The organism is Nostoc sp. NMS2 (genome assembly GCF_017115105.1).
GTDB lineage: Bacteria > Cyanobacteriota > Cyanobacteriia > Cyanobacteriales > Nostocaceae > Nostoc.
In genome coordinates this window covers 1-57,671 of record NZ_JABXKH010000064.1, presented here as the reverse complement: position 1 = coordinate 57,671, position 57,671 = coordinate 1, and the positions used below count along the sequence as shown (strand labels likewise).

The 57,671-nt window shown below is 41.1% G+C and carries 52 protein-coding genes, 1 tRNA gene and 1 pseudogene (1 of these 54 running past the window's edge); 38 read left to right on the top strand and 16 right to left on the bottom strand.

All coding sequences use genetic code 11. The annotated features are described in order from the left end of the window. Positions 1-2,187 carry the 3' end of a methyltransferase domain-containing protein gene (locus tag HWQ36_RS12765; protein WP_292702841.1) on the top strand. It extends 2,502 nt beyond the left edge of the window, so 2,187 of the gene's 4,689 nt are visible here — the last part of the coding sequence; its start codon lies off the left edge, out of view; it ends in the stop codon at positions 2,185-2,187. Between the two features lie 113 nt (positions 2,188-2,300). Further along, complete coding sequence (locus tag HWQ36_RS12760) at positions 2,301-2,933, top strand: transposase (RefSeq protein ID WP_292702838.1); 633 nt, start codon at positions 2,301-2,303, stop codon at positions 2,931-2,933. A gap of 66 nt (positions 2,934-2,999) precedes the next feature. Here HWQ36_RS12760 and HWQ36_RS12755 read toward each other — a convergent pair whose 3' ends face one another. The 3 genes from HWQ36_RS12755 to HWQ36_RS12745 all read right to left on the bottom strand — a co-directional run bounded on the left by HWQ36_RS12755 (position 3,000) and on the right by HWQ36_RS12745 (position 6,679). Beyond that, positions 3,000-5,219, bottom strand: coding sequence for a tetratricopeptide repeat protein (locus tag HWQ36_RS12755; protein ID WP_292702835.1), 2,220 nt, complete (start codon positions 5,217-5,219; stop codon positions 3,000-3,002). A 139-nt stretch (positions 5,220-5,358) separates the two neighbouring features. Continuing rightward, positions 5,359-5,907: a type IV pilin-like G/H family protein gene (locus HWQ36_RS12750; RefSeq protein ID WP_292702833.1), complete on the bottom strand. Its 549-nt coding sequence runs from the start codon at positions 5,905-5,907 to the stop codon at positions 5,359-5,361. A gap of 205 nt (positions 5,908-6,112) precedes the next feature. After that, complete coding sequence (locus HWQ36_RS12745; RefSeq protein ID WP_292702831.1) at positions 6,113-6,679, bottom strand: Uma2 family endonuclease; 567 nt, start codon at positions 6,677-6,679, stop codon at positions 6,113-6,115. Between the two features lie 110 nt (positions 6,680-6,789). Between HWQ36_RS12745 and HWQ36_RS12740 the strand changes: the two are divergent. From HWQ36_RS12740 to HWQ36_RS12700, 9 genes and pseudogenes are all read left to right on the top strand, one after another. Next, positions 6,790-7,563, top strand: a pseudogene (locus HWQ36_RS12740) (Rpn family recombination-promoting nuclease/putative transposase). Between the two features lie 133 nt (positions 7,564-7,696). After that, positions 7,697-9,067 carry a thioredoxin-disulfide reductase gene (gene trxB / locus HWQ36_RS12735; protein ID WP_292702828.1) on the top strand — a complete coding sequence of 457 codons (1,371 nt, stop codon included), beginning with the start codon at positions 7,697-7,699 and terminating at the stop codon, positions 9,065-9,067. A 240-nt stretch (positions 9,068-9,307) separates the two neighbouring features. Next, the gene (locus HWQ36_RS12730; RefSeq protein ID WP_292703099.1) at positions 9,308-10,204 is read left to right on the top strand and encodes an ABC transporter permease; all 897 of its coding nucleotides are present in this window, start codon (positions 9,308-9,310) and stop codon (positions 10,202-10,204) included. Positions 10,205-10,331: 127 nt separating this feature from the next. Beyond that, on the top strand, positions 10,332-10,541 hold the full coding sequence (locus tag HWQ36_RS12725) for a hypothetical protein (protein WP_292703096.1): 210 nt from the start codon (positions 10,332-10,334) through the stop codon (positions 10,539-10,541). Positions 10,542-10,655: 114 nt separating this feature from the next. Further along, a complete protein-coding gene (locus HWQ36_RS12720; RefSeq protein WP_292702824.1) occupies positions 10,656-11,558 on the top strand; it encodes an ROK family protein in 903 nt (300 codons plus the stop codon). A gap of 513 nt (positions 11,559-12,071) precedes the next feature. Beyond that, on the top strand, positions 12,072-12,575 hold the full coding sequence (locus HWQ36_RS12715) for a hypothetical protein (RefSeq protein WP_292702821.1): 504 nt from the start codon (positions 12,072-12,074) through the stop codon (positions 12,573-12,575). 1,117 nt (positions 12,576-13,692) lie between these two features. Beyond that, positions 13,693-14,835: a hypothetical protein gene (locus HWQ36_RS12710; RefSeq protein WP_292702818.1), complete on the top strand. Its 1,143-nt coding sequence runs from the start codon at positions 13,693-13,695 to the stop codon at positions 14,833-14,835. A 107-nt stretch (positions 14,836-14,942) separates the two neighbouring features. Continuing rightward, positions 14,943-16,205, top strand: a complete 1,263-nt coding sequence (locus HWQ36_RS12705; protein ID WP_292702816.1) for a glycoside hydrolase family 10 protein — start codon at positions 14,943-14,945, stop codon at positions 16,203-16,205. 417 nt (positions 16,206-16,622) lie between these two features. After that, positions 16,623-18,278, top strand: a complete 1,656-nt coding sequence (locus HWQ36_RS12700; protein WP_292702813.1) for a metallophosphoesterase family protein — start codon at positions 16,623-16,625, stop codon at positions 18,276-18,278. An 80-nt stretch (positions 18,279-18,358) separates the two neighbouring features. On the opposite strand, the gene HWQ36_RS12695 is transcribed toward HWQ36_RS12700, so the two are convergent. Continuing rightward, positions 18,359-19,291 carry a serine hydrolase gene (locus tag HWQ36_RS12695; protein WP_292702810.1) on the bottom strand — a complete coding sequence of 311 codons (933 nt, stop codon included), beginning with the start codon at positions 19,289-19,291 and terminating at the stop codon, positions 18,359-18,361. Positions 19,292-19,300: 9 nt separating this feature from the next. Between HWQ36_RS12695 and HWQ36_RS12690 the strand changes: the two genes are divergently transcribed. From HWQ36_RS12690 to HWQ36_RS12680, 3 genes are all read left to right on the top strand, one after another. Further along, positions 19,301-20,023 (top strand): C40 family peptidase, encoded by a 723-nt coding sequence (locus tag HWQ36_RS12690; protein ID WP_292702807.1) that lies wholly within the window; start codon positions 19,301-19,303, stop codon positions 20,021-20,023. Beyond that, positions 20,020-21,033 carry a glycosyltransferase family 2 protein gene (locus HWQ36_RS12685; protein WP_292702804.1) on the top strand — a complete coding sequence of 338 codons (1,014 nt, stop codon included), beginning with the start codon at positions 20,020-20,022 and terminating at the stop codon, positions 21,031-21,033. Before HWQ36_RS12690 ends, HWQ36_RS12685 begins: the two co-directional genes overlap by 4 nt. A gap of 221 nt (positions 21,034-21,254) precedes the next feature. After that, the gene (locus HWQ36_RS12680) at positions 21,255-22,508 is read left to right on the top strand and encodes an MFS transporter (protein ID WP_292702801.1); all 1,254 of its coding nucleotides are present in this window, start codon (positions 21,255-21,257) and stop codon (positions 22,506-22,508) included. 38 nt (positions 22,509-22,546) lie between these two features. Here HWQ36_RS12680 and HWQ36_RS12675 read toward each other — a convergent pair. Then, a tRNA-Arg gene (locus tag HWQ36_RS12675) sits at positions 22,547-22,620 on the bottom strand. A 33-nt stretch (positions 22,621-22,653) separates the two neighbouring features. Between HWQ36_RS12675 and moaC the strand changes: the two genes are divergently transcribed. Continuing rightward, positions 22,654-23,184, top strand: coding sequence for a cyclic pyranopterin monophosphate synthase MoaC (gene moaC / locus HWQ36_RS12670; protein ID WP_292702798.1), 531 nt, complete (start codon positions 22,654-22,656; stop codon positions 23,182-23,184). Here the strand turns inward: moaC and HWQ36_RS12665 are convergent. Then, positions 23,165-23,362 (bottom strand): DUF2795 domain-containing protein, encoded by a 198-nt coding sequence (locus HWQ36_RS12665; RefSeq protein WP_292702796.1) that lies wholly within the window; start codon positions 23,360-23,362, stop codon positions 23,165-23,167. The genes moaC and HWQ36_RS12665 overlap by 20 nt on opposite strands. Positions 23,363-23,668: 306 nt before the next feature. Between HWQ36_RS12665 and HWQ36_RS12660 the strand changes: the two genes are divergently transcribed. From HWQ36_RS12660 to HWQ36_RS12650, 3 genes are all read left to right on the top strand, one after another. After that, complete coding sequence (locus tag HWQ36_RS12660) at positions 23,669-23,926, top strand: hypothetical protein (protein ID WP_292702793.1); 258 nt, start codon at positions 23,669-23,671, stop codon at positions 23,924-23,926. 119 nt (positions 23,927-24,045) lie between these two features. Continuing rightward, a complete protein-coding gene (locus HWQ36_RS12655) occupies positions 24,046-24,354 on the top strand; it encodes a DUF3181 family protein (protein ID WP_292702790.1) in 309 nt (102 codons plus the stop codon). A 277-nt stretch (positions 24,355-24,631) separates the two neighbouring features. Beyond that, positions 24,632-24,847, top strand: a complete 216-nt coding sequence (locus tag HWQ36_RS12650) for an acetyltransferase (protein WP_292702787.1) — start codon at positions 24,632-24,634, stop codon at positions 24,845-24,847. Between the two features lie 48 nt (positions 24,848-24,895). Here HWQ36_RS12650 and HWQ36_RS12645 read toward each other — a convergent pair whose 3' ends face one another. Next, positions 24,896-25,366, bottom strand: coding sequence for an ABA4-like family protein (locus HWQ36_RS12645; RefSeq protein WP_292702785.1), 471 nt, complete (start codon positions 25,364-25,366; stop codon positions 24,896-24,898). A gap of 831 nt (positions 25,367-26,197) precedes the next feature. Between HWQ36_RS12645 and HWQ36_RS12640 the strand changes: the two genes are divergently transcribed. The 5 genes from HWQ36_RS12640 (at position 26,198) to HWQ36_RS12620 (ending at position 30,163) form a co-directional block, all read left to right on the top strand. Further along, positions 26,198-26,971, top strand: coding sequence for a nucleoside phosphorylase (locus HWQ36_RS12640; RefSeq protein WP_292702782.1), 774 nt, complete (start codon positions 26,198-26,200; stop codon positions 26,969-26,971). A 484-nt stretch (positions 26,972-27,455) separates the two neighbouring features. Then, the gene (locus HWQ36_RS12635) at positions 27,456-28,004 is read left to right on the top strand and encodes a retropepsin-like aspartic protease (protein WP_292702779.1); all 549 of its coding nucleotides are present in this window, start codon (positions 27,456-27,458) and stop codon (positions 28,002-28,004) included. Positions 28,005-28,029: 25 nt separating this feature from the next. Further along, positions 28,030-28,422: a carboxymuconolactone decarboxylase family protein gene (locus HWQ36_RS12630; protein ID WP_292702777.1), complete on the top strand. Its 393-nt coding sequence runs from the start codon at positions 28,030-28,032 to the stop codon at positions 28,420-28,422. A 282-nt stretch (positions 28,423-28,704) separates the two neighbouring features. Further along, positions 28,705-29,517 carry an alpha/beta hydrolase gene (locus tag HWQ36_RS12625; RefSeq protein ID WP_292702774.1) on the top strand — a complete coding sequence of 271 codons (813 nt, stop codon included), beginning with the start codon at positions 28,705-28,707 and terminating at the stop codon, positions 29,515-29,517. Positions 29,518-29,806: 289 nt separating this feature from the next. After that, entirely contained in the window at positions 29,807-30,163 is a 357-nt protein-coding gene (locus HWQ36_RS12620) for a hypothetical protein (protein WP_292702772.1), read from the top strand. Between the two features lie 19 nt (positions 30,164-30,182). Here HWQ36_RS12620 and HWQ36_RS12615 read toward each other — a convergent pair whose 3' ends face one another. Both HWQ36_RS12615 and HWQ36_RS12610 read right to left on the bottom strand, forming a co-directional pair. Further along, positions 30,183-30,530: a hypothetical protein gene (locus tag HWQ36_RS12615; protein ID WP_292702770.1), complete on the bottom strand. Its 348-nt coding sequence runs from the start codon at positions 30,528-30,530 to the stop codon at positions 30,183-30,185. Between the two features lie 47 nt (positions 30,531-30,577). Beyond that, the gene (locus HWQ36_RS12610; protein ID WP_292702768.1) at positions 30,578-32,062 is read right to left on the bottom strand and encodes a CIA30 family protein; all 1,485 of its coding nucleotides are present in this window, start codon (positions 32,060-32,062) and stop codon (positions 30,578-30,580) included. 245 nt (positions 32,063-32,307) lie between these two features. Here HWQ36_RS12610 and HWQ36_RS12605 point away from each other — a divergent pair, with 245 nt between their 5' ends. Both HWQ36_RS12605 and HWQ36_RS12600 read left to right on the top strand, forming a co-directional pair. Continuing rightward, on the top strand, positions 32,308-32,811 hold the full coding sequence (locus HWQ36_RS12605) for a pyridoxamine 5'-phosphate oxidase family protein (RefSeq protein ID WP_292702766.1): 504 nt from the start codon (positions 32,308-32,310) through the stop codon (positions 32,809-32,811). A 64-nt stretch (positions 32,812-32,875) separates the two neighbouring features. Continuing rightward, positions 32,876-33,760, top strand: a complete 885-nt coding sequence (locus tag HWQ36_RS12600) for an alpha/beta hydrolase (RefSeq protein ID WP_292702763.1) — start codon at positions 32,876-32,878, stop codon at positions 33,758-33,760. 136 nt (positions 33,761-33,896) lie between these two features. Here the strand turns inward: HWQ36_RS12600 and HWQ36_RS12595 are convergent, their stop codons facing one another. Then, positions 33,897-36,722, bottom strand: a complete 2,826-nt coding sequence (locus HWQ36_RS12595) for a zinc-dependent metalloprotease (RefSeq protein ID WP_292702761.1) — start codon at positions 36,720-36,722, stop codon at positions 33,897-33,899. A gap of 1,049 nt (positions 36,723-37,771) precedes the next feature. On the opposite strand from HWQ36_RS12595, the gene HWQ36_RS12590 reads away from it, so the two are divergent. After that, entirely contained in the window at positions 37,772-38,167 is a 396-nt protein-coding gene (locus HWQ36_RS12590) for a hypothetical protein (RefSeq protein WP_292702758.1), read from the top strand. Between the two features lie 728 nt (positions 38,168-38,895). Further along, on the top strand, positions 38,896-40,344 hold the full coding sequence (locus HWQ36_RS12585; protein ID WP_292702755.1) for an AAA-like domain-containing protein: 1,449 nt from the start codon (positions 38,896-38,898) through the stop codon (positions 40,342-40,344). A 281-nt stretch (positions 40,345-40,625) separates the two neighbouring features. Here the strand turns inward: HWQ36_RS12585 and HWQ36_RS12580 are convergent, their stop codons facing one another. After that, on the bottom strand, positions 40,626-40,889 hold the full coding sequence (locus tag HWQ36_RS12580) for a hypothetical protein (protein ID WP_292702752.1): 264 nt from the start codon (positions 40,887-40,889) through the stop codon (positions 40,626-40,628). Positions 40,890-41,270: 381 nt separating this feature from the next. After that, positions 41,271-41,945, bottom strand: coding sequence for a LuxR C-terminal-related transcriptional regulator (locus tag HWQ36_RS12575; RefSeq protein WP_292703092.1), 675 nt, complete (start codon positions 41,943-41,945; stop codon positions 41,271-41,273). Positions 41,946-42,052: 107 nt separating this feature from the next. Here HWQ36_RS12575 and HWQ36_RS12570 point away from each other — a divergent pair, with 107 nt between their 5' ends. From HWQ36_RS12570 to HWQ36_RS12560, 3 genes are all read left to right on the top strand, one after another. Further along, the gene (locus tag HWQ36_RS12570; RefSeq protein WP_292702749.1) at positions 42,053-42,709 is read left to right on the top strand and encodes a DUF3386 domain-containing protein; all 657 of its coding nucleotides are present in this window, start codon (positions 42,053-42,055) and stop codon (positions 42,707-42,709) included. A gap of 321 nt (positions 42,710-43,030) precedes the next feature. Next, positions 43,031-43,348 carry a hypothetical protein gene (locus HWQ36_RS12565; protein ID WP_292702746.1) on the top strand — a complete coding sequence of 106 codons (318 nt, stop codon included), beginning with the start codon at positions 43,031-43,033 and terminating at the stop codon, positions 43,346-43,348. Next, positions 43,345-43,476 (top strand): hypothetical protein, encoded by a 132-nt coding sequence (locus HWQ36_RS12560; RefSeq protein ID WP_292702744.1) that lies wholly within the window; start codon positions 43,345-43,347, stop codon positions 43,474-43,476. Before HWQ36_RS12565 ends, HWQ36_RS12560 begins: the two co-directional genes overlap by 4 nt. A gap of 56 nt (positions 43,477-43,532) precedes the next feature. Here the strand turns inward: HWQ36_RS12560 and HWQ36_RS12555 are convergent, their stop codons facing one another. From HWQ36_RS12555 to tmk, 3 genes are all read right to left on the bottom strand, one after another. Beyond that, positions 43,533-43,823 carry a hypothetical protein gene (locus HWQ36_RS12555; protein ID WP_292702741.1) on the bottom strand — a complete coding sequence of 97 codons (291 nt, stop codon included), beginning with the start codon at positions 43,821-43,823 and terminating at the stop codon, positions 43,533-43,535. Between the two features lie 5 nt (positions 43,824-43,828). After that, entirely contained in the window at positions 43,829-44,335 is a 507-nt protein-coding gene (locus HWQ36_RS12550) for a hypothetical protein (protein ID WP_292702738.1), read from the bottom strand. A 392-nt stretch (positions 44,336-44,727) separates the two neighbouring features. Next, positions 44,728-45,363, bottom strand: a complete 636-nt coding sequence (gene tmk, locus HWQ36_RS12545; protein WP_292702735.1) for a dTMP kinase — start codon at positions 45,361-45,363, stop codon at positions 44,728-44,730. A 351-nt stretch (positions 45,364-45,714) separates the two neighbouring features. Between tmk and HWQ36_RS12540 the strand changes: the two genes are divergently transcribed. The 5 genes from HWQ36_RS12540 to HWQ36_RS12520 all read left to right on the top strand — a co-directional run bounded on the left by HWQ36_RS12540 (position 45,715) and on the right by HWQ36_RS12520 (position 53,580). Next, on the top strand, positions 45,715-47,283 hold the full coding sequence (locus HWQ36_RS12540) for a GMC oxidoreductase (RefSeq protein WP_292702732.1): 1,569 nt from the start codon (positions 45,715-45,717) through the stop codon (positions 47,281-47,283). Positions 47,284-47,758: 475 nt separating this feature from the next. Further along, positions 47,759-50,569, top strand: a complete 2,811-nt coding sequence (locus tag HWQ36_RS12535; protein WP_292702730.1) for an amino acid permease — start codon at positions 47,759-47,761, stop codon at positions 50,567-50,569. A 129-nt stretch (positions 50,570-50,698) separates the two neighbouring features. Continuing rightward, on the top strand, positions 50,699-50,980 hold the full coding sequence (locus HWQ36_RS12530) for a hypothetical protein (protein WP_292702728.1): 282 nt from the start codon (positions 50,699-50,701) through the stop codon (positions 50,978-50,980). After that, complete coding sequence (locus HWQ36_RS12525; protein WP_292702725.1) at positions 50,965-51,369, top strand: type II toxin-antitoxin system PemK/MazF family toxin; 405 nt, start codon at positions 50,965-50,967, stop codon at positions 51,367-51,369. Before HWQ36_RS12530 ends, HWQ36_RS12525 begins: the two co-directional genes overlap by 16 nt. Before the next feature lie 120 nt (positions 51,370-51,489). Continuing rightward, the gene (locus HWQ36_RS12520) at positions 51,490-53,580 is read left to right on the top strand and encodes a hydantoinase/oxoprolinase family protein (protein WP_292702723.1); all 2,091 of its coding nucleotides are present in this window, start codon (positions 51,490-51,492) and stop codon (positions 53,578-53,580) included. 5 nt (positions 53,581-53,585) lie between these two features. Here HWQ36_RS12520 and HWQ36_RS12515 read toward each other — a convergent pair whose 3' ends face one another. After that, the gene (locus HWQ36_RS12515) at positions 53,586-54,068 is read right to left on the bottom strand and encodes a GNAT family N-acetyltransferase (RefSeq protein WP_292702720.1); all 483 of its coding nucleotides are present in this window, start codon (positions 54,066-54,068) and stop codon (positions 53,586-53,588) included. 55 nt (positions 54,069-54,123) lie between these two features. On the opposite strand from HWQ36_RS12515, the gene HWQ36_RS12510 reads away from it, so the two are divergent. From HWQ36_RS12510 to HWQ36_RS12500, 3 genes are all read left to right on the top strand, one after another. Further along, positions 54,124-55,689 carry a hydantoinase B/oxoprolinase family protein gene (locus HWQ36_RS12510; protein WP_292702718.1) on the top strand — a complete coding sequence of 522 codons (1,566 nt, stop codon included), beginning with the start codon at positions 54,124-54,126 and terminating at the stop codon, positions 55,687-55,689. Between the two features lie 183 nt (positions 55,690-55,872). Continuing rightward, positions 55,873-56,730 (top strand): DUF72 domain-containing protein, encoded by an 858-nt coding sequence (locus HWQ36_RS12505; RefSeq protein ID WP_292702716.1) that lies wholly within the window; start codon positions 55,873-55,875, stop codon positions 56,728-56,730. A gap of 78 nt (positions 56,731-56,808) precedes the next feature. Beyond that, complete coding sequence (locus HWQ36_RS12500; RefSeq protein ID WP_292702714.1) at positions 56,809-57,249, top strand: hypothetical protein; 441 nt, start codon at positions 56,809-56,811, stop codon at positions 57,247-57,249. The last annotated feature ends 422 nt before the right edge of the window (positions 57,250-57,671 follow it).

Below are 57,671 nucleotides of genomic sequence, written 5' to 3'. Positions count from 1 at the left end.
TATCAACAAGATCCGAGCCGTACAGCAATAGCAAATATCCGTCAGACTCGTTATCAAATTGCCCAGCAATGGCTGAAAATATCGGATTCGGAAATTGAAAGTGTGTACTTAGGCGATTTGGGTAAAGCACATCAAATATTGCTCAATAGCGGTATAAAAAATGAAGTATTTACTCCTAGTGAACAAGTTTTTGTAGATGAAGTCACTACACATATTTCTAGAGGCCTCAATAAGCCAAAAGCGGTTCAGTATATATTGGTAGCTATGCTGTATCGTTGTGCTGACCAGTTACCCTTACAGCATGACATATCTAATATTCCAACATGGTTTATTAATGACTATTTAAAATTCCTGTTTCAACCTCAACTTTACTTTCAAGAAGTAGGAGAAGCAGAGAACTACTATCACTATATGCAGGGGTGGGTTGATTACTTACACACATCCATATTTCAGAATCAAGATTCTCTGTTATGGCATGAAGTAGTTAAATCTTTTGTCCAAATGGGTAATTTTATACCTCTATACTTTAATGAAGCTAATCTTAAAGATATCTATGTTAAACGTGGAGAAATACTAGATTTTTTCTTGAAAATTAATGGTCATCAAGTCAACTATGAATTTGACGATAGACCTGTAACCAGAAAAAAAATTCGGATGGGTATTCTGGCAGCATATTTTTTGCCTTCAGCAGAAACATTTGCTACACTTCCTCTCTATGAATATATCAGCCGCTACTTTGAAGTAATTTTGTACTCTCTAAATCAAACTGGTCATCCTTTAGAGGAATATTGCCAAAGTTGTGCCAACTCCTTTAAGCTGTTGCCACAAGATTTAGCAGAACAAGCAAATACTATTCGTGCTGATGACCTAGATATATTATTCATTGCTACTAATGTGACTGCGGTAACGAATCAAATCTGCCTCTTATCAATGCATAGATTAGCGAGAATACAAGTTACTAGTGGCGGATCTGTTGTTACAACAGGAATGCGGTATATTGATTATTATATCTCAGGTACGCACACCGATCCATCAGCAACCTCAGAACAACAATATCGAGAAAAATTGGTGAAGCTAGAAGGAACTGCTCATTGCTTTAGTTATGGTAATGAGCAAGAAAATGTAACTATCAAAGTTGATCGAGAAAGTTTATATATTTCTGAAGAATCAGTTATTTTTATCTCTGGCGCTAACTTCTTCAAAATCATCCCTGAACTAATTAATACATGGGCAAAAATAATTTCTGGAGTTCCCAACTCTGTTTTAGTACTTCTGCCATTTGGCCCGAATTGGTCAAACAATTATCCTAAAAAAGCTTTTGTAAATCACTTAATGAAAGTGTTCTCAAAGCATGGGATACCAGCAGACCAATTAATAGTTTTAGATCCTCAGCCAGTGCCAAACCGGGAAGAAGTTAAAGAATACTTCAAAATTGCTGATGTCTATCTAGATTCCTATCCATTTGCGGGAACAACTTCTTTAGTAGAACCACTACAAGTTAATCTGCCAGTAATTGCTAGACAGGGAAACACTTTTCGCTCTGCAATGGGATCTGCAATGGTGCAAGCACTAGATGTTTCTGATTTAGTTGCGGATAGTGAAGAATCTTATATACAGTTAGCGATCGCACTTGGAATTAATCCTCAATTACGCCAACAAAAGAGCGCCCAAATCAAGGAAAAAATGCAAGGTAATCCTAGTTTTCTAGATAGTCGCTCTTACTCAGCTAAGATAGGTAGTCTCTTCCAAGAATTATTTAGTAAATATCTTGCAGATACTCTGAGTCAAAATTTCCGCTTAGGAGATATTAATCTAGTTATTTTCCCTGACTGGTTACAGCCAGAAGACCTACTATATCAAGATTTAGCAAGTGTTATTTGTACTCTTACTACTCACCCAGATAAAAGTCGTTTAACTCTTCTGATAGATAGTCAAAATATCCCTGAAGAAGAAGCGGATATGCTTTTATCCTCTTTGACCATGAATTTGCTCATGGAAGATGATGTAGATATAACTGAGGGGCCAGAAATTTCTCTGCTAGGGAAGATAAGTGATACACAATGGAAAACTATTTTGCCTAGAATTAATACTCGAATTGCTTTAGCAATAGACAATCAACAGGCGATCGCACACGCGAAAGCAGAAAATCTTCCATCCTGCGATGTAGATAGCTTGATTGCAAAATAAGTTTGTAGTAAGCACTTCAGTGCTTAAATTTATCATTTCAAAGGAGGAAGACTAAAGTCCTCACTACGAACTTTTGAATTGTTTGTAGTAAGCACTTTAGTGCTTAAAAATATATGTATGAATATCGCAAGCTCACAACAGAGCAAAAAGCTGAACTAGTTAAATATCGCTTAAGGCAGGGTTATCCACCCCACTCTCCACCACATCCTGTGCAAGATAAGCAATTTTATTTATTAACAGCAGCTTGTTACGAGCATCAGTGTCATATACACACTGAATCCCGTCGTCAGCAATTGCTAGATATGGTTTTTGATAGGTTTGGTGTGAGTGGAAATGAAGAGACGAGCGCTGAAGCGCTCACTACAAACTTAAGAATATGTGCTTGGGTTATTTTGCCTAATCACTATCACCTATTGGTTTATGTTGAAAATTTTGATGTATTAGGTGACTTGTTTCGCAGAATACATGGTGTAGTTTCTCGCCGGTGGAATATAGAAGACAATGTAACTAAGAGAAAAATTTGGTATCGTTGGAGCGATCGCGCTATTCGCTCGGAAAGACATTACTATACAACTGTTAACTATATTCATTACAACCCAGTTAAACATGGTTTAGTCAAATCTCCTTATGACTGGGTTGAAAGTAGTGTTCACTGGTATTTACAAGCTTGTGGACGGCAATGGCTGCGTGATTCTTGGACTCAGTATCCAGTACAAGATTATGGCAAAGACTGGGATAATTTTTAATGTTCGTAGTAAGGGCTTTAGCCCTTATTAACATCTATTTTGAGGACTAAAGTCCTCACTACGAGCTTATTTTGCCTCAATATACTTTTGCCACATCTGCTCGTAAGCCTTTTCCATTTCACGGGTAAACTGTTTGCCATTCCACAACGGTGCTGTTTGCCGCGATGCTTTCAGCTTCAGAGCGACTTGCTGGCGTAAAGCCTCATCTTTCCCCAAGCGCACACCCCACTCTACATACTCTTCATCATTCCAGGCAATGCCTTCTGTGATACCCGCATTCATCATCATGGTGTAGCTGTTACGAGCCGCAAACTGTTCGCCGACTCGCGTTACTAAAGGGATACCCATCCACAATGTTTCTAAGGTTGTTGTCGCTCCGTTGTAGGGAAATGTATCTAATACAATATCAGCAATGCCTAAATTAGCACGATGAACTGACTCTAAATAAACTATTGGTAAAAATCGTAACCGAGAACAATCTACACCTTCTTCTTCGGCAATTTGGTAAAAGAAGCGTTTAATTGTTTCCTCCTCAGCAAACCCCTTAATCAAAAAGTAGCTGTTAGGTACTTGTTTGATAATTTGCATTTGCCACTTTGTCGTTTCTGGATGGCGTTTATATCCTCTTTGGGCGCTGAGATATACAACGGCATCCATAGGAATATCTAATTCATCGCGGCGGAGAGTTGGTACACCAACTTCAAAACCATCTACTGCTATGTAAGTTTGAGGTAATCGCCAGATTTTCTCTGTATAGTAATCTTGTGCATCATCTGGCAGTACGTAAGGATCTGCGATAAAGTAATCAATTGCAGGTATGCCTGATGCATCCCACCCCAACCAAGTAACTTGAATTGGGGCTGGTTTGAGTGCCATCACTTCACTAGTAATATCTAGGGTGATGCTATCAAGGTCAACTAAAATATCAATTTCATCTTGATATATCTGTTCAGCAATTTCTAGACCATTCATACCTAATTTACGAGCCTTACCCGCATTGTTTACATACCAATCTTGTAGTAAATCATCTACTAATTGATAGTTCACAAAATAGGTATAAATATCAAATTTATCTCGAGCATGATGTTGAAATAACCAGCGAGCTAGCCAACCAACAGAATGATTCCTGAAAACGTAAGAGATATAACCAATTTTTAATTTCTTATTAGGGTAAGATAAATCTCGATTCTTAATAATTTTGTGAGAATATTTTTTTCCTTTTGATTGGGCAAAAGCTTGAATATAATTATTAAAAATCTCAGCTACCTTGTTATGAATAGCTCTGAAATCAGCAGGAGCATCTTTAATGTGAGGTATCGCAAAAGATGGCGTAAGCAACCGTAATATTCTTCCTTCTTCTAAAGGAATTCGTTGAGCTTTAATAAACTCTTGAAATACAGTTTCTAATTCTTGACAAGTTGCACATATCTCTTGCCAATATCCCCCTGCTGACATTAGACCTCTTAGCAGCAAATGGAGGGCAAAAATTTTATCAGCCAAGCCTTCTGATAAAGAATAACACAACCTAGCTGTCTCTATTCCTTGAGAATAATTACGAGCATCTTGATAAAAAGTTGCTAAGTGCCGCAAAATTTCTACATTATCTGGCTGCAATCGTAAATGCAATTCTAGTAGAGATGCTGCTACTACAGGCTGCCGCAAAGTATGACCAATTTGGATAGCAGCAGGGAGCACTATAGAGAAGCATTGGTCAGTATCAGAGAAATAAGGAAGACTAGCTTCTATTAAATTTAGATTTATTGGATGTAAAGGAACAGTATTTAAAAATTCTTTTAAAATTTGGATTAATAATTCGAGATCGATTTCTAGATTTTCTTTTGCGTTTAAGCTTTCAATTAATCCCCACTCATTCAAATTATCAATTTCTTCAAATTTTTCCAATTTGATAGAAAGTATAATAATTTGAAGCAAATTATTTATATAACTAGGATTAATTTCCCGCATGTGTTGGCGAATTAACCAAGCTAGAGAATATTCCGCAAGTGTTTCACGCCTTTCAGCTTCTATTTGTAAAACTTTAAATAGTTCATTAGTCCAGATTTTTAACTGTTCTTCATCTGCCTCTGTCATTGGCAATATCCAAGTCATTTGAGCTTCTGCTTCTTGCCCTTGTAATAGCAATAGTAGTCCTAAATGCCAATAATAAGAAATAGCATTTGGTTCTATTGCTATTGCTTGTTCGTATAAATGTGCTGCTTGCGAATATTTTTCTTGAATCAAGTATTGTTCAGCTTGGTTTTGCCAATTATATATATCAGTAATCATTGTAATTCTCTGAGAAAATTTTATGAGTAATCTAATTGTGAACGACTCACATAATGGAAATAAAGTGGATAGAAGCATCTACCCACTTTTGAAAATATCTGGTTTAGAGACAATTTATATACTGTTAGTCCTTTGTTGGTTACTTAGCCAAAGAGATAAAGTTGGCTGGACATGTAGGTGCTCCAGCGGTGTAGGGAACTGTACCGGTTGCATTTGTACCACCGTTAACCATAGCGTCTGAAGATTCACATAAAACAGCTACGGTAGTAGCTTCATTGGTAGTTTGTTGGGTTGTCACCTCTACACCACCAAGATAGCTTTTGAGAGGCGCAGAGGTATTTCTTACTATTGCTTGGTTGGTTGCTACACTAGTGCCGGTCAGAGTAACCTGGTAATTGTAATTTACGGTTTGTGTTGCAATACCAAGACCTAAAGCACCAATTGAACTTGTAAATGAAGCATTTTCTAAGTAAAATGCTTGTTGGGCGCGGTTCATGGAACCTACATAAGTTTTTGCTTCTGACTGCTTGGCTTTGTTAGCTTGGTTCAAGAAAGAAGGCAGTGCGATCGCAGACAAAATACCGATGATGATAATTACTACTAGTAATTCAATGAGTGTAAAACCCTCTTCTCCTTTCTTTTTGTCAAGGATGTGTTGAAGAAATTTGGCTTTTAGTTCGGTTTTCATAAGTGTTTTCCTGGGGGTAGGAAGTGCTTGGGTGTTCTAGATGTAACTTACCCAACTGCGATCGCTTTCCTATCACCTTCAGAAAAAAAGTTTGGAGAGATACAGTTACACAATCCAGAATCCTTGCATTCCAAATGGCACAAACATCACTAAGCCCCTGGTGTTAACCAAGGGCTAGATTCTCAACTTCGATTGTGGAAGTGTCTTATTCAAATTCAGGTGGCCACAATTCTGATATTGCCAGTTCCCAACCTGGTAACAAGTCAGGTAGTGTGAGTGTGTCGCCAGTCTGCAATACCACTGGAGCTTGGTTTATTCGATAAACCGTTACTGTCAATTTGTTGGGGTCAATCAACATACCGACTGTAGACCCAAGTTGCAAGAATAGCTCAATCTTCTCTTCAAGCGGTTTGATTCTATCGCTTTTAGATTTAATCTCAACCATTAGGTCTGGAACTAACTCTACAAAGTCGCGCTTGGTCTTCTTCAGGCGATCAGCCCGAACAAAAGACACGTCAGGGGCACGCAAGTTTCTTTTTTCCAAGTCGTTCTCTTCTATATTCGGTAGGATAAACCCTGCGCCAGAGCCAGTCACTCGCCCTAGCTTGCGCGACATTACCCAAATATTCAAAAAGGTACTCAACCGAGCGCCAATTTCCTCTGACTCGTAATCTGATGGCCCCATAACTATGATTTTTCCCTCTACCAACTCCATCTGCCATTCTGGATGCTCGGTTTGTAGCTGCTCTAAATCGGTAATTGCAAAGGACATAATATACTAAATAACGCTTTTATATCTATCATACGTACCCTAATCTACGAAAGCTACAATATATTGTATTCAAATAAAAACGGCTCTCTAGTTTGCCATTAGTAGCATCAATGAAAACAGATGTAGTTTTTTATGAACTTATCAAGGAACTACCACAAATATTTTTTGAACTTATTGATAGACCTAATACTAATCCCAATATCTACACATTTATTGCACCTGAAATAAAACAACAATCATTTCGTCTAGACGGCTGATTTGCCACTATCAAGGGATTTGAAAACGAACCTTTATACTTTGTGTAATTACAAACCTACAAAGATGAAGAATTTTACGAACGACTTTTTGGGGAAATTTTTGTTTACTTCCGTCAATATAAACCTGTAAACTCAGACTGGTACGCAATCGTTATCTACGATCGCCGCATTCATGAAACCCCACCTCACCCCCGCTATCAGGTTTTAGTAGAACAACATCTACGCTGCATTTATCTGAATGAACTTTCGACTAGTACTGAAGATTCCTTGGGGGTAGGAATTGGCAAACTATTTACAGAATCGCCTACAAAAGCTACTTCCTTAGCTCAACAGCTAATCACTCAGGCAAGAGAAAACTTACTTGATGAAAATCTTCAAAAGAAAGTGCTAGCATTTATCCAAGCTATTGTATTTTATAAGTTTCCCAATCTTGCTTTAGAGGAAATTGAAGCTATGCTTGATTTAGATGAATTTATAAATACTCGATTGTACAAGAGCATCTTGGAAAAATCAAGATTGAAATTAGTCCCAAAACTTACTGACAAAGGTATGAGCATTCAAGAAATAGCGGAATTGCTAGAAATAGATGTTGAAATTATCAGAAAATATCTGCAAGAACAGTCTTAATAGTTAAGAAGATGTTTGGCAAGTGTTGAGCGCATAATAGTGTAGGCATTTTACGATCGCTTCCCATCTTCCCTAGCCGATCATAATTTCTTATGCTATATTAAACGTAGTCGTTATGAGTTCGCATATTTTCATGACTAACCCAACTGTAGAAAACTTGGTAATTATCGGTTCTGGGCCAGCAGGGTATACAGCTGCTATTTATGCCGGACGCGCTAACCTGAAACCTGTTGTATTTGAAGGTTTCCAAACCGGGGGTTTACCTGGTGGGCAATTAATGACAACAACGGAAGTTGAGAACTTTCCAGGGTTTCCCCAAGGGATTACTGGGCCGGAACTGATGGATCAGATGAAGGCGCAGGCGGAGCGCTGGGGGGCTGAACTATATACTGAAGATGTTATATCAGTTGACTTGAGTCAGCGTCCATTTACAGTGCGATCGCAAGAAAGGGAAATAAAAACCAACAGCATCGTCATTGCTACGGGTGCGACAGCAAAGCGTTTGGGTTTACCCAGCGAACATGAATTTTGGAGTCGAGGTATCTCAGCTTGTGCAATTTGCGATGGTGCAACACCAATTTTTCACGGCGCAGAATTGGCTGTAATTGGTGCTGGCGACTCGGCGGCGGAAGAGTCTATTTACCTCACCAAATATGGTTCTAAGGTGAATATGTTGGTACGCACCGATAAAATGCGGGCTTCTAAAGCCATGCAAGATAGGGTTTTGAGCAACCCAAAAATCCAGGTGCATTGGAACACAGAAGCCGTGGATATCTTCGGTAATGGTCACATGGAAGGGGTAAAAGTCCGCAATACTAAAACTGGTGAAGAAAGCCAACTGCACGCTAAGGGTTTATTCTACGCCGTTGGTCACAGTCCCAATACCTCTTTATTTAAAGGGCAACTAGAACTCGATGATGTAGGCTACGTTGTCACTAAGCACGGTACTGTAGAAACCAGTGTAGAAGGCGTTTTTGCCGCCGGCGACGTGCAAGATCATGAGTTTCGGCAAGCAATTACGGCTGCGGGTACTGGCTGTATGGCGGCGATGTTAGCAGAACGTTGGTTGTCATCCAGTGGCTTGATTCAAGAATTCCATCAACAGCCAGAAACAGCAGACAATGAGTTAGAACATCAGCCAGCCAAAAAGACTGAAGCCGAGGAAGAAGCTGGATTTAACTTGGATGGGACGCGCCATCAGGGAGGTTACGCCTTACGGAAATTGTTCCATGAAAGCGATCGCTTACTCCTTGTTAAATATGTCTCTCCTGGTTGTGGTCCTTGTCATACCCTGAAGCCAATTTTAAATAAAGTGGTGGATGAATTTGACAGCAAAATTCACTTTGTGGAAATTGACATCGACAAAGACCGAGATATTGCTGAAAATGCTAATGTTACAGGAACACCAACGGTTCAATTGTTCAAAAACAAGGAACTGGTGAAAGAAGTTAAAGGTGTGAAGCAAAAGAGCGAATACCGCCAGTTGATTGAAAGTAATCTTTAGGGAATGGGGCATGGGGCATGGGGAATAGGGCATGGGGATGAGGGAGAAATAACCAATGCCCAATACCCGCCACTGTTAGTTTTAATTAGTCAGGCAATAAGGCATAATCTCACCTATTCCTACAGTCTAGCTCTGTATATATCGTTAAGCAGCCGGACTTTTATTAAGGATGTTTACGCAATCCCCTATCTGATATGTAAAATGGTCAGCGTATCAAGCTTTGATCCAGGCGATCGCTTTATGGCCATTACAAAACGGCGGCTACCGACATTTTTACAGTTTGGCAAAAGTCCCAATCTTTCCCAAAAACTGATGCTCATTGGGTTAGCCATCACCCTATTTTTCATCTTCCTGGCATTCTTCGCTCCCCTATTCCAGGCTTGGGGATGGCTGCAAAACCCGAAAGATTTTCTCTCTAATCCAATTCACGAGCCACCCTCAGCTAAACATTGGTTTGGCACTAGTCGCCTGGGTTATGATGTGTTTTCCCGGACATTGTTCGGCGCTCAAGCTGCTTTACAAGTGGTGATTTTGGCAACGGCGCTGAGTATGATTATCGGTGTGCCTCTGGGGATGCTGAGTGGTTATCTCGGCGGTAAATTGGATAAAGTGTTGCTGTTTATGATGGATAGCATCTACACTTTACCGGGGCTACTGCTGTCTGTGACGCTGGCCTTTGTGGTGGGGCGTGGGATATTAAATGCAGCGATCGCTATTAGCATTGCCTACATCCCCCAATATTACCGCGTTGTTCGCAACCACACCGTAAGCGTGAAAACTGAAGTGTTCATCGAAGCTGCTCAAGCAATGGGTGCTTCCACTTGGGTTGTGCTTTCTCGTTATCTATTTTTCAACGTCATTCAAAGCGTACCCGTCTTATTCACACTCAACGCGGCTGATGCAATTTTGGTGTTAGGCGGTTTGGGCTTTTTGGGACTAGGACTTCCCGAAGAAGTCGCAGAATGGGGACATGATTTAAAACAAGCCCTAGAAGCTCTACCCACTGGCATTTGGTGGACTACGCTTTTTCCTGGTTTAACCATGACATTCATGGTGGTAGGGTTATCACTACTTGGTGAGGGGTTAAATGAATTTGTCAATCCTCGATTACGAAGAGAAAATAGAATCCAAAAGTAGTCATTGGTCATTAGTCATTAGTTTTGGACAAATGACAAATACTTCGGCTTACCTCGGCTTCGCTCGGCACAAGTCGCTCAGTAAAAGTGACAAATGACCAATGACAAATAACAATAGAGAGATTTGTATGAAAGATAATCTAACGTTAATTGCTGCCGCTACTGGCGGGTTTATCCTTTCCGTTGCTCTTGCTGGTATCTTAAGAGGTACGCCAGTTACAGCTTGGCAGGAGCAATCAAGTTTCCGCACCACGACTTTTGCTAATTTACAGAAATCGGAGTTGAAAGCTTCGCGTCTTGTTCCAGGTGGAGATGCTACGCAAACAGATCGAGGATGAAAAAAATGAACTGGAGAATAGGGAATAGCTGTTCACCAATGCCCAATACTTCGACTTACCTCGACTTCGCTCGGCACAAGTCGCTCAGTACAAGTGCCCAATGACAAATGACAAATGACAAATGACAAAATTCAAGTAATTGGCATTGATGTAGGAGGAACAGCAATTAAGCTGGGGCGGTTTACAGCTGACGGTACTTGTCTGCAATCTTTGACTATGGCCGCTCCCCAGCCGACAACGCCGGAGGCCGTACTAGCGGTGCTGGTAGATGCGATCGCGCAAATTGATCGAGATAATAAAGCTGTTGCTATTGGTGTTGGGACTCCTGGGCCATCCGATGCCGCAGGACGCATCGCCAAAATCGCCATTAACTTACCTGGATGGCTCGATGTGCCTTTAGCAGACTGGTTAGAGGCTAAAACTGGCAAACCGACTGCGATCGCTAACGATGCTAACTGCGCTCTTTTGGGAGAAGCTTGGCTGGGAGCCGGTCGCCACTTTCAAAATCTGATTCTCCTAACTTTAGGAACTGGGGTTGGTGGCGCGATTATCCTTGATGGCAAACTATTTGTTGGACATCAGGGAGCCGCAGGGGAATTGGGTTTAATTTCATTAAATCCTGATGGGCCAATTTGTAATAGTGGCAATCAAGGTTCTTTAGAACAGTATGCTTCTGCTACTGCCATTCGCCGCCGCACTCTCAAGGAACCCATCGAATTGGGTGTTCTTGCTCAACAAGGAGAAGCCGCAGCATTGAGTTTTTGGCAAGAGTATGGTGTGAATTTGGGAATTGGCTTGACGAGTTTGATTTATGTACTCACACCGCAAGCGATCGTCATTGGTGGCGGTATAAGTGGCAGCTTTGAGTTTTTCTTACCAGCAGTGAAGGCAGAAATTGAGAAGCGAGTGCAGCCTTTATCACGAGATGGTTTACAGATTTTGCCAGCAGAGTTAGGCAATTTTGCTGGGATCGTGGGTGCAGCAAGGTTGGCATTGCAACAGTATTCGGGATTTTAGAGCGCGTAATCTCAGTTATAAACATCGCTTGGCGATCGCTTTGTTTACTTGGAGAATTGGTGAATAGCGATCGCAAAATTATTTGCTTTGATCTAGCCCTACTTAACGGGCACAAAAGGATGAATTTAGTTTTCTCCCACTTCCCAATATTTGTTGTTAAACTAATACTGAGTATTTTTTTAACCACAATATAAAAAATAATTACTTAATCAATGGTAGAGCCAAAATCTATAAAAATACAGTGTAATTAAATTGTTAATTTTCTACCTGCTTCCTTTTACTTGCATTATCTTTTATTTACATGATTTTAATACTACCTTTACATTATCCTTTAATTGTAAGTGTGGGATAATACAGAATATCCTCCTTCGTTAGGCAATGCGTAGTATTATGCTTGGTTTTACACAAAAACCTCATCTAAATTACCCGCATAACACTTTTGAATAAAAATTAATAGGGTACAATAACTGAATATTGCTCAGGTATTTTTAAAATTCAAAGCAGGATTTTTTGATGATCAGCTTAAGTAATTCAGAAAACGGCACAGTTAGCAGCACAGCATGCACTAAGAGGCTGGCAAGGGCAATGATGGTTTCTGGTGGGGAGTTCTCACTGATATTAGCTTGTTGTAACAGTGTTGAAAGGCAGCAGCAAGTGCTGAATCTGTTAACAGAATTTTCATCAACAGATATCCACGAAATCTTGCTCTCACCTGCGGCTGATACATTGTACACAGCTATTACAAGTGCAATTGGTGCTACTCAACCCGAAGCTTTGATGATACGGGGTTTAGAATCTGTAGAGGAAATTAACCAACTAATAATCAGTACCAACATCATGCGAAATGAGTTTCGGAAACAGTTTCGTTTCCCCTTGGTGTTGTGGGTTAATGATGAAATTCTCCGCAAGCTAGTCTGGCTAGCACCAGATTTCAAAGACTGGGCAGCCAGTACCATTAGATTTGATGTACCTAACAATCAGTTAGTTGAATCTGAACAACGAGCCATCAGCGCCTAATATTAGCTGAGATTACTCAAAATATTGTAGACGCTAGGTTGAGTCGAGCAAAATCTAAGTTACGGTTCTGTTCAATTTTTTCTAAAATTACTTTTATTTAACCTTCGCTTAACCTGACTTTTCATGGGATATGGAAAACCTTGCTTCCATTTTTCTGTGATGCAAGGATATGTTGTACACATAAGTCCTAAAAACTAGCCCTTTCAATGTGGGTGAAAATTTTAATCTATAAATTCTTCTTTAACCTCTTCTCTCTGTGTTCTTTGTGCCTCTGCGGTTAAATAAATTACTTTTAAACCGCAGAGTCACAGAGGGCGCTGAGAAAAACAATCTTATTTTACTAGTCACCTTGAAAGGGCTAGTCCTAAAAACCTAGCTTCATAAGCTTTTCCTCGTTATCATCCTCTGCATCGGAACGAAATCAGCTATTTTCCCAGACAGGAGCGTGGAAGAGAATCCACAACAAACTTTTTATCTAATGAAACCTGAGCTTCTGAGTTCTTCTTAGAGGATGTTTGAAAAGTTCTTAGTGATTTATCAAATCCTTTTAGATCCCCCTAAATCCACGCCACTTGCTTCATTTTGGGAGACCCCTGTTCCCGCAGTGGCTCCCCTTAAAAAGGGGGACTTTGATCCGGTTCCCCCCTTTTTAAGGGGGGTTAGGGCAGGGTGGTCTCATACAACGAGAGAAAAAACTAAAACTGGGTTTCAAAGCCTCTCTCCGTTTCGGGGAGAGGTTTGGAGAGGGGTAAAAAGCCATGCTACAAAACGAGAAATCAGGATTTATGTATTTTTCTTTCTTCGTATGAAACCACCCTGCTTTTTAAGGGGGGTTAGGGGGGATCAATAAGTGCAAAGATACAGCCAACTACTTTTCAAACAACCTCTTAGATTGCCGTAGGATATAGGGCGTTTTGATTGAGTGCAATTTTCATTCAGAATTTGTATAAGGAACAAACAATCAGTACATCAGCGTCTGTCTTTATATCTGTTTCAGAACACGTATACTAAATTAATTCCAACTGGTCAAGTTCTGGAATTATATATTTTATTGCCTATAAATGGTCGGATACTATTTCCGAGTTCTATAACTCTTGACTATGATCCCTATATTAGTATGAAAACCATGCTGAAAAAATACCTTAACACCAATCAAGCACGAATTTTCACTGCTTTGATTTTGACTGGAATTTTGTCTGTAACTAGCAGTTTAACGTTTATCAAAGATGCGACGGGTGCTTCTGCTAACTTATCGTTAGAAACAAACAATGAAGTCCTTAAAGACAATACTAAACCAAACCGCTTGCCACGTCCAGTGGCTAAGGCGGTACTGCGAGATTTAGCCCGCAGACAGGGAATTTTTACTAGCCAACTGCAAATTATTGATTATAATCAACAGACTTGGCGCAACGGTTGCTTGGAACTGCCTCAATCTGATGAAATCTGCACCCAAGCCTTAGTTCCTGGTTGGCGGATTGTAGTGTCTAATGGCAAACAAAACTGGGTTTATCATACCAATAGCAACGGGCGATCGCTACGTTTAGCTTCGGCAAATACTCTCTCTAACAATCTGCCAGATGAATTGCCTGCGTCTGTAAAAAATGCTGTTTTGCAAGCTGCTTCCAGACGTTTGCAACAGCTAATTTCTCAGCTAACCATCATTCAGGCTCAACGGCAAACTTGGAAAGATAGCTGTTTAGAATTAGCTAATGCTGATGAATTCTGTACCCAAGCTTTGGTATCAGGCTGGCGAGTAGTTGTCGGTGCGGTTGACCAAACCTTGGTTTATCATACTAATCAAACAGGTTCAGCAGTCAGGCTCAATCAAAAGGCTAACGAAGGTACACTGGCCCCTGTGCAAATTCCAGCCAGCGAGTTACCACCACCGTTAGATCGAGATATAGTATTTCGGCAAATCTCCAGTGGTGGTTTTGCTGGCAGAACCTACCAGACTGTCTTACTCAAAGATGGGCGATTGATTCGTGTGCGGATTGGAGATGCCAATGATTCTGGACGTAGTGTTCGCAGCGTTTCTTTACAACAGGTGCAACAATTTCAGAGATTTTTAGAACGCTCTAAATTTAGCAAATTCCAAAATTTGAGTTACCCAGCCCCCAGTGGTGCTGCTGATTATATCACCCACACTCTTACCAGCCAAAAGGGTACGGTTCAGTACAACGATATTTCTGAAAATAACCTGCCAAAGAATTTACAAGCAGCAGTCAAAGCCTGGAATCAACTCGTAGCCAGCGCCCAATAAATGATCAACCTCAGCAATGGGATTAAATAGCGATTGTTTTAGCGCTTACAATCGAAACGATCGCTATTCATGCTGATTGTTCATAATTTGATGATGGCTGTAACCAAATGATGAAAAGGTTTGTAATGTGGTGTGTCGATCGTTCTTGGTGGAATATTCGCCAAAGCAGAAAGTCGGGGTTATTTGCCGTTATCGTTACCTTGAGCGTGGTAGCTACGGTGATGCTATCGTTCCCCTTGAACGCTCAAATTAATCTGCCGCCAAAGCCAGTATCTGAGTTAAGGGGGGTGTGGTTAACAAATATTGATAGTGATGTGTTATTTGAGCGCGATCGCCTCAAGGGATCTTTGCAACGCCTTGATGAACTCAATTTTAATACCATATATCCGGCGGTTTGGAATTGGGGATATACATTGTATCCCAGCAAAGTTGCCCAAAAAGTAATTGGGCGATCGCTCGATCCCACACCCGGATTGCAAGGGCGAGATATCCTCAAAGAAATTGTCGATGTGGGACATCAAAAAGGGCTAACAGTGATTCCCTGGTTTGAATTTGGCTTCATGGCACCAGCCGATTCTCTATTAGCTAAAAATCGTCCCCAATGGCTCACTAGTCGCAGCGACGGGACTCGGATTGTCAAAGATGGGAATGATAATCGTGTTTGGCTAAATCCCTTTCGTCCAGAAGTACAACAATTTATTCAAGATTTAATCGTTGAAATTGTCAGAAACTACAATGTTGACGGCATTCAATTTGATGACCATTTTGGCTTACCATCAGAATTAGGTTATGATGCTTACACAGTGGCACTTTACAAAAAAGAACACCGTGGTAAAGCTCCTTCCAAAAACTCGAAAGATCCAGAATGGGTGCGTTGGAGAGCTAACAAAATCACCGACTTTATGAAACGGGTATTCAAAACCATCAAAGCTACTAAAAAAGATTGCCTAGTTTCCATTGCACCCAATCCTCAACGTTTTTCCTACGAGTTCTTTTTAGCGGACTGGCAAAAGTGGGAACGGCTGGGAATCGTTGAAGACTTAGTTTTGCAGATATATCGTGATGATTTGAATGTTTTTATTAGCGAATTAGAATATCCAGAAGTAAAAGCGGCAAAAAGCCATATTCCAGTAAGTGTGGGCATTTTGGCTGGGTTGAAAAACCGGCCTGTGCCGATGCAACAGATTCAGACACAAGTGCAAAAAATCCGCGATCGCAATTTTGCTGGAGTCTCCTTCTTTTTCTATGAATCTCTCTGGAATATGGGCAAAGAAAAGCCACAAGAACGTCAAACTGGCTTCCAGAATATTTTCCCCACACCTGTAACTTACCCGAATTTGCTAGCAGGTTGGAAACCGTTTAGTCATTAGTCATTAGTCACTTGTACTGAGCGAAGCCGAAGTATTGGTCATTGGTCATTGGTCATTGGTACTAATGACTTCGATTTCTCCACGGCTTTTTATGAAAACAAGCGAAGCTTGGTTCAGTCGGTGAACAAGAAGCAGGGGGAATGCTCCTTCTCAAGAGCCGCGAAAGGAAGTGGAGCAAGGGTTACAATCCCCCACTTCAATAAGCGTAGTTCTCGTTCGGTCGGGGTACAATTCCTGTCTGAACATCCCCCTGCTCCCCCTCTCCCCGCTCCCCTGCCTCTTTTTGAATACCCTAAAAACTTTGGGATGTTACTCATGTTCAGACGCTTACACAGCCGTAAAATTTCCTTAGTGGCTATGCTTGCGCTTGTGATATGCCTTACTCTGGTAAGCGTGCGTTCATTTGGGCAAACAATTATGACATCAGCACCCCAACTGCTCACCGACCCATTTTTACAAGTGCCAACTGAAACCTCAGTGCAAGTAGTTTGGTTTACTGAGTTTGCTGGTGTTAATCACACAGTAATCTACGGTGAAAATCTTAAACAAACTACTAAGGCAAATACTACTAAACTCAGTCGCACTCGTGAAGACCAGCAATCAAGAGTTGCAAACCAAACTAAAGACGGCGAAGTTTATCAAAAACCCGTCCAGCGCGACATTTGGCGACATGAGGCTGAGGTAGTGGGGTTAACTCCTGGAGTGCGGGTAAATTATCGGGTTACGAGTGTGCGAGAAGACGGCGAGAGAGTTAACAGTGATGTTTTTACCCTCGCAGCTACTCCCAAACCAGATACACCACTAAAAATTTTACTTACCTCAGATCATCAATTAAAGCCGATGACAGCAGCAAATCTGCAAAAGGTGGTAGAAACAGTTGGACGAGTTGATGGGGTGTGGTTTGCTGGTGATTTGGTTAATATTAGCGATCGCGCCTCAGAATGGTTTGATGATAATAGTGGTGGTGCGTTGTTTCCCGGTTTACAAGGTCGTGCTACTTATGAAATGACGCACAACGACATTAAGACAACTTACACTGGTGGACAAATAATTCAACACGCACCCATGTTTACTTGCATTGGTAATCATGAGGTAATGGGGCGATTTGCTAGAGTGGAAAGTTTAGATGGTGAATTTGATGATACAATTCCCCGTGCAGTTGCTCAAAAAATCTATCGAGACAAATCTTTAATAGATAATTCTTTTAATACTAATACCTACGAAGAGATTTTCTCTTTACCCAAAAGTAAAGAGGGTGGAAAAAGGTATTATGCAGTCAGTTTTGGTGATATACGTTTGGTAGTACTGTACGCTACAAATATGTGGCGGACTCCCAGCATAGATGGAAAGCGTAAGGGTAGATATCTAGAAGCAGAAAAGGATTTAAATAATCCTGAAAATTGGGGTTATGGACAGCTAATTTATGAGCCAATTGCTAAAGGCAGCAAGCAGTATAATTGGCTAGAAGCAGAACTCAATAGCCCTGAATTTAAACAAGCAAAATACAAAGTTGTGATGTTCCATCATCCACCCCATACTCTGGGTGATAATATAGTTCCTGCTTATACAGAACCTGTTCAAATAATTGAACGAGATGGTAATAATATTAAAGCAGTGCGTTATGAATACCCTAAAGATGCAGATTATATTATCCGCGATGTTGTGCCTTTATTAGAAGCTGCTAATGTGCAATTGGTATTCTATGGGCATTCTCATTTGTGGAACCGCTTTGTTAGTTCTAGTGGGATGCACTTTTTGGAAACATCTAATGTGGGCAATACTTACGGTGCTGCTTGGGGTGACAGAAAGCGAGAAGTACCAACTGGATATCAAGAGGATTATGTTAAGGTTGGCGATCCCAATGGTTTAGAACCGATAGTGCCCACAATTGCCCCTTTGTTGGGTGAAAATGGAAAGCCAATGCCTTATATTTCGAGTAATAATATTACGGTTTTTAGTATTTTTGATACGGGGGCGGGGACGATAAGTAGTTATCGCTTTGATACCCGCAAGCCTGATTCAGAAGTATTGAAGTTTGATGAATTTAAGTTGAAACATAGCAATCCTATCTGATTTGTAAAAATCGCCTGACTCAGATCCCCGACTTCTTGAAGAAGTCGGGGATCTTGTTATTCGCGAATGATTTAAGATTGCTATAGATTAGCGATCGCATCGGCAACTAACTGAGAAACAAAGGGCAAAATAGCCTGACTCTTAGCCTGCACTTTACCTTCAGTAAATACCACTAAGAGGTAAGGGCGCTGTTCTGGTATTTCAATATACGCGGCATCATGGCGAACTTGACTTGTCCAACCTGCTTTTGACCAAATTTGAGCATTTTTAGCAAGTCCACCACCTAAGAAACCTGTTACTTGATTTTCCTCGGTGTCAGTGGGTAAATCGTTGAGAGTCCGTTTCAGTAAAGCCATCATTGCTTGCGATCGCGCACTTGAAACCGCCACGCCACCTACAATACTATGCAGTAACCTAGCGATCGCATTTGTTGTCACCATATTGCGATTATCTAGTAACTCTCCCGCAAACGCCCGTTCTCGTCCATAAGGGCCATCACCCCAGGTTTTTTGACAGACGTTAATCGTCTCCATTTCTTCCCAACCCAAAGATTGATAATAGCGGTTAACAATATTACGCTGATATTTCCAGGTTTCAAAGGGCCCGATTGGTAATTCTGGCCCGGATGTAGTACCACTTAAAATATCCACAACCAAGCTGGTAGCATCGTTACTAGAATCGACAATCATATCCCGCAAGGCGCGTTCCAACTCCTTGGAGGTTTGACTCATGCCTTTTTCTAGCCATTCATTTACCGCCACTAGGTAAAATAGCTTGACTACACTGGCGGGATAAATTCGTTCAACACCACGATAAGTAAAACCACGGACTGGATGATCCCAAAAAGCTTTGGGAGTCAGTGCCCCACCAGTATTTACCAGCACTGGTGGATCGTAAACAACCCAAGTTAGGGCAATTTGATTCCGGGCTAAAGTCGGAAATGCTGCCCAAGTTGCATCTAAAATGCCATTACCAATATTTTCAAGTTGTTCGTCTTTATTGAAAAAAATCATTCTCTAATAATGTCCTTTAATCTAAAATCCAAAATCCAAAATCCAAAATTAGGGGAGTATCAGTGTTTAGCTGACCTAAATTTATATGATTCTCCTGAATGTACACGTTTATCAACTCAATCTGCATCTGGGAGACATTTGTGGGTAACATCAAATCATCAAAATTTAGCGGTCGAAGTGTATTTGTGTGAAGATGACTATCCGGGATGGGTATCCCTTTCAGATTTTGATTCATTACAATCTGCTACTGTACCTTATCAGGCTGCAACATTTTCTGAATCTGAAATTAAAAAACTCTTAGCAAAGGTCATCGCCTTTACCCAAAAAGCAATGCAACAATCAAATTATTACCTTTGGGGTGGTACAGTTGGGCCAAATTATGATTGTTCTGGGTTGATGCAAGCGGCGTTTGCTTCGGTGGGGATTTGGCTACCTAGAGATGCCTATCAACAGGAAGGATTTACTCAACCAATTACTATTGCAGAATTAGTAGCCGGGGATCTGGTATTTTTTGGAACTAGCCAAAAAGCAACCCATGTCGGGCTTTATTTGGCAGATGGTTATTACATCCATAGTTCTGGGAAGGATCAAGGACGAGATGGGATTGGGATTGATATTCTATCGGAACAGGGAGATGCTGTTAGTCTGTCGTATTATCAGCAGTTGCGAGGTGCTGGTAGAGTTTTTAAGAGTTACGAACCACGAAGACACGAAGGGCGCGAAGAAATATGAGGAGTGGGTTGGTTGATCAAGGGGTGCTTGGGGAAAATGGGGCGATTTCAGCAATTGTCCCCGATGTTTCGGTGGTGGTGCCGATACATGATGAGGTGGAAAGTTTGCCGCTTTTACTAGAAGCGATCGCATCTACTTTATCCTCTAGTCAGGTAAATTATGAAATCATCTGTGTGGATGATGGTTCTACAGATGGTTCCGGGGATTTTCTTAAAAAAGAGGCGCAAATCCGTACTGATTTAAAGGCGGTGATTTTGCGTCGCAACTACGGACAAACTGCGGCGATGGCTGCTGGGTTTCATTATGCAGTCGGGAAAGCGATCGTTACTTTAGATGCCGATCTCCAGAATGATCCAGCTGATATCCCCATGTTATTAGCAAAGCTGGATGAGGGTTACGATTTGGTAAGTGGTTGGCGGCAAAAACGCCAAGATGGTGCTGTGAATCGGTTACTTCCTTCCAAAATTGCCAATTGGCTAATTCGCCGCACCACTAGCGTGAATATTCATGATTATGGCTGTTCGCTGAAAGCCTATCGTGCAGAACTGCTGGCAGATATGAACCTCTACGGCGAACTACACCGATTTTTACCCGCTTTGGCGTACATCGAAGGAGCTAGAATTACTGAAATACCCGTGCGTCATCACGCCCGTCGTTTTGGTCGTAGTAAATATGGGATTTGGCGGACATTCCGGGTGTTGATGGATTTGTTAACCATTCTATTTATGAAAAAGTTCCTCACCCGCCCGATGCACGTTTTTGGGCTGTTGGGATTGATTTCAATGGTTTCGGGGACTGCGATCGGAATTTACCTGACTTTTGTCAAATTAGCTTTAGGTGAGATGATTGGCAATCGCCCCTTGCTAAGTTTAGCTGTTCTCCTGCTAGTAACTGGGGTGCAGTTATTTTGCTTCGGTCTTTTAGCAGAATTGCTCATGCGTACATACCATGAATCCCAAGGGCGGCCTATCTATCGCGTGCGAGAAGTAGTAGCAAAAAATGTTAAGTAACGTAACAATAGTAGTCATTGGTCATTGGTCACTAGTAAATAGTTAAACCCCGTCCATTTTGAAACCTGGAGTTTTTCAGGAGAGTATATTATTCTCTCGTGGTTTAACAAAAAACTACAGCTTTCAAGGTAGATACGGTTGAAGAGTAAATATTAGTTGACTCTAAACAAATGACAAATGACAAATGACAAATGACAAAAACCAACTAAATCGCATCTACCTTGAAAGCATTTAATACTTTTGACACCGAACTGCGGCGCAACCTGCTGATTTTATTTACAGCAGGTTTATTATTCTGGTCGAGTTTGTCTTCGCTCTTACCAACCTTACCGCTTTACATTGATGATGTGGGCGCAAGCAAGCAAGAAATTGGGATTGTGATGGGCAGTTTTGCCATTGGGTTATTGCTATCTCGCCCGACGCTGGGACGTTTAGCTGATGAACGTGGTCGAAAAATTGTCTTGTTGATTGGTACGATAGTAGCTGCGATCGCACCCTTTGGTTATTTGGCAACCCAATCAATTGGGCTGTTGATCCTAGTGAGAATTTTTCACGGTATTAGCGTTGCTGCTTTTACAACTGGCTACAGTGCCTTAATCGCAGATTTAGCTCCCGCAGAAACTCGTGGCGAAATCATTGGTTACATGACCCTAGCAACTCCCCTTGGTTTAGCAATTGGCCCTGCCTTGGGTGGGTATTTAGAAGCTACAAGTGGTTACGGGATATTATTTCTCTTCTCTGCGGAATTAGGTTTTGTCGCTCTCTTGGGGATTGTACAAGTCATGAATCCGCCAGTGCAGACACAAGAAGAAACTAAGGCAGAGGATCGCAATTATTGGCAAATTTTGAGCAGTCCACAGGTGAGAGTTCCAACTATAGTTATGTTGCTGGTTGGTATGTCCATCGGTGCTGTCCATACCTTTGTCTCGTTGTTCCTCAAATCCAGTCAGGTAGACTTTAATGGCGGACTGTTTTTTACAGCTGCGGCAATTTCTAGTTTTAGTATCAGGGTATTTGCTGGTAAGGCAAGCGATCGCTTTGGTCGTGGTTTATTTATCACCTTTGGTATTTTTTGTTATGTTTTAGCGTTAATACTGCTGTGGCAAGCTTACAGCCCGATGGTTTTCTTATTGGCTGCGATCGCTGAAGGTGCTGGTGGTGGTACACTAATCTCGATGATGATCGTGATGATGGCAGACCGTTCACTGCCGCAAGAAAGGGGGCAAATTTTTGCTCTATGCATAGCTGGACTTGACTTAGGAATTGCGATCGCTGCTCCTCTTTTGGGTATCATCGCAGAACTTGTCGGCTACCGCGATATGTTTGGCTACGGTGCTGCGATCGCTTCTGTTGCACTTGTAATCTTTCTCACCCAGTCGAGCAAAAACCTATCCAACTCTCTGCGCTTTGCACTAGGTCTAGCTCCAGATGTTTATGCCTTGAAAAATTTAAAAGTTAGGAGTGAAGAAATTTAATTCCTCACTCCTAATTTTCAACTCTTAGCCTTATAAAACGGGCGAGGAGGGATTCGAACCCCCGACACCGTGGTCCGTAGCCACGTGCTCTAGTCCACTGAGCTACACGCCCCCACCGACAATCTATATTAACACTTCTAACTAAATGACGCAAGATAATTTTCTATCTAATTTTGCCAGCTTAACTCATCTAGATGAACACGGACAGGCACAGATGGTTGATGTGTCTGATAAAGCACCCACCATCCGCCAAGCAGTCGCTGCTGCCAATGTGCGAATGCTGCCAACAACCTTCGCTGCGATTCAAGCCGGAAATGTCCCAAAAGGTGATGTGTTGGCAACTGCAAGATTGGCGGGGATTATGGCAGCCAAGCAAACATCCGCTTTAATTCCTCTATGTCATCCGTTGCCTTTGCAAAAAATAGCGGTCGAAATCATACCCGACCCGCAACTACCTGGTTATCAAATTCAAGCCACAGTCAAAACTAAAGCTGAAACTGGTGTAGAGATGGAAGCCTTAACTGCTGTTTCTGTGGCTGCGCTGACTTTATACGATATGGCAAAAGCCTTAGAGAAGTCGATTCAAATTGAATCGATTCGTTTAATAAGTAAGAGTGGCGGGAAATCAGGAGATTATTCCCCGCCAGAGCAAGAACCTAGATTATCTCACCTATAGTTTTGTTGAGATCGGCTGGGCTGTCAAACTCCTCATCATCCGGCAGTTTCTCTAACAGAGAAATAATCTCCTTATCTGCCCCTTGCTTTTTAGCGTGCTTAATCAAGTCTTTCTTTACAGCAGGGTAGTCAACACCTTTCAAGTGTTTTTGCATTTCAACTGGGTTTGCCTTAGCCATTTTTATCCACCTCTAAAGGTTCTTTCCATCTTCACAAGTGGATATATTTGCTCCCTCTATCAAACAGATGAATCATTTTTAACTAAGATAAATTAAAACCTCATCCAATAGGTTGATGAATTTGTGTATTGGGGAATGGGGAATGGAAAAGAGGCAGAGGGGCGGGGGGCAGGGCGAAAACTCTTCTCCCTTGCTCCCTGCTCCCTAATCTCCCTCCTCCTTGACTAGTTGCAAGGGTCTAATAGCAACCACTGCCACAAAAACCTTAGAATAAATAGGGTGTATTTAAATCTGTAACAAATATTTATGCCTCCTCGTTGGCCTCGCAAACCCGATCGCAAAGACCCTGATTATCGCAAGATTGATGACCGGATGAATTTTGCCACCCATGTAGCGATCGCTGCTACGATTAATTCTGGCTTGTGGTTTTTTCACATTTTGAAAGGCACTACCTGGGAGTGGCTGCCTTTGGTGACTTTAAGTTGGACAGGAATAGTGTTAGCGCATCTGATTTATATTAGTGCGATCGCTAACTACACCGAAACTCCACCCAAATCCACCTGAAGACGGACTGCTAATGCTGGGGCGATTGTAACCTGTGGTAGTAGAATCAGCCTTTTAATTGAGTGATAATGTAAAAAAGCCTGAGATTTTGCGCTCTTTCTTAATTTAGGGTTATTTTTATGGCTAAGACTAACACCACGGAATTACTAGAAGCCCTAGCAGCTGAAATTGGCGAAAATGTCTACATAGACATTGCCAAATGGCATCTTTATCTATCCAATGCCAAACTCCATACCCTTGTTGCCGAACGACTCTATCCTTTAATTACTTCCAACAGTGTAAATGAAGACCAAGTTTTAAAAGTCTTGGGATCGATTACTGTAAAAATTGGCGGTGGTAGAAGTGAACTTCCTTTAATTGATTTACTGCCACTGCAATGCCAGGTTACTTTAGTTGATATTTTGGAAAAATATCAGCGTGAGTTCTAACCGCTAAAACCAAGATTATATAGGATGATTTTATTAATCAGCATTTCCTAATTCTAGTTTAGCTTCTGAATTAGGTGTATCTTTGCTGTGTCAATTTTATAAAAATTAACTCCATAGACACACACAGATAAATCTCGTGTAATCTCTGTATGGATTTCTAATAAAAATTTCCTTTAACAATTAAGGAATATTCAGCGTTCAAAATCGCTTTAGATTTGAGCGAGTTTATGTTTAGACTCGCCTTGAACTTTCATGCAAACTCATTGAGGCAATTTCTATGCTTTTACAAATCAAAGATAGTGGCGAATTAGTGAAAATTCTCGAAATTCAAGAATTGCTCGATCCAAATAGTAATGTTGTTCACGGACGAGAACAAGAAGGTGAAGAAGAACAACCACCTGATACTTTTAAAAAAGAAAATCTCGTTTTTCCTTCAGGTGAAGTTCTACCACGCTGTTGGTTAGATGCCGACTATAGGTATGACAAGGCTTAATGATTAATAGTAGGGTAGCACAGTTGCGCTACCCTAATATGTGCCAAATTATGACGCAGCTTTTTCTTCTACTGTCATCGTTTCATTCTGCTGAAATTTCGGGAAAAATGTCTTAAAAATCCAGTAAGTCAAGATGTGAGACAGTAATCCTATAGGGCCAGCAAACAAACACAGTGCAAGGGAATGAATTGTCCAAATACCTGTTTTTTGCCCTTGCCAATAAATCCAGCGGCCGACGAATAAATCCATCACTAAAAAATGAATCCAACCCGTTGCAGCAGCCGTTTCATCTGCAAAAAATCGCGCAATATCAGCTAATTGAGGATTCGATAAAGCTTGGGCATTTTCTGGCGTAATGCTGTTGATAAACAAATACAAATATGCCCCAGCTAACAGCACAAAGGGCAAATATGATGACATTATTTGCCGCGTAACTTTCCAATTTGGCAATAAAATCATCAACGCCCAAAAGGGCAACACAAAAAGATTGGCGACGTTAAATAGTTGAGAGATTATCATATTTTTGTAATGTGAAGAATTTTCAGCTATTATTTGTTTTCAATTAACTGGATATAAACCAATACGCTTGGGTTAAGGCTAAAACTCTGGTTCCAAAGTCAATTTTTTAACGAACCGCCAAGACGCAGAGAACGCAGAGAGAAGAAAGAGAGGCTTAACTGAACTGTATTGGGATATAAACCTCATCTAAGTTGAGAACCATAGTTTTCGCCCTCACTCTAAATCTCTCTCCCATATCTGGGAGGGGGACTTTGAAATTCTAGCTCCCCGAATCCCAGATTTGGGAGAGGGACTTTGAAATTCTAGCTCCCCGAATCCCATATCTGGGGGATAGGTTGGGGGATGAGGGCAAATCCTTATTCATTAGAGTTGAACTACAGGTTTCAAGATAGACGTGGTTTAGATCCCCGACTTCTTACGTACTAGCTTATTCGCTCGATTACGTGTTTGTTAGTCTTGATTAAGTAGCTCAACTTAATCACAACAAATGTCCAGATACAGTTTGGTTGTAATTTGGTCGCACATTTGTGTGACTAAAAAAGTGCAGTGTCACACCGCACTTTAAAGAAATTGCCACCAGAAATATCTTGTGATTCTAAAACTAGTTAGCTTGAGGGGTCTTACCCTTAATTCGCCAGCAGTATCCTTTAATAAGTCGGGGATATGCTCACCCTCACCTATCAGAATTAATGTGACAGACCAGTAGGGACAATTCATGAATTGCCCCTACGACAGATGTAGTTCAAATACATGAAAACTGCTGTAAGTAAGATAATCCAAAATCGTTCGACTGAGCGAAGTCGAAGTCTAAAATCTAAAATCCAAAATTGAATGGCAAACAAACACTTTTATCACATTGGCTTTGGACAAAATGATTTAGGTTCATCACCTCCTAATATTGCCCTATTATCTGGCGATCCAGAGCGATCGCATCTAATTGCCCAAACTTATTTCCAAGATGTCCGCTTATTGTCGGAAAATCGCGGACTCAATAGCTATGTGGGATATTTGCCTAACGGTCGCAGCATCTTATCAGCTACTAGTGGTATGGGTGCGCCTTCATTAAGTATTGTTGTCAACGAGTTGATACAAGTAGGAATCCGGCAAATTATTCGCATTGGAACTTGCGGGTCAATTCAACCTTATATACCAGTCGGTAGCGTTGTTATTAGCAGTGCAGCATTATGTCGTCAGGGTGCAGCTTATGACATTGCGCCTGTGGAATATCCAGCCGCAGCCGATCCGTTTCTGACAGTCGCTTTAGTTAAAGCCGCGCGAGAATTAAAAGTTGAACATTACATAGGAATTACAGCATCAGTTGATACTTTTTACGAAGGACAAGAACGCACTGATTCAGCAAATCCAAATTTAATGCGATCGCTGCATGGTATTACAGAAGAATATCGGCGCTTGAATATTTTGAATTATGAGATGGAATCAGGCACGTTGTTTAAAATGGCAGGTGTGTATAATTTTGCTGCTGCTGCTGTTTGCGGTGTAGTTGCTGGGCGTACTGTGAGTGAAAATATCATCTTAGAACAGAAGGATATTGCCGTTAAAAATGCGATCGCAATTGCTGTACATACAGCAGCAACCTTTGAGTAATACCAATTCTGCATAAAGATGCACATAATAAGACCTCCCTGTAGTCCCGATACGGTTCGGTTAAGCCAAGAGACGCGATAAATCGCCGTCAAGACGAAGGATTGATTATTGTAGAGACGGCGATTTATCGCGTCTTTGTGATTTATAATTTTCATCAAAAAACCCTAACCGAACCGTATTGCCTGTAGTCCCCCCAAAGCATCGGGGGGTAAATATATACATCACAAAGAAACGATATAAGGTAATTAATATTTAGTTGAGAAATCAACTTTCAGTAGTTTCATCATGTCTTCACCCAATCTTTAATTTTTCAATCAGTAATTATAGCTAATATAGCCTACATAAGGTGTAATTTATATCCTATAAAAACACGTTATTCAAGCTATTAGAAGTAAATATTGTAAGTAATTTAGATATTAATAAATATCGAAAAAATGGAGTAGAAGATAATATGAATAATATTTTTAGGCATGGGATAAAAACCATGACTTCAACTGTGATGTCTACAACGAGCTACGCCTACGCACTAATCCCAACACTGATATTTTTAGCATTCTCTCATCAGGCAATAGCTGACGATCCAGGAGCATGTTACATGGTAACGTCCTCCGGGAAAACCGTTGGATTAGAAAGGCTTTGTGGCAATATAGCCGCACCTTCAGACGAGAGAGTTTTTCGAGTTTCAATTAAACGCCGCTTTGGTGGAACTCCTGTGATTGACGTTACCTTCAATGACAAAAAAACCTTTGAAATGATTGTAGATACTGGTGCTACTGGAACCATTATCACTCAAAGTATGGCGAATACACTTAAACTCCAGGCTACAGGTACAATGCAAGCCCAAATTGCCGATGGTAGCGAAGTAGAATTTCCAACCAGTAAGGTAAAATCTATTGCAGCAGGTGGAGTTACAGCCAATAATCTTCAGGTAGCGATCGCACCCAAAGCCAGCATCGGCTTACTGGGCCACGATTTCTTCGGCAACTATGATATCAAAATTCTGGAGAGAGAGGTCGAATTTCATCACCGCTAATGTTCGGAAGTAAAAACATAGAAACATGACTAAGCTGATTGAATACGAAGAAGCCAGCGACGAAATCCGGGCAGTATATGACGACATCCGCGCCACCCGCCAAAATGACTATATCAATAACTTTTGGAAAGCCATAGCTAATCATCCCCCTACCTTGCAACGAACTTGGCAAGCGGTGAAAGAAGTGATGACTAGCCCTGGTGAAATTGATCCACTGATGCGAGAACTAATTTATATCGCCGTGAGTGCGACAAATGGCTGTGAGTATTGCATCGCTTCGCACACAGCAGGAGCGCGGGCTAAGGGCATGAATGATACCATGTTCGGGGAACTCATGGCGATCGCAGCTACTGCCAACATGACCAATCGCCTCGCCAACGGCTATCAAATTCCGGTGGACGAGAGATTTAAGACGTAGGAGTATATTGTCGATCCCTGCTTCAGATCGGGTTTAGCAGAATTATTGACTAAGTAAGTTACGAAACGTAAATATAGTAATCCGCTTTGATTATTGAACTGACTTGCGTAGGGTGGGAGTAGGGAATAGGGAGTGGGGAGTAGGGAATAAGCCTTTTCGATTGGTATCTAATTTGTTCAAAAATCAAATAGGAGTCCTATAGCTTAAAACCCTTACTAATGACCAATGACAAATGACAAATGACAGCCTTAGCCAGTTAGCTTTAATTGCGCCGACCTACTTATGCCAAAGATTCAGATTAACGGGATTGATTTGTTCTACGACATTAAGGGAACGGGTGAGCCTTTGCTATTAATAGCTGGCTTCCTTTGCGATCATGCTTATTGGTCGTTGATTATGCCATCGTTGATTTCGCAGTATCAAGTTATTCGCTTAGACAACCGAGGTATGGGGCGAAGTTCTGCTCCCGAAACTCCCTATAGTCTGAAGCAGATGGCTAATGACGTTGCAGCATTGCTCGATCGGATTGCGATCGATAAGGTGCATATAGTAGGTCATTCAATGGGTGGTCAGATAGCCCAAGAGTTAGTATTAGCACATCCTGAAAAGGTGCAAAGTCTGATGCTACTTTCGTCATTGGCAAAAGGTGATGGATTATTCAACAGCATCATTGAGACTTGGGGCGAACTCTGCGCTAATGTAGACCTGAAACTTTATGAAAAAGTCGTATTACCCTGGATATTTACAGATACCTTCTACTCGATTCCTGGCACGATCGAAGGTCTGATCGAATTTGCAATCAGATATCCTTTCCCGCCAGCGACTCATTCACTCCATCATCACAGCCAAGCCATGCTTGACTTTGATACAACAGATCGCCTTCAAAAAATTCATTGTCCTACCCTAGTTCTAGTTGGTAAACAAGACATTCTTACCCCTCTAAAGTTTTCCCAGCAACTTGCTCAAGGCATTCCCAACGCTGAACTTGTAGTTCTCGAAGGTGGTGGTCATGGCTTCTTAATTGAGTCGCCGGATGCTGTGATTTCAGCCATACTTAACTTCCTGCGGAAATTGAAGCCAGCCTACACTATTTAACGTTCTCTAAAAATCATCACGACAACAAAAAAAAATTTAAGAGCAGAGAATGGCAATCTCTTTGTTTGTTAATTCCTCAAAGAGAGTGATGTTGCAAAAATTAGCTTGACTACTTGTGTTGTAGCTAATCAACTTATACAATTCAACCGTTAATCAAACTTTTGTATATACTCGATTTCAAACGTCTGGTTGTTACACTTCTTACAAGAAGACCAATTAAAAATATCTGGAAAGCTTTTTGATAACAGGCTGTACAGTAACCAAATAAATCTAGGCATCAAACAATATAATGTCGCATACGTTGATTAATTTAACATTGCCAATAGTCATTCAAGAAATTGAGAATGTCTTGGATGAGTACCCTGAACATCCTTATCAATTAGCTTTTTCGATTCATGAATTGCGGCAAAAGTTAATTGCCCACATTCTAAGTCATGTCCCCAACCGCTATGTAGTCGAAGGGGTACAGGAATTATCCAGCACCCCCAAAAGCCGTTACTCTTTCCCTCTACAGGAGCGGATACAAATAGAAACAGTGGTTCACGGTAGTATTCTGCATATCCTGCGCGAAAACGCTGATTGGCTAAGTCGCCAGATTCTAACTCTGTCTCTTGTTGGGTCAGTTCTGCTCCCTGGTCTGATTTAATTCATACTAATTGAAATATTCAGCGAGTTTCTAATTTAGAAACTCGCTCCTCTAATTTGTTGACTTGTTGCTTCAATTCAACCACCAAAGTCGCCAACCGATCAAACATCCGATCTTGCTGTGACAAATTACCTCTGGAACCAGTTGACTGTCGTGGGGTAAGTGTCGTTCTTGGGGATGGAGATTGGTGACTTGGATATAGTTGAGACTCTATCTGGTTTAATCGTGACTCGACACGATTAAAATCCGCTTCCAGGTTGCTGATGCGAGACTCCACTTGCTGCGATGAGGCAGTTTTGGGAAATAACCCGCCCCAAATGATTGTGACTAAAATCCCAGCAAGTATTAGCACTTGGATTTTTTTCATAGAATGTGTTGATACAACTACAGAGTATAAGTCTGTAGTCAATTCACTTATTTATCCTTTACTAAGTTAGAAAATAGCCTCTCCCAATCGATAGAGTTAACAGTATTGTCTGTCTGTTTTACCTCAAAGGTGACATTACAAGCCGGCGCTAGTTTTAGGGATTGCACGCAAAGTTCTGCCACATCCTCACGGCTGATTTTGCCTTTAATATTATCGCCTTGCTCGAATATTAATTCCTTACCCCCTGGTTCTTCAGTTAAAGCACAAGGTCTAACAATTGTATAAGGAATTCCGCTTTCTCTTAAACTATCTTCTCCCTTCAACTTCCAAGTTAAAATTCCTCCCAATTGGTCATTTAATTTCACTGCTGGCGGTTCTTCATCTAAATTAATGCCAGGGCGACCGGGACGAGTTACGCCTGCTGAACTGACGAGGATAAATTGTGGTAAAGTTGTCCCGCCGTAAGCTTTTATTGATTCCAACTGCAAAGCAAAACCACCGGGGGAAAATTTGGGATTCAAAGCCCCATCATATTCAAATTTGCTCAACATTAATTGGAATGAACAAACTCTATTCTGTTCAATTGGCGGCGCATCTTTAACAACTTTTGCCCGAAATACAGGAATCAAATCTGCAAAGGGAATGTGAACATCTATCCAAGTATTAGCTACGGTGTCGAAAGAATAGCTATAGCCAATACCATCCCATTTTGTATCTGTTCGCAGAAATATTTTATAACGTTGTCCGTCACCTTTGACGCGCAATTTTACACCTTCGCAATCAGATAAGTTGAAGGGTGGATCAAAATTCTTAGTTCTGATAGAAGCAAATCCGCCAGAGTTAGCGGTGGAGACATTACCAGCAAACAAAGCTGTATTTTCTACTAATTGGATATTACTGGCACTCACGCCACCCATGACGACATCATCCAGCGCCCCCCAGTAATCCTTTAATTCTGCTGATGGCTTGGTGAAATCAAATATCGGTTTTTCGTTTGCTTGGGGTAGATATTTTGCAGCCGCTTCGACTAAGTTTTTAACACCTTGATATTCTACATTTTCTGGAGTGTCGCCAACAATTTCTGGCTGGTAAAACTTAACACCTTGATAATATTTTGCTCTATCTGCTGTGTCTCCCTCAACTGGTTGTACGCGCACTGCTGTGCAGCAAATCACAGCTTGGATATCAGCCATAACTAAAGAAGTTAAAGTTTCTGGTTGAGTAATATCCGCAACTACTAAGTCTATATCATTACCAAGAATTGACCGTGCTTTGTCAATATCTCGAACTAGGGCGCGAACTTTATAACCTCGTTCTAGCGATCGCCGCACCACTCGTTTACCTACACCACCTGTTGCACCTGCTACTAATATTACACCCACGTTTCTCCCTCCATTGGGTCTATCTTGATTATCCTTTGGACGGCCTTGGATTAACTGCTGTACCCAATTAAGGAAAGGAATTACCTCAAAATAAGTCAGGGTTTCGATAAACCTGCCTAAATCCCATTGAGAACGATTTTTGTCAGTCATATTTGCGTCCTCATAACTTTCTTAAGTCTAGCCCAATGTCTGTTTCTCTAAATCTTCCGATACTCAGAACTTTGCTTTATTAGGGGACAGGAAATCTGTAAGCTATTCCCTTCAATGAAGGAGACTACACTTAAGCGATATTCCATACGATGCCGATACAAGTCATCAAGCGTCATAGCCTATCGTAGACATAGCTCAATCACGTTAGGATACTTAGGTGTTCCTAATCAAACGGTAATTTACTTATGAGTCAACTTGAAGACATTCAAGCTGAGTATGAAAAATTTCCCGAAGAATTTGAGAGTGTAATCATTAGCACCGTCAGCGCCCAAGCAATACCCAATGCTAGTTATGCTCCCTTTGTAATGGATGATTCCAAAAATATCTACATTTATGTCAGTGGTCTTTCAACTCATACCAAAAATCTCTATGCTAATCCTCATGTTAGTGTCTTGTTTATCGAGGATGAAGCCAAGAGTAATCTAATTTTTGCCCGTCGTCGTTTAAGTTTTGATTGTATGGCAACTTTGATCGAGCGTGAAACCGACAAGTGGAATCAAATTGTTGAGCAATTTCAAGGGCGGTTTGGTCAAATTATCGAGGTTTTGCGCGGCTTGTCTGATTTTCGGATTTTTCAGCTAACTCCTAGTGAAGGCCGTTTTGTAGTTGGTTTTGGGGGAGCATATCACATCAGTGGTGATAACCTCAATCAAGTTGTTCAAATCACAGGAGATGCCGACAAAAAGTAAAGATGAATTATCCTCGTAATTTTGCCTTCGGGTAAAGTGCCATTAAACTATACTTTTTAATTTTATGCTTCAATTTCAACCTCCTGGCTTTGGACATAAACTTATCCATACATCCTTGGGGGCAATGGTTTACTATACCCAAACAAATGCACCTTGGTTCGCTGATACTGAAGATTTACCTCCACTACTGTTTCTCCATAACTTTGGTGGTGGTTCGTCTGCGTATGAATGGTCTAAAGTTTACCCAGCTTTTGCCTCTAATTACCATATTTTCGCTCCCGATCTCATCGGTTGGGGAGAATCGGCTCATCCAGTGCGGGATTATAAAATTAGGGATTATCTCAGCACGATCGCAGAGTTTATCATTGAAACTTGTCGCCAGCCGGTGACGGTAGTAGCCTCGTCTCTAACAGCCGCTTTTGCTATCCGCCTAGCTATTGTTCAACCCACTTTATTCAAAGCCCTATTTTTGGTGTCCCCTTCTGGATTTGATGATTTTGGGCAAGGTGTTGGACGCAGACTTCCGCTTTCGGTAATCAATACGCCTCTGTTGGACAATTTTATTTACATGGTTGGTGCTGAAAATGAAATTGCAGTCCGAAATTTTTTACAAAGTTTTCTGTTTGCCAAGTCACAACGAGTATCCCAAGAAATAGTGGATGCTTATTTAACCTCGGCACAACAACCTAATGCCAAATTTTCCGCCTTGGCATTTCTACGGGGCGATCTTTACTTTGACTTGAGTTTATATATTCGGCAACTGACAATTCCCACTGTGATGTTTTGGGGAGAGAAGGCACAATTTACCAATATCAAACTAGGACAACGCTTGGCAAATTTAAATCCAAGGGCAATTCAAGATTTTTATGCGATCGCAGATGCAGGAATATTACCTCATTTAGAAATACCAGAAGTTGTCATTGGTCTATTGCAACGATATCTTGGGTGAGTGGGGAGTGGGGGATGAGGGAGCAGGGGGAGCAGGGGAGGCAGAGGGAGAATAACTAATGACAAATGACAAATACTTCGGCTTCGCGGTTCCTGAGCGTAGTCGAAGGGCAGTACAAGTGACAAATGACTAATGACTACTTAGAAAGTAATTGTGCATTTAATGCTTTGGTGATGCGATCGCCAGAAGCTTCTAAGTGGGCTAGGGTGTAAATATCAAGGCTTTCACTCTCCGGGTGACGCTCTTTCTCCTGCAAAGATGCCAAGGCGAACGTCGCTAACTCTGCGCTAACGCCAGTCGCTTCAAGCGAGGGAACCCCGCCAACGCGCTGCTCACCAAGTTGTTTGAGTCTGACATCAATGGCTTTTTGCAGTTGGCGCAATTCATACCAAGCCAATGTCCGACCATCTTCTGATGTATTAGTAGTACCCAACATCATCTCTAGCAAAATATTCAGATATTCCCGTTGCAATGAACGGCGGATGCTAGAAATTGGCTTTGGTTCTGCTGGGGTTAAAACTTCTGTCCAGATGCCTGTTTGCAGGGTATCTAACAGTTCCGGGATCGAAAGTGCTTGCCCAGGCAGAGTTTTTAATTCTATATCTTGTAAACGATTCAGGCGATCGCTGTGTAATAGCGATCGCAACACCGCACTTTGGAACTTAAAAATATTTTCGTGAATTGGATAATCAAGGCGGTTGTTAGGTACAGAACTACCCCAGTGTTCCCAGCGTGACGGCGCTAGTTTATTGAGCAATTGTGGTGAAAAACTAAAAGCATTCTCAGCAAATACATACTCCTGCAACTTTGTCAATGCCTGACGTTGTTTTAAAAGTGAAACAGGTACAAATGTCCAAGAAGCATTATCATTATCGTGGAGACGCAGAAACGATTGTCCACCAATGTATTTAGAAAGCAAGGTGGCGTTCCGAAAATAATATTTAAGCACTGTATTGAATGAGACGCGCAGATTACTATAGCTTTCTTCTTGCGATAGATAACCCTTATCAAGGCGCTGCCACATAACGCGGGCATTATCCATTTGCCACTGCGAATAAAGTAACACATCACTACTCATATCCCAGACATTCGCCAAAGGATTAATATCCCAGATATCCTCATCAGTTGCATAAGATAATTCTGGTTGAGGCGACGCTAGTGCAATCTGCTCTAAAAAACTTTTTTCTGATTCTGGAATTATCCCCTCAAGCGTTGCTGATGGGCTTGTTTTATAACCATATTCAATTGCCCATTCGTCATAAGGCCCAACAACTCCTGGAAAATAGTCACCTTGCTGTACTCCCTGTGGTGCTATATTCACAGGTAGATAGTCCATCACCGAACCTACCAAGCCTTTGGTATGAGTGATTTCAGTATTATTTAATTCTTCCGGCGCTAACATCGTGCTGCCATGAAAGTTGTGGCGCAAACCGAGAGTATGCCCGACTTCGTGAGCGATGAGAGAGCGCAAATATTGATGCACATACTCCTTCATCGTTTCACTACTGGGTGTAGTATTTGGCAAAATTGACAACGCCAGTGTCCCCATCGCGGCTTCGTTTGAAGACTCCATACCATAGCAAAACTCAGAGTCTGGTAAAAGAGAATTATTCGCTTCTGGCTTTTGGCTTCCCCAAAGGACTTGACATGGGTTTTTGCCCACTAAAAATGGATTTACTTCCATCAATGCGTGATATTCTTGCTGAATTGATAGCACCATATTGGCATCTACCATAATGTCTGCATCCAATATTTCCCCAGTGAATGGGTTGACGCGCATTGGGCCTCTAGCAAAACCTGCATCCAAAGAGTTGAACCAGCGAATAGTATTGTAATGTACATCTGCGGGTTGCCAATCAGCATCATCTGGCATTTGCTGCACTTCAATAGCATTTTGAAATCCGGCTTTTTCAAATGCTTTGTTCCACATCAAAACGCCTTCACGAATTGCATCGCGGTATTCTAGTGGCACAGCATTTTCAATCCAATACACAATTGGCTTTTTGGGTGGAGATAAGGGGGCATTAGGATCGGATGGCTCTAGATGCCAACGATTGATGTAACGTACAAATGATTCGTGAGGATTATTATTAGAGAAATCTTGAAAAGCAGTAATAAAATATCCCACCCTGTCATCAGCAAGTCGGGGAATATAATCATTGTTTTCTCTAAGTTGAGAAAAACTGTAGTGTACCTTGAGAGTGAGTGCCCTACTATCAGGTATGGTAATTAAATTTGATCCTTCTAATGATGAAAAACCGTAAATAGAATCAATTTCTATATTTTCTGGAAAGCTCTTAACATCACCAAAATATGATTTGCGTGCATCCAAGCGGTAATCAGCCTGCAAAGAATATTTCAAAATGGTAGTTAATCCAGGTAAATCCTGCATTAACAGTTCATTCAGGTTGATCAAAATATTTTCATTCTGTGGATCAATATTGGCTATTTCGAGTGAATAAAGAACTGAGTCGCTAAATGAACGAGCAAGCGCTCGCTGTTCTAGTCTACTTTCTGCACGAAATTTCACATTCCGCACAACAAAGTGCAATCTATTGTTTACTCGTTGGAAGTAAAAGATAAAATCAGAAAGAGGTAATCCACTATAAATCCCACTTTCCCCAATGCCCGATTCTAATGTCACTATAGCTAGGTAGTTTTTATTTAGCTGTTCTGGTTTAATTTCTAAGTAAATATTTCCCGAATTATCAGTGCAATAAAGTGTAAATAGTCCCTCTAGTTTATTTATCTCTTTGACAACCTCATTCAATCGGCAAAAATTTTCCTTTCTCCTCTTAGCAAGCTCGTTGTCAGTAATTGCTAAGTTTTCAACTGCTGGGAGTGCATTTACTTGCTGTACATCAATATTTGAAAGTTGATTTGCTCCTGCATAATCACTACACAGGAACAAGTTATACAGTAATACTATAAAGATTGCTAATTTCCCGATCCAGTATTTCATCCTTTGGCTTTCCAGCTGAAGCAGTTATCGTGTTTAGCAAAAAATGTGGATTAATTTATCCTCTGCAAGCCCTTCAAATATCTAGGGATGACGGTATAAATCCACTCAATCAGACAAACAATATCTCTAGCCTAAAAGTCCTGTGACTATTGATTGTTCTTAGTAGCTATTTAGGAATCATCCATCAAGTATCTATCTCTTTAGATAGATAATTTCTATAACTAAAGATATATGTTTTTTTAAATCCTATCTGTATTAAAAACCAAATGTAGTATTAAAAATGTATTTAGTGCTACATTTGGCAACCAAAGGCATCTTAAGCAGGATTTATAAACAAAGAGTAAAACTTCTAAAAAAGCTGTTATTAAACAGTTAAACCTCATTTAAGTTGAGAACCGTAGTTTTCGCCCTCACCCTAAATCCCTCTCCCATATCTGGGAGAGGGACTTTGAAATTCTAGCTCCCCGAATCCCATATTTGGGAAAAGGGATTGGGGGATGAGGGCAAATCCTTATTCCTTCGCTCCAATTAAAAATTAAAAATTATTAATTAAAAATTGCAATCAGTGTTTGCTCTGGACTCAAAATTAATTAAAAGTTCTTCTTTCTCTGAATTTTTAATTCAAAAAAGGTCAAAATCAAGCAATACATGAAAAATATCATGGGTGACTAAATATCGCAGAGCAAATACATTAGTTTGGCAATGTCTTCTAGTTCAGGGCTGATATTTAATGGTTTTATTCAAGCGTCTCCGGCTCTACTTCCGAATTTGGAATAGCTGAATTCTTCTTCAACCTATTTCTAATAACAGTTTAATTGATTCAGCAGTGGCTCTCTCTGGCTTATTATGTAAACTCTTTAGGTAAAGGCAGTATTGCTGGTTGCTCTTGCACATAAATGAATATAAATATCTATTTATCTAACAAATCACCTCCTCCCCAAGGTTTAAAAAGTCTTTCTTTTTTATAACTGAGATATGCCTTTTGTTAGAAGGATAATTACCCTTTTATAGTTAATGTTTATTTGTACTCAAAAAACAAGCTAATTGGCATGATAAATTTGATTTCTAGAAAGATTGGTGACATCACTTCTGTGCTTAAAGGACTTCAGGTAACACGTTTTTTAGCTGTTGTCTTAGTTGGTTTTCTAGTGCTGACGACGAATGTTACTTATGGGCAGAATGACAAAGCCTTAAAGGAGAGAGTTCGTGAACAGGTACAGCAAGATGATTCTCAAAGACCAAAAACAATAGGGGAGTGGAATAAAGAAGCTCGTGAAACAGAAGGTTCTCCTGGTAAACGCCTTCAAAAGATTGGGGAAGAGTCAGCAGAAGCCTTTAAACAATTTGGTTCTGGGTATGTAAAGGGGGCTAAGGAAACTGCTGATGATGTAGGGAACAGTGCAGCACAGACAGGCAAAAATATCTCTAACCAAGTTGGACGTTAAGAGGTTGTTTGAAAAGTGGTTCACTGTTGGCACTTTTAAATCCTCTTAATGCCCTTATAGGGTTCTTGCTTGAGTGAGGTACAATAACCCCACCCCCAACCCCCTCCCCGCAAGCGGGGAGGGGACTATGATGTACCTCGTATGATTAGGAAACGCTATAATCAACGGACTCTTCTAATACTTGGATAACGCCTTTATCTTTGCTGATAAAAGATTGTAGCGTTTCTCAGGTGCATAAAATATAGGTCTTTAGTAGGGGCGTACAGTTAGCTGTACGCCCCTACTGCGTGTTACATCTAACAAAGAATTGCTAATTTTGAGAAATGATAGGTAGCGTAGCCGCTCGTAGATATCGCCGGCACATTACGCCTTATTAGATGGATCTGCGCTCCAAAATTCAGATCAATACCAGATAAGAAATAACTTTAAGTAATATCTAGGCAGTTTGCACAAATAAAGTGAACTATTAAGGCAAGTCATTTATTATTTGCAAGTAGTAAAAAACACTTGATGCAGAAGCATCAGCAGCTTACCGTAGGGAAAAGAAAAAAGTTATGTTTGTTTATACCCACTTATCTAACTTTCATAAGACAATCAAGTATATTTTTTTACTAACCATTGAATAACTTAATAACAGTTAAGTAACTGTTGAATAACTGTTTTAAAACATGAAACAATGAGGAGATAGCTGAGGCAGTAAAGAAAAAAATAGAAAGATAATTAGCAATATGAAGCAATCTAAGAGTACGCGAAAGCGGGGAATTGTTTTAACGATCGCTGGGTTAAAGCGTTTACAAGCGGCGATTCTGGCTATGGAAAAGGTTCAAAACAATGGCAATCACTTCACTCTAGAAGATTTAGGCGATCGCATGAATGTTTCAACCAAAACTCTGAACCGATTATGGTCGTTGAATACAGGCGTGGATCAAAAAACCTTGAAATTGTGCTTTACCGCCTTTAACCTAGAATTACACAGGGAAGACTACACAATTTTGAGTGAACCGAATAATACTGAAGTCTATCCAACTCGCTCGTTGAGTTTAGATACAGAAGAAAAGAAATTATCTCCGTCTTTATCCTTAGAATCATTTGTTACTCAACACTATAACCAACTCGAAAATCTTTGGTCATACCCAGATGGCCCCGTAGCTCTAGATTCCCCCTTCTATGTCGAACGTCCTCCCATTGAAGAACTAGTTTATCGAGAAATAATTCAACCAGGCTGTGTGATCCGAATTCGAGCGCCAAGAGAGATGGGAAAAACTTCTCTTGTGCTGCGGCTATTGGCTTTTGCCCAGATGCAAGGTTATCGCCCCGTGAACCTGAATTGCAAGCAAATGGATGCAAACTGTCTGACAGACTTAAACAAGTTTTTGCGTTCTTTTTGCTGGCAAATTGCAACAGAATTAGGCATAGACCCCAAGCTAGATGACAACTGGGATGAGGAAATAGGCTGTAAGTTGAGTTGCAGTTTATACTTACAATCCTATTTACTCAAGCAGAGTAAAAGTCCAGTGGTTTTAGTCTTAAATGAGGTTGACCACTTTTTTGAATATCCTCAAATTGCTCAGGAATTCTTTGGTTTGTTACGCTCTTGGTATGAAGAAGCACGACAAGATCCTAACTTGCAGAAGCTTAGGCTACTGGTGGTTTATTCCACAGAAGTTTACGTCTCTCTAGATATCAACCGTTCCCCATTTAATATTGGACTACCGATCCGTCTGCCAGAATTTACTAAGCATCAAGTAGAGTATTTAGCCCAACGGCATGGGCTAAACTGGACTGCCGATCGCGAGGTTACGCAACTGATGTCTTTGGTGGGGGGACATCCAGCACTAATTCGGATTGCTCTCTATTATATATGCTGTCAAGGAATCACCTTAGAGGAAGTAATACATGAGGCGATCGCTAACGGCGGTATCTACCGTTATCATTTATGGCGACACTGGGCAATCCTGCAAGAAAATTCCAGTTTGGTAAAAGCATATATTGAAGTTGTTAGCTCAAAGCAAAGCATTTCTTTGAATCCCATTGACGCTCATAAGCTCGAAAGCTTGGGGTTAATCACTTATGAAGGCGATCGCATCCTACCGCGTTGCCAACTCTACCGCGCTTACTTTAAAAAACAACTAGGTGTTGCTGAATTTGAATATAAATCATTGCAAAAACGTGCTTGAAAAAACTATCAGGTACATTTTCTCTCACGCTTCGATGCTTACCGCAATTCTGGGCAGAGGCTTTCTTGGCTCAGATTTATCTGGAGCGTGAGCTTTTTGGATTTTGAATTAGCAACACCAACAACTATCTACATTTTTAAATTATGGCGGCTGGAAAAGAAAACTAATTAACTAGCTGACCAATAAAGTTGATAATCCTCAATAAAAAATGTTCCATTATTGGAAGACATTTTGAAAAAAAAGTAATAATCTCCTGGCTCCCAAATACTAAATTCTTGCTCTTATTCTTGAGGAGTAGCTGTCGAGCCGCCGTTGGGAATAGTCATACTAGCAGTTTGTGTTCTGTTCTGCGCTCTGATCAGAAAAACTTCCAGCAGGCAAAAACCCTGTAGTTCGGCAGAATAACGAATTTTGAAGCGGATTTTCCCTCCATCTCGTAGGGTGTTTTGAATAGAAAAATTTTCAGTTTGAATGGGATTACCAGACAGTTGAATGTGTTTATCTTGTGTTAAGATATAGGTATGCTTTTGCTCTGGCGAACTCATTAATTTTCCTCCTAAAAAAGAACCGAGTCTATTGAGATAATTGCATTTTTGACAAATGTTTTTTACCGTCAGGTTGTATTTTGCCGTCATCGCTAACAAAATGCAATGACAGATAAGACAGTTAAGAAAATAGTTAAAAAATTGATACTTACAGCCAATTTTAAACTATAAACTATAGCTAGGGCAGAGAGTAGAGAATAGTCTATTAAAATAATTCGCAATTCGCAATTCGCAATTCGCAATTACGTGTTGTAACGGGGATTTAAACCCCTACATTTTGTTAACTAGATAGTTGAGACACTAGACATAATATTGCAAAATTATATTTTTCAATATATAAGGTAAAGGGCAAGGAGGAGAGGAAACTGCCTCCTACCTCCTTTAAGAAACTTTTATATCTTGCAGCTTTGCCACCATTTCTGCACGCGCCGAAACCTTCAACTTACGAAACATCCTCTTCAAAGCTTGTTTGACAGAATTTTGCGTAATCCAAAGTTTTTCCCCAATTTCCGCGTTTGTTAACCCCTGTGCCACTAACTCAGCAATTTCTAACTCACGCGCTGTTAGAGGACTTACTAAAAGGGAATTGGATATTTGTGGTTTTGTCGTCCGTAGAGTGGCCATTTTTGATGATAAATGGATGCATAATGCACTCAGATCGGCTAAATCGTTGCCATTAAAAGCAGGATTTCCCTTATCACGAGCCAAGTTAAGCGTTCCTACAAGACGGCCATCGCAAACAATTGGCCCAGTCATTACGTGTTCGTGATCGGAACGCGAGCAAAAATGCTTCCAGTCTCCTGGTGATAATAATAACTGCTCATGGGCGGGAGCGTGACGTTCAACCACGTAGCGCCCGACTGGATTGCTTTCTAAGCATACTGCCGGAATATCCTGAACATCGATTTGGGTCGTTGGCTGCTCATCTATGAGATAAATACCCCAATTTTGCACACCAAAATGCTCACTAATTTTATCCGTGAGAGCTAGCCTTAATTCTTGCTCATTTTGGACATTAGCGATCGCATGAAATACGGCGTGGAGAGAATTAACCATAAGCATAAGTGTACCCAGTTGGGGACTATCCAAGCCTCAACAATTACTTCTATGCTAATACCAAGGAAACTAAAACGCTAATTTACAGTAGCGACTAGGAGAAGCACATGACAGTTACACAACTCTCTGCTCAGGAACTTTTCCGGGCTGCTTATGAGAACCGCTATACTTGGGACAAGAATTTCCCCGGCTATACCGCAAATATTACCTATAAGCAAGATGATAAAGTATTTACAGGTAAAGCGATCGTCAACGGCAATCTCAAAGCCGAAGTTTTGGATGTAAATGACGAGGCTGCCAAGCAAGCAATTCATGGCCAAGCCTGGGAAATAGCAATTCACCGCGTCCGCCGCAGCTTTGAAGACACTCACAGCGCCAATACCTTTAGCTATGGTAAAACTGACGAAACTGGTGCGGTTGAGCTTTTAATGGGTGGTAAGGCTGAGGGCGATAAATACAAAGTCCGCAATAATGAAGTGTGCCATGTTCACCGTTTAATCCACGGTACTTTCGTGACAATTGACACCTTCAGCAGTCACGACACCGGGGAAGGCTACCTGTCCCACCGCTATGACTCTGTTTACCATGACCCCAAAACTGGGGAACAAAAGGGCGGTAGAAGCGAATTTATCGATGAATATGAAAAAGTTGGCGATTATTTTATCCTCAATCGTCGGGAGATTCGCACCGAGACAGCAGGACAAGAATCTATTCAAGAATTTATCTTCTCTGATATTAAATTGTTAGAACCTGTTGCTGGTTAAGCTGTATTTGGTAGTTAAAAACAATACGGTTCGGTTAAGATCCCCCCGCCTGCGGCGACCCCCTTAAAAAGGGGGGTAAAAGACGGTTAAAAGCCCCCCTTTTTAAGGGGGGTTGGGGGTATCTTCAGACATATTAGAACGTTAACCGAACCGTATTGAGTTAGAAAATTAGCGATCGCTCTTTAAGTTTAAGGGAGCGATCGCTTTTGTTTTATAAAACAGCTTGATATTTGGAATATTGATAACTTATTTCTAGCGATCGCTTCAGATATAATCAATATATAAAAAGTAGAGTCTATTATTTAACCAATAGTAAATAAAATGACACAACTATCTTCTAATCATACACCGCGTCGAGGAAGAGTATTTCCAGAACGTCAATTATCACCCGAAGAAAAAGCCCGACGCAAAGCTGAAGATGAGGTATTTTATCAGCGTTGTCGAGTAGTATTTGACAGAGTTAAACCAGAGTTGATCAAAGAACACTACGACTGGTTTATAGTCATTGAGCCTGAGAGTGGATGCTATTTTATAGATCCCAATGAGGATATTGCTAGACAAAAGGCTCGTGAAAAATATTCTGATAAAATGCGCCTCATCATGCGTCTCAATGAGAGGGGAGCTTCTGGCAAAATATGATTTTCGGAGAGTTTAACAGTAAAGACGAGTTAATTTTTGAAATTGGTTTGATAGCTGCTGATGGTGATATTATCCCAGTGCAGGCGCTACTAGATACAGGATTTACGTTTTACATCTGCCACAACTAGACTAGCAGCAGATGCAACTCAAATTTTTCTAACATTACCTAAGAAATCTGTAGTATTTAGAGGTGTTTTTGGTAATATTCCTCTATTGAGCCTACAGTTTTTAATAATGGCGAATCTAACGGCTCAATCCAATCAGCCACTTCACGAGCCAGCCCAAGGGTTGAGATTCCTCCTGATGGTTCAAGTTTACCAATCAGCGTCTTACTTTTAATAGATTCGAGGGCAATGATCAGATTGTTTAAACGCTCTGAGTGTTTAAATTCTGGTTGTTTCTCTCTACGAATCTGTTCGGCAATCTCAAGAGCTTTATCAAGCAATTTGATGAATTCTTCTGTCTTATTTTCCATGATTATTACGGACAACTAAAATCTTTTTGGACGATATTTTGTCCCTCAGACCACTTAATATTTGGATCTCTTGTATCTTTAATAAAAGTCTGTTGACCACCGCCAGGATAGCATTGAGTGGGGGTTTGAGGGGCAACAATGCCTTGATAAACTGTCATTCCTGCCGGCAAAGTAACTGGTTGGATCATAGTGGCTTTATTGCCCCATGATTGATTTAGAGCTAAATTCCTAATTACTTCTACATTTGTTTCGTATTTATCAGTTGTTAAATACCTACCATATCTATTCTCACTGCTACTATAGTAACGATAAAAAGTCTTAGGCTCCTCTAGTTTAACTTCCTCACATTTAGAATTTAGGAAGGTAACGGCAATGTCAGATGGCAAAGGACATGAAGAACTAACTTCTTGGGCAAGGACTCGTGGTGAATTGAATACAGTCCGTGGGAATGAACTGACTGAAAAACTGAGAATGCTTAAACCAATACCTACGGAAATAGACTTAAATTTCATACAAAGTACCTCCAAATAAAAAACATCCCAAATTTTCTTGTGGGATGGGTGTCCGCACCCGTCCCATATTCAGGGCGAGCAGGATGCCCACCCCACAAGATGGATAATTTATTTCTTGTCAAGTCCCCAAACTCTTCCTCCCAACCTTTTATTTAATATATAAATGGCAAAGCAAGCTTCGTTTCAGTGTTTGTTAGACCCCTGAAGATAACGATGCCTGCGGCAGTCTGCACCAACGCTTTTGTGAGCAATGCAATAGTCTTAGATTCGGATGTGGAATCGGAAAATTACCTGTCTTTTATATTCTCAGGCTTAAAGCAAGGATGCAAGGACAGTTAAGACAGTTAAGTAAACAATTCAAAAAATTTTGCCTTCAAAATTTGAGACGATACCTATGGCAACCTCTTCAGGTGGACGCGCAGAATTTCTTGAATTACTTGTTGCACAGCTTCTTTACTTAAGCTGCCATCTACCCGCACAATTCTTGAAGGATAAGATGCTGCTAACTCTGCGTATCCTTGCTGAACGCGCCGATGAAAAGCGATTGTTTCTTGTTCAATGCGGTCGAATCCTACTCCATCTCCCCGTTTGCGGGCTAGTCCGATTTCGACATCGACATCTAGCCAAATAGTTAAGTCACTCTCTAAGCCAGCAGTGGCAATATAGTTAAGCTGATTAATTAAACTTATGTTCAAACCGCGACCATATCCTTGGTAGGCAATGGTAGAGTCAGTGTAGCGATCGCATAAAATATATTTCCCTGCTGCCAGATTTGGTTTAAGTTCTTGTTCAACGTGTTGCGATCGGTCAGCAGCATACAATAAAAGTTCTGTCACTTCAGCAACTGGTTTATCCTCTGCCTTCTCTAGTAGCAAGCGGCGAAGATGTAAGCCTAACTCTGTTCCCCCTGGTTCACGAGTTACCACCACAGAAACATCCAGGCTTTCCAACCACTGGGAACAAAGCTGCATTTGGCTGGTTTTGCCACAGCCTTCCACCCCTTCAAATACAATTAATTTGCCACCCATGCTTTTTAAAGTTCGCTGCAATAAACTTGTTCGCTGACGTTTGTTTGATCAAGAATAGCGCGAAGTGTTACAGGCGGGTGAGACAACTACCCCGCAATCAGTAGTTGGATATTTTTTTATTTAGCAGTCTCTAAATACACAAAAACAAGTTTTTGGCAATTTGGCAGATCAACTATTTTTGATACTGGTATTTTTAGGATTGTGCAACGAATGTAACAGAAGTTGCCATAACCAGATGGTCGAGATTTTCGAGTTACTTCTGTAATTCCTTAAAGACATCAATTGCAGCTAGTTATTTCAACTGCTATGTCAAGGTGTCGGTGCATAATCAACTAATACAGGAAATCAATTATGTCAGGCGTAATTAAACGTCGTCAATTTATTCGGGCAACACTGGCAGCAACCGCAAGTATAGGTGTGTCTAACATTGCTTCTGCAACCTATCGTGGTGAAGAATGTGTAGAAGCGCTGGTGATTGGTAGCGGTTTTGGTGGAGCAGTTGCAGCATTGCGCCTTGGTGAAGCTGGAATTAAAACTATAGTATTGGAGCGGGGACGACGATGGCCAATAACCAATGCAGGTAATACTTTCTCCACATATCAAAACCCCGATGGTCGTTCTACTTGGTTAAGTCCGACTACAATTATATTCAACCAAGTTCCGATTGATATTTATACTGGTGTCCTTGATGTTAAGGTAGGCGATGGCATTATTGCTTATCGTGGGGCGGGGGTGGGAGGCGGTTCTCTAGTCTACAATGCTGTCAGTTATCAGCCAACTAAAGAACTTTTTTATCAAGTCTTTCCACGCAGCATCAAATATGAGGAACTGGATAAAGTTTACTATCCAAGAGTGCGTTCCATCCTCAAACCATCTCCTATACCAGATGAGATTTTACAGACTGACTACTATTTGGCAAGCCGGATTTTATTAGAGCAAGCAGCCAAAGCTGGTTTAAAAGCCCGCAAGCTTGATGTCGCTGTTGATTGGGATATCGTTCGCCAAGAAATTGCGGGTAAGAAGGTTCCTTCAGCGATCGCAGGTCAAGTTTACTATGGTCTTAATAGTGGTGCAAAAAATAGCTTAGATCGAAATTATCTCAGCATGGCAGAAGCTACTAAAAAGGTGGAAATCCGACCCCTACACGTAGTAAACACGATCGAAGAATGCCATGCTGGGCGTTACCGAGTTACCTGCAATCAAATCGATGAGCGGGGAGTTGTACTGGCTAAAAAATCCTTTATCTGTCGCTATCTGTTTTTAGCAGCCGGTTCCATTGGTACCACCGAATTGCTTTTACGTGCCAAGCACAATGGGACATTGCGTCGCCTGAACAATCAAGTCGGAAAATTGTGGGGAACTAACGGTGATGGGGTGAGTGCGATCGTTACTTCTAGTCAAACTAATGCCACACTGGGCGGGCCAGCATCGGTAGTAATTGAAGACTTCGACAATCCCATCGCTCCATTAGTCATCGAGCAACTTCCTTTTCCCATAGTTCCACAAGGGGTGTTAGCTCCTGTTAGTCTTGCGATCGCCAAGCCAGAGGGCTATCTGACTTACAATACTTCTACGCAATCAGCTAATTTATTCTGGCCGAAAGACTCAACCAATAATCAGAAAATTACCCAGGCTAATCAGTATACTTACCAACGGCTAAATCAAGCTAATGGTACTACTTTTGGCGCACCACTTGACTTTAGTGCGACAGCGCATCCCCTTGGTGGTGCAACTATGGGTGCTGTATGCAACACTTACGGCAAAGTCCACGGCTATTCTAATTTATTTGTTGTTGATGGTTCTCTGATTCCTGGTTCGACTGCCTGCACTAACCCATCGCTAACCATCGCGGCTTTAGCGGAGCGGTGCATGGATCGCTTTCTCAATAAGAAGCTTCCTGAAAGCATGGAGTGGGAGTAAGAAGGCAGGGGAGCAGGGGGAGCAGGGGCAGGCAGGGGGAGCAGGGGAGGCAGGGGAGCAGGGGGAGCAGGGGCAGGCAGGATGAAAAGATCGGCTACTAAAGCGATTTCTGACGACAAGCCGCTCCGCATCTACGCACCTTGAAGCCCAAATTATGAAATATTGGTATTGTAAAGGTAATTTTCTCTGTATGATTTCGAGCAAAAAGTCTCTGTTCAGAACATTTAGAAGATGGGAACTCTAGCTAATAAGCTTAACGCTCTTTTATTACTCCGAAAAAATAAAATATTCGTAGGTTGGGTTGAACTTTAGTGAAACCCCAACAAAATCAGAGATTGTTGGTGTTGGGTTTCGTTCCTCAACCCAACCTACGCCTAAGTTCATCAAAGTCCTTAAAAATAAGGGTGGATGATTTTTATCCCACGAGAGTCATAAAAGAGCGTTAATTACAGTATCCCACCCAGCACTGCCAATCATGTCCCATCCTGCTAATCCGACTTTGGGCCAATCTTCTTACCCTCGCTTGACTAGAAGCCTGAGTGCTTTTGAAAGTTGGGGCTTTGGTTTAACGGCTCATATTTCCTGGACAGCATTGGTTCCAGCAATTCATGCTGCTCTCGGTTCCCAAGCTATTTTTGTCTGGATACCTGCGGTGATTTTCGGAATGCTGCTCAACTACCAAGTAAAACGCTTGGGTATGCATTTTATAAATGTAGCTGGAGGAACGCCTAATTATGCCACTAAATTGCTGCAAAACTACCCAGGACTAGCTTGCTATGCCGCAATTGGATACCTCCTCAACTGGGTTTCCTACCTGGCAGTTAATACAATCGTCCTCAAAGATTTAATTAAGGTGAATTTGGAGGCGCTGGGTATTGCCTGTCCAGAAATATTTCTGAATATTGGCTTTACAGTGTTGCCGTTTATAGTGGCGTTTAGTGGGACTCGCGCCCTGAGTATTTTACACTTCTTTTTTGTAATTCCAGCCTTTGGATTGCTAATGACCTTCTGTGTACAGGGTCTTGGCTGGTTAGCTTTCTCTGTTGATAGTCCTGGGTTTTTTCCTAGCAATTGGTCATCTCTAGGTTTTGTTGATTGGGCCAAGTGGTTCTTTTTCGTCACTTATGCCACCTACAGTTGTGAAACGGCTTCTTCTTTTGTCGCTGATAGCCGCCAACCCACCCAGACGCTGCGCTTTCTGGATGTTGCGGCTTGGATGATGCCACCGATCTTTTTGGGGGGATCTTGGGTAATGATGCGGTTAGCAACCGATCCAAGCCTCAAAGACAATGCTTTTCTGAATCTGGTGGCGGCTTCCCAACCTTTCTGGGGAAAATCAGCAGCTATAAGTGTTTCCTTTTTGCTGGTGGCTGCTTGTCTTTTAGGTTCGGCAACGGTTGTTTCTAATTGCCCTCGGATTTTGTATCAGTTGGCTTTAGATAAACACATCTCACCTGTATTTTCCGTTGTGTCACGTCGGGGTGTGTTTGTCCCAGCGCTGACATTAACACTGGTGTTGTGCCTGATTTATCTGATTTGGGGAGATGTGGCGCGAATCGTAGCCGTTGGTAATGTTGGCTGGTTTGTCTCCTTTATGTTATTGCATTTGGGGCTTTGGCTGCGGCGCGATCGCTCGGAAGTTTTGTTCCCTCACATATCTCTGGCCATTCTGCTGTTAGAAGTTGTGGTGCTAGTGGTGGGCGGATTTGCCTGGGGTTGGCTCAACTTGCTAATTGGGCTATTATTTCCCATTGGCGTTATGGCAATAGATGCAGTTATTAGGCGGGTGAACTTCCCTCCATTTCATCCCAGTTGGTGGATGCGGCGATATCGCACGCGCTCTCAGGTAATTATCAAGGACTCGGTAGTGCTTCAGGTGAGCATCCTGATTTTTTTACTATGCAGCGCAGTGGCAGTTGGCTGGTTATTTGGTGTCAAACTTAATAAAGTGACCAGTGAGGGGGGTGAGAATATATTTGTGGTGCTGCTGATGACAGTGGCATTTGTGGGAGTAGCGATCGCTTGTTGGACAAGTTTACCGCAAGTGGTAGCGATTGCAGAAGCCAGAGAATCTGCCGAACACCTGTTTACTGTTGCTCAAGATGGTATTTTAGTTGTGGATGAGCAAGGCATTATCCAGCAGGCGAATCCAGCCACTGAATCTTTCTTTGGTGTCAACCCATCTGAGTTGCGGGGAAATTACCTCAACAAATGGCTAACTGCATTAGTCCACTATCCAGACAAGTGGACAAAGCGCAGCGAACAAACCTTACTCCGCAATGGCAAAAACAAAATCCTGGAAGTTTCCATCTCAGACCGCCCTCATCAAGATTTTCAGGAGTATGTCGTCATTCTCCACGACATTACCCAGCGCAAACAAGCAGAGCAGATATTACGATACTCAGAAGCACAATTACGCCAAGAGGCAAAGCAGCTAGCATCTCAACTCGTGCATAGTGAAAAAATGTCCAGTTTGGGGCAGTTGGTAGCAGGTGTAGCGCACGAAATTAACAACCCAATCAATTTTATTTATGGCAATGTCGGCTATGCCAATCAATATATCCAAGATTTATTGAGACTACTGCAACTATATCAGCAAAACTATCCTAATCCAGTAACAGAAATTAAAAAAGAAACAGAAGCCATCGACCTAGATTTCTTGATAGCAGACTTGCCCAACTTGTTAAATTCTATGACAGTTGGTGCCGAAAGAATCACAGAAATTGTCCTATCTCTACGAACCTTTTCTCGGTTAGATGAAACAGAGATGAAAGCTGTGAATATCCATGAGGGTATAGATAATACATTGATCATTCTAGAACATCGACTCAAGGCTAAATCTAACTCTCTAACAATTGACATCATCAAAGAGTACGGCGATCTGCCATTAGTAGAATGTTATGCCGGACAACTGAATCAGGTATTTATGAATCTTCTAGCAAATGCGATCGATGCTTTAGAAGAAGCAGTGGAGAATGGTGAATGGGGAGTAAAGAAAGCAGCCCTATCAACTCCCCAAATTAGAATTTATACTCAACTCACTAGTGACAATCAGGTAGTTATTCGCGTTGCTGATAATGGTATAGGCATTCCAGAAAACGTCCAAAAACAATTATTTGAACCATTCTTTACTACTAAACCAGTTGGCAAAGGTACGGGATTAGGCTTATCTATTAGTTACCAGATTATCACCGAAAAACATCGGGGAAAATTACAATGTATTTCTAATCCTGGACAGGGTACAGAATTTATAGTTGTAATTCCACTAAACAAGCAAGCTATCTAAATAGTGGTTGAAAAACGGAATATACAACAGCAAAAATATAAAGTATTATATTTATCCAGAAACAACTTACACAAATAGAAGTGTAAGATTCGAGGTATTATTAAAGCAGAGTAATATGAACTGAAAATCATGCATGACTTTGCAATTCAATCTCAAACCTTACGCGAAGCATGGGAGCAAGGTTTGCAGCAGGGATTAACCCAAGTTGCACTCAATATGCTGCACGAAGGTATTGATTTGGCTTTAATAGCAAAACTAACCGGACTACCACTTGAAATAATTAAAAGTTTGCCAGATAGCAATGAATATACTTCTCAAGTATTAGTGAAAGACTTTCAGGAATTAAGTGAGTCATCGCTGAACAAAATTTGGCTAGATCCAGAGGAAGATGAAGCTTGGAAAAATCTCTAGAAAACCTTGCCAAAGGTGATGTCATCTCAATACCTTTCCCCTTTTCTGATACCTCAGCTACTAAAAAACGACCTGCTTTAGTAATTGCTGAATCAGATAATAACAATATCATTGTCTGTCCTATCACCAGCAAACCAGGCAGAAACTATGAAATTAAGTTAGAAGATCAAGACTTCCGAGTTGGCAAACTAAACTTAAGTCCTTGCTACATTCGCCCTAATATTATTGCCACGGTTGATAAAAGTAATGTTATTCGATTTATCGGAAACCTGAAGGATGCAAAAATCAATGAAGTCATTACTGCAATTATTGAAATACTTCAAAAGCCGCCCGAACCTCCGCCACAAGCATCAAGAGCTTTAGAACGAGGCAAAAACCCCAAAAAATAATTTTTATAAGTTCAGTAAAAATGTGACCCAACAAAGTCTATATTTAATGTTGAATAATTGTAATCGTTTGATATAAATAACGATTTTAACAATATCTTATAGCATTAAGGAAATAAAGCAATGTTGAAAGTTTTTGCCGATCGCGGTGGTACATTCATAGATATTATTGCTGTTACTAATAATCAGGCAATTATAGACAGACTCTCAAGACATCCTGAACGTTTTTTAATTGTTTCTCTACCTAAAGAGCAATGGATTATAGTTTATAAACTGCTTTCAGAAAATCCCGAACAATATCAAGATGCAGCCATTCAAGGTATACGAGATATTATGGGTATTTCCGGTAACGAACCCATCCCTACTGAAGCAATAGAAGTGATAAAAATGGGGACAACAGTAGCAACAAATGCGTTGTTAGAACGCAAAGGAGACAGAGTTGTTCTTATCATCACCAAAGGGTTTAAAGACGCACTGCGAATTGGCTACCAAAACCGTCCTAACATCTTTGCCCGTCATATCGTTTTACCAACTATGCTTTATGAGCAGGTAGTTGAGATTGACGAACGTTATGATGCTCATGGGAATGAATTAATACCTGTAAATATTCAACAAGTCAAAAATGACTTACAAGCGGTTCATAACACAGGAATTCGGAGTTGTGCTATTGTTTTTATGCATAGCGCTCGCTATCCTAATCACGAACAAAAAATAGCCAAAATCGCCCAAGAAATCGGCTTTACCCAAATATCCGTATCTCATCAAGTTAGTCCGTTAATGAAATTAGTCAGCCGAGGAGATACAACAGTAGTCGATGCTTATTTAACTCCTATTCTCCGCCGTTATGTCAACCAGATAGCGAATCAGCTACCTGGAGTAAAATTAATGTTTATGAAATCTGACGGGGGTTTAGTCGCAGCCCGACAATTTCAAGGCAAAGATAGTATTTTAAGTGGCCCAGCTGGTGGTATTGTCGGCGCAATTCAAACTAGTAAAAGAGCAGGTTTTGATTCAGTTATCACCTTTGATATGGGAGGGACAAGTACAGATATCGCCCACTTTCAAGGAGAGTACGAACGACAACTAGATTCGGAAATTGCTGGGGCGCGGATGCGAGTTCCCGTATTAGCAATTAATACCATTGCTGCTGGAGGCGGTTCAATTCTGTTTTTCGATGGTTCTAGTTATCGTGTCGGCCCTCAATCTGCTGGTTCAAATCCTGGGCCTGCTTGTTATCGACGTAGCGGCCCATTAGCGGTTACTGATGCCAATGTGATGTTAGGCAAAATTCACCCACAATATTTTCCCTCAGTTTTTGGAATTGATGCCAATTTATCTTTAGATAAAGATATTGTCATTCAGAAATTTACCCAATTAGCCCAAGATATTCAAGCCGCGACATTCAATCATTGTACTCCCGAACAGGTAGCGGCCGGATTTATTGCGATCGCAGTGGAAAATATGGCGAATGCCATTAAAAAAATCAGTCTGCAACGGGGTTATGATGTTAGCCAATATGTGCTTTGTTGTTTCGGCGGCGCAGGCGGACAAGTTGCTTGTTTAATTGCCGATACCTTGGGAATGAAAAAAATATTTCTTCATCCCTATGCTGGTGTTCTCTCTGCTTATGGAATGGGATTAGCAGATGTCAGTGCAATTAGAGAAGGAGGATTAGAACAGCCTTTAACCCAATCATTAATCTCTAAAATACACCAGTTAATGGAATATTTAGAAACTCAAGCTAGAAGTGAAATAGATGAAACTGATGCTCAAACAGAAATAGTCCAAAAAGTCAACTTAAAATATGAAGGAACTAACTCTACTTTAACCGTTAATTTTGCCGATGATGTGGTATTAATGCGGCAAGAATTTGAGGATGAACATAAATCCCGCTATGGTTTCATTCAATTAGAAAAAACTTTAATTGTTGAATCAGCCTCAGTAGAAGTAATTCAGAAAATGGAGACTCCCGAAGAACCCTTAATTACTCGTACACGTTCTCTATTTGAAGCCCCCGAAGCCGTTGAGATAGTAAGGATGTTTAGTATTGATAAATGGCATGATACGCCTGTTTACCGACGGGAAGATTTACAACCAGAAGATAGTATTAATGGGCCTGCGATCGTGGTTGAAAAAATTAGCACAATTGTAGTGGAACCTAACTGGCAAGCAAGATTAACTGAATATAATCATTTAATTTTACAGAGTCAATAAACTGCTTATAAAACAAGTATTTGTGGTGTCCAAGTTAAAAAACAGCGATTATCTTTCTGTTCCGTAACTTTTGCACCTAGCCTATCGTAAAAACTAAGTCCGCGACGGTTGCGAACACCAGCATTCCAAGCAAGATGGGTACAGTTATTGTCCTTCGCAACTTGAGCTAAATAACTCATTAATGCGGCTCCCGCTCCCTGACTTCTCATATCTTCATCTACATACAAATCATCAAGCCAAATACTCGGTTGCCCTACAAAAGATGAGTATCTAAATCCATACAAAGCAAACCCAACTACACGCTCTGAGGTTTCGGCAAATAAAACGTAAGAGAAAGGTACTGTTCCAAAAACTGTTTGACGTATTTTATCCTCAGTAACTTGAAGTACACCAGAATAAGCACCAATCTTTCTATCAAATTCAGACTTTTTTTGGATGAAGGAAAAAATTAGGAATACATCATCAGGTGTACCAGACCGAATTTTCATTGAACTACTTTTAATCACTTTAGTAGATAATCTTAGCAAATAATAGGAGTCAATCATGTACACAACAACTCAACCAGATCCTATTCGTTTAGAAATATTCAAAAATCTTTATCAATTTATCGCCGAACAAATGGGAATTGTGTTGCAAAACACGGCCACATCAGTGAATATCAAAGAAAGGCTAGATTTTTCCTGTGCTATTTTTGACTCATCGGGATTATTAGTAGCAAATGCCCCACACATTCCCGTACATTTAGGTTCTATGAGTGAAAGTGTCCGCAGTTTAATTAACGATAAAGGCGACACCATAAAACCGGGAAATGTCTATTTATCTAATAATCCCTATAACGGTGGAACCCACCTTCCTGATGTCACCGCAATTACCCCTGTTTTTTTGGAAAGTAGTGAAAATAATCCATACCCAATGCCCCTATTTTTTGTTGCTTCTCGTGGACACCAAGCAGATATCGGTGGAATTACCCCCGGTTCAATGCCTCCCCACAGTATCACAGTAGAAGAAGAAGGAATTCTTTTTGATAATTTTCTCTTGGTTGAAGATGGCAGTTTCCGAGAAACCGCAGTAAGACAGCATCTTTCAAATCATACTTATCCCGCTCGTAACCCCGACCAAAATATTGCTGATTTTAAGGCACAAATTGCCGCAAATAAATGGGGAGGACAAGAACTTTATAAAATGGTTTTACAATACGGAATTGAGACTGTTCAAGCTTATATGAAGTTTGTGCAAGCTAATGCTGAGGAGTCAGTTAGAAAGGCTATCAACCTTCTCAAAGATGGCTCATTTAGTTATGCAATGGATAATGGGGCAAAAATTAAAGTAAAAGTTACAATTCATCAAGAAAGCCGTAGTGCCACCATTGATTTTACTGGAACTTCTGAGCAATTAAATAGTAATTTCAATGCTCCGAAAGCTGTAACTCAAGCAGCAGTATTGTATGTCTTTCGGACTTTAGTTGATGATAATATTCCTCTGAATGCTGGGTGTCTTAACCCTCTGGAAATTATTATTCCGGTCGGCTGTATGCTGAATCCAATTTATCCAGCCGCAGTGGTAGCGGGTAATGTCGAAACTTCTCAAACCATTGTTGATGCTTTATATGGCGCTCTAGGTATCATGGCTGCTTCTCAAGGGACGATGAATAATTTTACTTTTGGTAATGAGCAATATCAATATTATGAAACTATCTGCGGCGGCTCTGGGGCAGGAATTGATTTTGATGGAACTGATGGTGTTCATTCTCACATGACTAACTCCCGTTTGACCGATCCAGAAGTTTTAGAAACCCGCTATCCTGTACTTTTAGAAAGCTTTAGTCTTCGTCCTGATAGCGGTGGTAAAGGAAAATATTCCGGTGGTAATGGAGTTGTCCGCCGCATCCGTTTTTTAGAACCTATGACAGCTAATATACTCTCAGGACATCGGGTTATCCCTCCCTTTGGATTAAATGGTGGGAAAGCCGGAATTGTTGGACGCAACTGGATACAACGTCAGAATGGAATTGAAGAAAATTTAGATAGCACAGCAACAGTAGAGATGAAGCCTGGAGATGTTTTTGTGATAGAAACTCCTGGAGGAGGCGGCTTTGGTAAAGTCTCCTAGTGGTCTGTCTCATTAAATTTGCAGGGTTATTAAAAGTTTGTAGTAAGCACTTCAGTGCTTAAAAGTGAGCGATAAATCGCTCACTACAAACCTTGCAAAACTTATGGGACAGACCACTAGCTTTATCTATCCCTACAACCTGCCTGTAAAATTGAATATGATACATCAAGGCTTTTAGGCACTGTGAACTTTTTTATTGGTTGTGCTGTTTGGGCATATAAAGGTTGGGTGGGCGAACTCTATCCCCAAGGTACTCGCACCGCCGATTTTCTCCATCTTTACAGTCGTCGCTTCACCACCGTAGAAGGTAACACCACCTTTTATGCCGTGCCTAACCAACAAACAGTTATCCGTTGGGCTGCCGAAACCCCAGCAGGTTTTGAATTTTGTCTAAAATTACCGCGAGATATTACCCATCAAGGGTTGCTACAATCTTATATTCCGGCGGCTTTAAAATTTCTGGAAGGGATGCACCCTTTAGGTAAGCGTCTTGGCCCAATATTTGCCCAGTTACCACCCAGTTATGCACCTGCATTACTTGACGATTTGACTAGTTTTCTGGAAGCTTGGCCGCACACCGACGCACCCCTAGCGCTGGAAGTTCGTCATCCAGACTGGTTCAGAGAACCCTATGCTAGTAATTTGACAGCGCTTTTACAAAAGCTAGGTGTAGGACGGGTACTTTTAGACTCGCGGCCCATCTACACTGGAGATGATGACCCCCAGTTGCAATCAGAACGACGTAAACCCAAATTACCATTGCAATTGAGTGTGACAGCACCTTTTACTCTGATTCGGTTTATTTCCCATCCAAATTTATCAGTGAATCAGCCGTTTATGGAAGAGTGGGTAAGGCAGATTCAGCAATGGTTACAGGCGGGAGTGCGAGTTTATTTCTTTGTCCATTGTCCAATAGAAGCGCGATCGCCTAACATAGCGCGTCACTTCCAACAGCTATTAGAACAGAGTGATACACCAGTTCCACCCTTACCTTGGAATAACCTTGAGCATCCCCCCAATCAACTCAGTTTATGGTCTTGAAAGGCAGGGCCCAAGGAGCAGAGGGAATAGTCCCACTAAGCAATTTTTTTAAAAGCAGTTATACCAAAGGAGGTTAAGATGAGTCGTCTTCTTTATGAAAGCTCAGTCTCATACAAAGGATATCTCATCATTCCATTAATTTTTGGGAAAGTTGATAACTACGAGATTTATTCTTATAAATTGCTATCTGAAATTGGTCACAAAAGCCAATTTCACAAAGCAGAAAACCCAGCAGGAATCTATGAAAGCGGCGTTAGTAATATCATTGACATTGCTAAAGAACATATCGATCAAAATTCAGAGTTTGTTAACCAGAGAGATTCTTTTAAGTCTCGCTACATTTACCGTAACCATTTGATTATTATCTTCCAAGAAGGAGACAAATGCTTTTACGATCATTATCCACCAGAGTTATTGAATAATATTGCGGCTCCAAAATTATTCAAATCCGAATACGAATGTCTGAGTTGGATTAAGCAAGGGCTTGATGGACGACATGTGCGTCAAAGAGCCAATTGAACAAGTTAGAAGTGCCCACTCCACAAGATTGGATAAGGGACTTCCAACAAATAAATTACCCAATCTTGTGGGGTGGGCAACATGAGCGCCTTTGTATAGGGGCGCTCGTGTCGCCCATCCCACAAGAAGTAGTTGAGTCTTTTTTATTTGGAAGTCCCTAAACGAATTTTCTGGAATAGGCTAATGTAGTAATGTAAATTATTTACTGTAGTACATAAGGAGGACGAACTATGACTGAGTTGCTAGCAGTCCGGGTTAATTTGACCATCCCAACCCAACTGACACAAGGCGCAGAGATTCTTGTTCAGTCCTCTTTTCTACAGGAATGAAAACTAGAATTTACAGACATTATTGTGCCAGGGGCTTCGGTTGAGTCGATGGGGGATATTATTCCCCGCACCTCTCAGTTAAATCTGGGCGTG

Bases quoted from the DNA above. Each gene is read 5' to 3' on its own strand.
- HWQ36_RS12660 (WP_292702793.1), top strand. From the start codon at position 23,669: ATGCCTCCTCGTTGGCCTCGCAAACCCGATCGCAAAGACCCTGATTAT.
- HWQ36_RS12535 (WP_292702730.1), top strand. From the start codon at position 47,759: ATGTCCCATCCTGCTAATCCGACTTTGGGCCAATCTTCTTACCCTCGC.
- HWQ36_RS12700 (WP_292702813.1), top strand. From the start codon at position 16,623: ATGACATCAGCACCCCAACTGCTCACCGACCCATTTTTACAAGTGCCA.
- HWQ36_RS12690 (WP_292702807.1), top strand. From the start codon at position 19,301: ATGTCCTTTAATCTAAAATCCAAAATCCAAAATCCAAAATTAGGGGAG.
- HWQ36_RS12500 (WP_292702714.1), top strand. From the start codon at position 56,809: ATGAGTCGTCTTCTTTATGAAAGCTCAGTCTCATACAAAGGATATCTC.
- HWQ36_RS12600 (WP_292702763.1), top strand. From the start codon at position 32,876: ATGCTTCAATTTCAACCTCCTGGCTTTGGACATAAACTTATCCATACA.
- HWQ36_RS12580 (WP_292702752.1), bottom strand. From the start codon at position 40,889: ATGAGTTCGCCAGAGCAAAAGCATACCTATATCTTAACACAAGATAAA.
- HWQ36_RS12710 (WP_292702818.1), top strand. From the start codon at position 13,693: ATGAAAACCATGCTGAAAAAATACCTTAACACCAATCAAGCACGAATT.
- HWQ36_RS12560 (WP_292702744.1), top strand. From the start codon at position 43,345: ATGATTTTCGGAGAGTTTAACAGTAAAGACGAGTTAATTTTTGAAATT.
- HWQ36_RS12655 (WP_292702790.1), top strand. From the start codon at position 24,046: ATGGCTAAGACTAACACCACGGAATTACTAGAAGCCCTAGCAGCTGAA.
- HWQ36_RS12585 (WP_292702755.1), top strand. From the start codon at position 38,896: ATGAAGCAATCTAAGAGTACGCGAAAGCGGGGAATTGTTTTAACGATC.
- HWQ36_RS12530 (WP_292702728.1), top strand. From the start codon at position 50,699: ATGCATGACTTTGCAATTCAATCTCAAACCTTACGCGAAGCATGGGAG.
- HWQ36_RS12685 (WP_292702804.1), top strand. From the start codon at position 20,020: ATGAGGAGTGGGTTGGTTGATCAAGGGGTGCTTGGGGAAAATGGGGCG.
- HWQ36_RS12650 (WP_292702787.1), top strand. From the start codon at position 24,632: ATGCTTTTACAAATCAAAGATAGTGGCGAATTAGTGAAAATTCTCGAA.
- HWQ36_RS12555 (WP_292702741.1), bottom strand. From the start codon at position 43,823: ATGGAAAATAAGACAGAAGAATTCATCAAATTGCTTGATAAAGCTCTT.
- HWQ36_RS12720 (WP_292702824.1), top strand. From the start codon at position 10,656: ATGACAAATGACAAAATTCAAGTAATTGGCATTGATGTAGGAGGAACA.
- HWQ36_RS12715 (WP_292702821.1), top strand. From the start codon at position 12,072: ATGATCAGCTTAAGTAATTCAGAAAACGGCACAGTTAGCAGCACAGCA.
- HWQ36_RS12615 (WP_292702770.1), bottom strand. From the start codon at position 30,530: ATGAAAAAAATCCAAGTGCTAATACTTGCTGGGATTTTAGTCACAATC.
- HWQ36_RS12575 (WP_292703092.1), bottom strand. From the start codon at position 41,945: ATGGTTAATTCTCTCCACGCCGTATTTCATGCGATCGCTAATGTCCAA.
- HWQ36_RS12725 (WP_292703096.1), top strand. From the start codon at position 10,332: ATGAAAGATAATCTAACGTTAATTGCTGCCGCTACTGGCGGGTTTATC.
- HWQ36_RS12640 (WP_292702782.1), top strand. From the start codon at position 26,198: ATGGCAAACAAACACTTTTATCACATTGGCTTTGGACAAAATGATTTA.
- HWQ36_RS12635 (WP_292702779.1), top strand. From the start codon at position 27,456: ATGACTTCAACTGTGATGTCTACAACGAGCTACGCCTACGCACTAATC.
- HWQ36_RS12610 (WP_292702768.1), bottom strand. From the start codon at position 32,062: ATGACTGACAAAAATCGTTCTCAATGGGATTTAGGCAGGTTTATCGAA.
- HWQ36_RS12750 (WP_292702833.1), bottom strand. From the start codon at position 5,907: ATGAAAACCGAACTAAAAGCCAAATTTCTTCAACACATCCTTGACAAA.
- HWQ36_RS12730 (WP_292703099.1), top strand. From the start codon at position 9,308: ATGGCCATTACAAAACGGCGGCTACCGACATTTTTACAGTTTGGCAAA.
- HWQ36_RS12630 (WP_292702777.1), top strand. From the start codon at position 28,030: ATGACTAAGCTGATTGAATACGAAGAAGCCAGCGACGAAATCCGGGCA.
- HWQ36_RS12510 (WP_292702718.1), top strand. From the start codon at position 54,124: ATGTACACAACAACTCAACCAGATCCTATTCGTTTAGAAATATTCAAA.
- HWQ36_RS12755 (WP_292702835.1), bottom strand. From the start codon at position 5,219: ATGATTACTGATATATATAATTGGCAAAACCAAGCTGAACAATACTTG.
- HWQ36_RS12515 (WP_292702720.1), bottom strand. From the start codon at position 54,068: ATGAAAATTCGGTCTGGTACACCTGATGATGTATTCCTAATTTTTTCC.
- HWQ36_RS12695 (WP_292702810.1), bottom strand. From the start codon at position 19,291: ATGATTTTTTTCAATAAAGACGAACAACTTGAAAATATTGGTAATGGC.
- HWQ36_RS12520 (WP_292702723.1), top strand. From the start codon at position 51,490: ATGTTGAAAGTTTTTGCCGATCGCGGTGGTACATTCATAGATATTATT.
- HWQ36_RS12565 (WP_292702746.1), top strand. From the start codon at position 43,031: ATGACACAACTATCTTCTAATCATACACCGCGTCGAGGAAGAGTATTT.
- HWQ36_RS12605 (WP_292702766.1), top strand. From the start codon at position 32,308: ATGAGTCAACTTGAAGACATTCAAGCTGAGTATGAAAAATTTCCCGAA.
- HWQ36_RS12570 (WP_292702749.1), top strand. From the start codon at position 42,053: ATGACAGTTACACAACTCTCTGCTCAGGAACTTTTCCGGGCTGCTTAT.
- HWQ36_RS12745 (WP_292702831.1), bottom strand. From the start codon at position 6,679: ATGTCCTTTGCAATTACCGATTTAGAGCAGCTACAAACCGAGCATCCA.
- HWQ36_RS12645 (WP_292702785.1), bottom strand. From the start codon at position 25,366: ATGATAATCTCTCAACTATTTAACGTCGCCAATCTTTTTGTGTTGCCC.
- HWQ36_RS12550 (WP_292702738.1), bottom strand. From the start codon at position 44,335: ATGAAATTTAAGTCTATTTCCGTAGGTATTGGTTTAAGCATTCTCAGT.
- HWQ36_RS12760 (WP_292702838.1), top strand. From the start codon at position 2,301: ATGTATGAATATCGCAAGCTCACAACAGAGCAAAAAGCTGAACTAGTT.
- HWQ36_RS12625 (WP_292702774.1), top strand. From the start codon at position 28,705: ATGCCAAAGATTCAGATTAACGGGATTGATTTGTTCTACGACATTAAG.
- HWQ36_RS12540 (WP_292702732.1), top strand. From the start codon at position 45,715: ATGTCAGGCGTAATTAAACGTCGTCAATTTATTCGGGCAACACTGGCA.
- HWQ36_RS12595 (WP_292702761.1), bottom strand. From the start codon at position 36,722: ATGAAATACTGGATCGGGAAATTAGCAATCTTTATAGTATTACTGTAT.
- moaC (WP_292702798.1), top strand. From the start codon at position 22,654: ATGACGCAAGATAATTTTCTATCTAATTTTGCCAGCTTAACTCATCTA.
- HWQ36_RS12620 (WP_292702772.1), top strand. From the start codon at position 29,807: ATGTCGCATACGTTGATTAATTTAACATTGCCAATAGTCATTCAAGAA.
- tmk (WP_292702735.1), bottom strand. From the start codon at position 45,363: ATGGGTGGCAAATTAATTGTATTTGAAGGGGTGGAAGGCTGTGGCAAA.
- HWQ36_RS12590 (WP_292702758.1), top strand. From the start codon at position 37,772: ATGATAAATTTGATTTCTAGAAAGATTGGTGACATCACTTCTGTGCTT.
- HWQ36_RS12705 (WP_292702816.1), top strand. From the start codon at position 14,943: ATGATGAAAAGGTTTGTAATGTGGTGTGTCGATCGTTCTTGGTGGAAT.
- trxB (WP_292702828.1), top strand. From the start codon at position 7,697: ATGACTAACCCAACTGTAGAAAACTTGGTAATTATCGGTTCTGGGCCA.
- HWQ36_RS12665 (WP_292702796.1), bottom strand. From the start codon at position 23,362: ATGGCTAAGGCAAACCCAGTTGAAATGCAAAAACACTTGAAAGGTGTT.